General features: G+C 70.4%; 48 protein-coding genes, 1 other RNA gene, 1 pseudogene and 1 riboswitch. Of the genes and pseudogenes, 28 read left to right on the top strand and 22 right to left on the bottom strand.

Annotated features, from left to right (window positions below; translation table 11 throughout):
- Positions 1-112 precede the first annotated feature (112 nt).
- From TN53_RS25415 to TN53_RS25400, 4 genes are all read right to left on the bottom strand, one after another.
- Positions 113-994 carry a carbohydrate ABC transporter permease gene (locus TN53_RS25415; RefSeq protein WP_046260954.1) on the bottom strand — a complete coding sequence of 294 codons (882 nt, stop codon included), beginning with the start codon at positions 992-994 and terminating at the stop codon, positions 113-115.
- A complete protein-coding gene (locus tag TN53_RS25410) occupies positions 991-2343 on the bottom strand; it encodes a carbohydrate ABC transporter permease (protein WP_046260953.1) in 1353 nt (450 codons plus the stop codon). Before TN53_RS25410 ends, TN53_RS25415 begins: the two co-directional genes overlap by 4 nt.
- A 4-nt stretch (positions 2344-2347) precedes the next feature.
- Positions 2348-3721: an ABC transporter substrate-binding protein gene (locus TN53_RS25405; protein ID WP_046260952.1), complete on the bottom strand. Its 1374-nt coding sequence runs from the start codon at positions 3719-3721 to the stop codon at positions 2348-2350.
- 172 nt (positions 3722-3893) lie between these two features.
- Positions 3894-7745, bottom strand: coding sequence for an FtsK/SpoIIIE domain-containing protein (locus TN53_RS25400; protein ID WP_046260975.1), 3852 nt, complete (start codon positions 7743-7745; stop codon positions 3894-3896).
- A gap of 330 nt (positions 7746-8075) precedes the next feature.
- Between TN53_RS25400 and TN53_RS25395 the strand changes: the two genes are divergently transcribed.
- The 4 genes from TN53_RS25395 to TN53_RS25380 all read left to right on the top strand — a co-directional run bounded on the left by TN53_RS25395 (position 8076) and on the right by TN53_RS25380 (position 13169).
- Positions 8076-9740, top strand: a complete 1665-nt coding sequence (locus TN53_RS25395; RefSeq protein WP_046260974.1) for a serine/threonine-protein kinase — start codon at positions 8076-8078, stop codon at positions 9738-9740.
- A gap of 120 nt (positions 9741-9860) precedes the next feature.
- Positions 9861-11099, top strand: coding sequence for a serine/threonine-protein kinase (locus tag TN53_RS25390; RefSeq protein ID WP_046260951.1), 1239 nt, complete (start codon positions 9861-9863; stop codon positions 11097-11099).
- 71 nt (positions 11100-11170) lie between these two features.
- Positions 11171-12274, top strand: a complete 1104-nt coding sequence (prfB, locus tag TN53_RS25385) for a peptide chain release factor 2 (protein ID WP_046260950.1) — start codon at positions 11171-11173, stop codon at positions 12272-12274.
- Positions 12275-12563: 289 nt separating this feature from the next.
- Entirely contained in the window at positions 12564-13169 is a 606-nt protein-coding gene (locus tag TN53_RS25380) for a hypothetical protein (protein ID WP_046260949.1), read from the top strand.
- A 96-nt stretch (positions 13170-13265) separates the two neighbouring features.
- Here the strand turns inward: TN53_RS25380 and TN53_RS25375 are convergent, their stop codons facing one another.
- On the bottom strand, positions 13266-13457 hold the full coding sequence (locus TN53_RS25375; protein ID WP_046260948.1) for a hypothetical protein: 192 nt from the start codon (positions 13455-13457) through the stop codon (positions 13266-13268).
- A gap of 231 nt (positions 13458-13688) precedes the next feature.
- Between TN53_RS25375 and ftsE the strand changes: the two genes are divergently transcribed.
- The 9 genes from ftsE to TN53_RS45550 all read left to right on the top strand — a co-directional run bounded on the left by ftsE (position 13689) and on the right by TN53_RS45550 (position 20990).
- Positions 13689-14378 carry a cell division ATP-binding protein FtsE gene (gene ftsE / locus TN53_RS25370; protein WP_020132390.1) on the top strand — a complete coding sequence of 230 codons (690 nt, stop codon included), beginning with the start codon at positions 13689-13691 and terminating at the stop codon, positions 14376-14378.
- Positions 14379-14412: 34 nt separating this feature from the next.
- Positions 14413-15330, top strand: coding sequence for a permease-like cell division protein FtsX (gene ftsX / locus TN53_RS25365; RefSeq protein ID WP_046260947.1), 918 nt, complete (start codon positions 14413-14415; stop codon positions 15328-15330).
- A 67-nt stretch (positions 15331-15397) separates the two neighbouring features.
- Positions 15398-16567 (top strand): S41 family peptidase, encoded by a 1170-nt coding sequence (locus tag TN53_RS25360; RefSeq protein WP_095046719.1) that lies wholly within the window; start codon positions 15398-15400, stop codon positions 16565-16567.
- A 58-nt stretch (positions 16568-16625) separates the two neighbouring features.
- A complete protein-coding gene (smpB, locus tag TN53_RS25355) occupies positions 16626-17168 on the top strand; it encodes an SsrA-binding protein SmpB (RefSeq protein WP_046260945.1) in 543 nt (180 codons plus the stop codon).
- Between the two features lie 97 nt (positions 17169-17265).
- Positions 17266-17653: a transfer-messenger RNA gene (gene ssrA, locus TN53_RS44465) on the top strand.
- A gap of 76 nt (positions 17654-17729) precedes the next feature.
- Positions 17730-18368: a hypothetical protein gene (locus tag TN53_RS25350; protein ID WP_052745304.1), complete on the top strand. Its 639-nt coding sequence runs from the start codon at positions 17730-17732 to the stop codon at positions 18366-18368.
- A 75-nt stretch (positions 18369-18443) separates the two neighbouring features.
- The gene (locus TN53_RS25345; RefSeq protein ID WP_046260944.1) at positions 18444-19409 is read left to right on the top strand and encodes an alpha/beta hydrolase family esterase; all 966 of its coding nucleotides are present in this window, start codon (positions 18444-18446) and stop codon (positions 19407-19409) included.
- Between the two features lie 153 nt (positions 19410-19562).
- On the top strand, positions 19563-20711 hold the full coding sequence (locus tag TN53_RS25340; protein ID WP_046260972.1) for an RNA-guided endonuclease InsQ/TnpB family protein: 1149 nt from the start codon (positions 19563-19565) through the stop codon (positions 20709-20711).
- A 111-nt stretch (positions 20712-20822) separates the two neighbouring features.
- The gene (locus TN53_RS45550) at positions 20823-20990 is read left to right on the top strand and encodes a hypothetical protein (protein WP_420719123.1); all 168 of its coding nucleotides are present in this window, start codon (positions 20823-20825) and stop codon (positions 20988-20990) included.
- Positions 20991-21015: 25 nt separating this feature from the next.
- Here TN53_RS45550 and TN53_RS25335 read toward each other — a convergent pair whose 3' ends face one another.
- The 7 genes from TN53_RS25335 to TN53_RS25305 form a co-directional block, all read right to left on the bottom strand.
- A complete protein-coding gene (locus TN53_RS25335) occupies positions 21016-23925 on the bottom strand; it encodes a glycoside hydrolase family 3 protein (RefSeq protein ID WP_046260943.1) in 2910 nt (969 codons plus the stop codon).
- Between the two features lie 59 nt (positions 23926-23984).
- Positions 23985-24995, bottom strand: coding sequence for a LacI family DNA-binding transcriptional regulator (locus TN53_RS25330; RefSeq protein ID WP_046260942.1), 1011 nt, complete (start codon positions 24993-24995; stop codon positions 23985-23987).
- The gene (gene yicI / locus TN53_RS25325) at positions 24995-27244 is read right to left on the bottom strand and encodes an alpha-xylosidase (protein ID WP_046260941.1); all 2250 of its coding nucleotides are present in this window, start codon (positions 27242-27244) and stop codon (positions 24995-24997) included. Before yicI ends, TN53_RS25330 begins: the two co-directional genes overlap by 1 nt.
- Before the next feature lie 10 nt (positions 27245-27254).
- Positions 27255-28079 (bottom strand): carbohydrate ABC transporter permease, encoded by an 825-nt coding sequence (locus tag TN53_RS25320; protein WP_046260940.1) that lies wholly within the window; start codon positions 28077-28079, stop codon positions 27255-27257.
- A complete protein-coding gene (locus TN53_RS25315) occupies positions 28076-29020 on the bottom strand; it encodes a carbohydrate ABC transporter permease (protein WP_046260939.1) in 945 nt (314 codons plus the stop codon). Before TN53_RS25315 ends, TN53_RS25320 begins: the two co-directional genes overlap by 4 nt.
- Positions 29017-30288, bottom strand: a complete 1272-nt coding sequence (locus TN53_RS25310; RefSeq protein WP_046260938.1) for an ABC transporter substrate-binding protein — start codon at positions 30286-30288, stop codon at positions 29017-29019. The genes TN53_RS25315 and TN53_RS25310 overlap by 4 nt, the downstream gene beginning before the upstream one ends.
- 242 nt (positions 30289-30530) lie before the next feature.
- A complete protein-coding gene (locus TN53_RS25305) occupies positions 30531-31931 on the bottom strand; it encodes an MFS transporter (RefSeq protein ID WP_234441704.1) in 1401 nt (466 codons plus the stop codon).
- Between the two features lie 127 nt (positions 31932-32058).
- Here TN53_RS25305 and TN53_RS25300 point away from each other — a divergent pair, with 127 nt between their 5' ends.
- From TN53_RS25300 to TN53_RS25285, 4 genes are all read left to right on the top strand, one after another.
- Complete coding sequence (locus tag TN53_RS25300) at positions 32059-33030, top strand: LysR family transcriptional regulator (protein WP_046260937.1); 972 nt, start codon at positions 32059-32061, stop codon at positions 33028-33030.
- Positions 33031-33344: 314 nt separating this feature from the next.
- Positions 33345-34082 (top strand): hypothetical protein, encoded by a 738-nt coding sequence (locus TN53_RS25295; protein ID WP_046260970.1) that lies wholly within the window; start codon positions 33345-33347, stop codon positions 34080-34082.
- On the top strand, positions 34082-36277 hold the full coding sequence (locus TN53_RS25290) for a glycosyltransferase (protein WP_046260936.1): 2196 nt from the start codon (positions 34082-34084) through the stop codon (positions 36275-36277). The genes TN53_RS25295 and TN53_RS25290 overlap by 1 nt, the downstream gene beginning before the upstream one ends.
- A gap of 17 nt (positions 36278-36294) precedes the next feature.
- On the top strand, positions 36295-37527 hold the full coding sequence (locus TN53_RS25285; protein WP_095046717.1) for an acyltransferase family protein: 1233 nt from the start codon (positions 36295-36297) through the stop codon (positions 37525-37527).
- A 185-nt stretch (positions 37528-37712) separates the two neighbouring features.
- Here the strand turns inward: TN53_RS25285 and TN53_RS25280 are convergent, their stop codons facing one another.
- The 3 genes from TN53_RS25280 to TN53_RS25270 form a co-directional block, all read right to left on the bottom strand.
- Complete coding sequence (locus tag TN53_RS25280) at positions 37713-37949, bottom strand: helix-turn-helix domain-containing protein (RefSeq protein WP_046260934.1); 237 nt, start codon at positions 37947-37949, stop codon at positions 37713-37715.
- Positions 37949-38572, bottom strand: a complete 624-nt coding sequence (locus TN53_RS25275) for a hypothetical protein (protein WP_046260933.1) — start codon at positions 38570-38572, stop codon at positions 37949-37951. Before TN53_RS25275 ends, TN53_RS25280 begins: the two co-directional genes overlap by 1 nt.
- A gap of 87 nt (positions 38573-38659) precedes the next feature.
- Positions 38660-39328 (bottom strand): hypothetical protein, encoded by a 669-nt coding sequence (locus TN53_RS25270; protein WP_234441703.1) that lies wholly within the window; start codon positions 39326-39328, stop codon positions 38660-38662.
- Between the two features lie 190 nt (positions 39329-39518).
- Here TN53_RS25270 and TN53_RS25265 point away from each other — a divergent pair, with 190 nt between their 5' ends.
- From TN53_RS25265 to TN53_RS25250, 4 genes are all read left to right on the top strand, one after another.
- Positions 39519-40625 carry a hypothetical protein gene (locus tag TN53_RS25265; protein ID WP_095046716.1) on the top strand — a complete coding sequence of 369 codons (1107 nt, stop codon included), beginning with the start codon at positions 39519-39521 and terminating at the stop codon, positions 40623-40625.
- Positions 40626-40732: 107 nt separating this feature from the next.
- Positions 40733-41743, top strand: coding sequence for an LLM class F420-dependent oxidoreductase (locus TN53_RS25260; RefSeq protein ID WP_046260931.1), 1011 nt, complete (start codon positions 40733-40735; stop codon positions 41741-41743).
- A 150-nt stretch (positions 41744-41893) separates the two neighbouring features.
- Positions 41894-44497 carry a DUF6185 family protein gene (locus TN53_RS25255; RefSeq protein ID WP_234441702.1) on the top strand — a complete coding sequence of 868 codons (2604 nt, stop codon included), beginning with the start codon at positions 41894-41896 and terminating at the stop codon, positions 44495-44497.
- 95 nt (positions 44498-44592) lie between these two features.
- Positions 44593-44883, top strand: a complete 291-nt coding sequence (locus TN53_RS25250; RefSeq protein ID WP_046260968.1) for a hypothetical protein — start codon at positions 44593-44595, stop codon at positions 44881-44883.
- A gap of 80 nt (positions 44884-44963) precedes the next feature.
- Here TN53_RS25250 and TN53_RS25245 read toward each other — a convergent pair whose 3' ends face one another.
- From TN53_RS25245 to TN53_RS25235, 3 genes are read right to left on the bottom strand one after another with little or no spacing between them, the layout of a single operon-like run.
- A complete protein-coding gene (locus TN53_RS25245) occupies positions 44964-46034 on the bottom strand; it encodes a prenyltransferase/squalene oxidase repeat-containing protein (protein ID WP_046260929.1) in 1071 nt (356 codons plus the stop codon).
- Positions 46031-46765: a class I SAM-dependent methyltransferase gene (locus TN53_RS25240; RefSeq protein WP_046260928.1), complete on the bottom strand. Its 735-nt coding sequence runs from the start codon at positions 46763-46765 to the stop codon at positions 46031-46033. Before TN53_RS25240 ends, TN53_RS25245 begins: the two co-directional genes overlap by 4 nt.
- Positions 46759-48156, bottom strand: coding sequence for a glycosyltransferase family 4 protein (locus tag TN53_RS25235; protein WP_046260927.1), 1398 nt, complete (start codon positions 48154-48156; stop codon positions 46759-46761). Before TN53_RS25235 ends, TN53_RS25240 begins: the two co-directional genes overlap by 7 nt.
- 209 nt (positions 48157-48365) lie before the next feature.
- On the opposite strand from TN53_RS25235, the gene TN53_RS25230 reads away from it, so the two are divergent.
- Positions 48366-48986 carry a TetR family transcriptional regulator gene (locus TN53_RS25230; protein WP_046260926.1) on the top strand — a complete coding sequence of 207 codons (621 nt, stop codon included), beginning with the start codon at positions 48366-48368 and terminating at the stop codon, positions 48984-48986.
- A 295-nt stretch (positions 48987-49281) separates the two neighbouring features.
- Here TN53_RS25230 and TN53_RS25225 read toward each other — a convergent pair whose 3' ends face one another.
- Both TN53_RS25225 and TN53_RS25220 read right to left on the bottom strand, forming a co-directional pair.
- Positions 49282-49515 carry a ferredoxin gene (locus TN53_RS25225; RefSeq protein ID WP_046260925.1) on the bottom strand — a complete coding sequence of 78 codons (234 nt, stop codon included), beginning with the start codon at positions 49513-49515 and terminating at the stop codon, positions 49282-49284.
- 6 nt (positions 49516-49521) lie between these two features.
- Positions 49522-50979: an aldehyde dehydrogenase gene (locus tag TN53_RS25220; protein WP_046260924.1), complete on the bottom strand. Its 1458-nt coding sequence runs from the start codon at positions 50977-50979 to the stop codon at positions 49522-49524.
- Between the two features lie 188 nt (positions 50980-51167).
- Between TN53_RS25220 and TN53_RS25215 the strand changes: the two genes are divergently transcribed.
- Complete coding sequence (locus tag TN53_RS25215; protein ID WP_046260923.1) at positions 51168-52205, top strand: MBL fold metallo-hydrolase; 1038 nt, start codon at positions 51168-51170, stop codon at positions 52203-52205.
- Between the two features lie 42 nt (positions 52206-52247).
- The gene (locus TN53_RS25210) at positions 52248-52709 is read left to right on the top strand and encodes a nuclear transport factor 2 family protein (RefSeq protein ID WP_046260967.1); all 462 of its coding nucleotides are present in this window, start codon (positions 52248-52250) and stop codon (positions 52707-52709) included.
- Between the two features lie 58 nt (positions 52710-52767).
- On the opposite strand, the gene TN53_RS48485 is transcribed toward TN53_RS25210, so the two are convergent.
- Positions 52768-53049, bottom strand: a complete 282-nt coding sequence (locus tag TN53_RS48485) for a hypothetical protein (protein WP_234441706.1) — start codon at positions 53047-53049, stop codon at positions 52768-52770.
- A 55-nt stretch (positions 53050-53104) separates the two neighbouring features.
- A pseudogene (locus TN53_RS48480) lies at positions 53105-53434 on the bottom strand (phosphotransferase); the annotation flags it as partial.
- A gap of 53 nt (positions 53435-53487) precedes the next feature.
- Positions 53488-53620: riboswitch (cobalamin riboswitch) on the top strand.
- Between the two features lie 112 nt (positions 53621-53732).
- Here TN53_RS48480 and TN53_RS25200 point away from each other — a divergent pair.
- From TN53_RS25200 to TN53_RS25185, 4 genes are all read left to right on the top strand, one after another.
- Positions 53733-54953: a prenyltransferase/squalene oxidase repeat-containing protein gene (locus TN53_RS25200; RefSeq protein WP_046260922.1), complete on the top strand. Its 1221-nt coding sequence runs from the start codon at positions 53733-53735 to the stop codon at positions 54951-54953.
- Complete coding sequence (locus tag TN53_RS25195; protein WP_046260921.1) at positions 54950-55603, top strand: SCO2322 family protein; 654 nt, start codon at positions 54950-54952, stop codon at positions 55601-55603. The genes TN53_RS25200 and TN53_RS25195 overlap by 4 nt, the downstream gene beginning before the upstream one ends.
- The gene (locus tag TN53_RS25190; protein WP_046260920.1) at positions 55593-56702 is read left to right on the top strand and encodes an energy-coupling factor transporter transmembrane component T; all 1110 of its coding nucleotides are present in this window, start codon (positions 55593-55595) and stop codon (positions 56700-56702) included. Before TN53_RS25195 ends, TN53_RS25190 begins: the two co-directional genes overlap by 11 nt.
- Positions 56699-57671, top strand: a 973-nt coding sequence (locus TN53_RS25185) for an ABC transporter ATP-binding protein (protein ID WP_046260919.1), incomplete at its 3' end; no start/stop codon positions are given. The genes TN53_RS25190 and TN53_RS25185, both read left to right, overlap by 4 nt.

Below are 57671 nucleotides of genomic sequence, written 5' to 3'. Positions count from 1 at the left end.
ACTGCCGGTGATGTGACTTGGTTACGTGGTGTGCGGCATACGGGGGATTCTCGGCGAAGGCGAAGGGGCGGACCGGCCGCGGTCCGCCCCTTCAATTGGGCTGTCCTACGGGCTACTTGACCGCGCCCGCCATCACCCCGGTCACGAACTGCCGCTGGAACGCGAAGAACACGAGCAGCGGGATCACCATCGAGATGAAGGCGCCGGTCGCCAGGATCTCGATGTTGCTGCCGAACTGCCGTACCTGCTGCTGCAGGGCGACCGTCAGCGGCTGCGAGTCGGCGTTGGTGAACACCAGCGCCACCAGCATGTCGTTCCACACCCACAGGAACTGGAAGATGCCCAGCGAGGCCAGCGCGGGTGCCGCCAGCGGCATGACCACCGTCGCGAACAGCCGGGCCTCGCCCGCCCCGTCCAGGCGCGCCGCCTCCAGGAGCTCCCGGGGGATCTCCGCGAAGAAGTTGCGCAGCAGGAAGATCGCGAACGGCAGTCCGAAGGCGACGTGGAAGAGGACGGCGGCGATGATGTCGCCGAAGATCCCGATGTCGCGGAAGAGGAACGTCAGCGGGATCAGCGCGATCTGCACCGGCACCACGAGCAGCCCCACCACGACCATGAACCACCAGTCACGGCCCTTGAAGTCCATCCACGCGAAGGCGTATCCCGCCATCGCCCCGATGATCACGACCAGCAGGGTCGAGGGGACGGTGATCCAGATGGTGTTGAACAGGGAGCTGGTGATCGCGTCGTTCTTCAGGATCGTCTCGTAGCTGTTCGCGGTCAGCTGGCCCGGCGCCGTGAACACCTTCCACCAGCCCGAGGTGGCGATGTCGGTCGGGTCGCGGAACGAGGAGACCAGCAGCCCGAAGGTCGGCACCAGCCACACCAGCGCGAGGACGATCAGGAAGACCCGCATCACCCCGCCGGCCGCCCCGCTCGCCACCCGGGCGGCGAGCGAGCGCTTGGCGCGCACGGTCGTGTCGAGAGCGGTCATCGCTCACGCTCCTTCCGCAGCCGTCGGAGGTTGACCCACATCACCGGCAGCACGAGCAGCAGCAGGATGACGCCGATCGCGCTGCCGATGCCGTAGCTGGCGCCGCCGCCGAAGGACGACTGGAACAGTTGCAGCGCCAGCACGTTGGCGTCGTCCTGACTGGGCTGCGGGGCGATGATGTAGACCAGGTCGAAGATCTTCATCACGTTGATCATCAGCGTGACGAGGACGACGACCAGGACCGGCGCCAGCATGGGCACCGTGACCTTTCTAAATACCTGCCACTCGTTGGCGCCGTCCACCCGGGCCGCCTCCAGGAGGTTGCGGTCCACCCCCGCGAGGCCCGCCGCGATCAGGATCATCGCGAAGCCCGCCCACATCCACACATACGCCCCGATGATCGCCGGGGTGATCAGCGTCGGGCCGAGCCAGTCGATGCCGTTGTAGGGCGCCGAGAAGTTCGAGCCGGGCAGCCGCAGTTGGGCCCCGTCGGCCTCGCCGGGCAGATTGAAGGTGCCGTCGGCGCCGCTCTTGGTGGAGGCGATCACCTTGCCGTCCTTCACGGCCTCGACCTTCACGCCCTTCAGCGCCTTCTCGCCGGGGTCGATCTGGCCCTTCGTGCCACCGCCGCCCAGTTTGAAGTCCAGCCAGACGGTGCCCGTGACACCGTCACCGGTGGCCGCCTCGGCGGCCTCGGGGCTGCCGGGGAGCTTGTTGGGCGCGATACCGACGAGCGGGAGCAGCGCCGGCGTGCCCGCCCGCACTGTGCCCGTCGAGGTGAACGAGCCGGCGCCCGAAGCCTTCAGATCGCTCACCGCCGCGTTCGGCCGGGCCTTCGGATAGACCGAGGAGTCCACGAACGTGTCGTGCACGGTCGTCACCACCGCGTTGGCGACACCCTGGTCAGGGTCCGCCGAGTACACCAGCCGGAAGATGATGCCCGCGGCCAGCATCGAGATCGCCATCGGCATGAAGACGATCAGCTTGAACGCCGTGCCCCAGCGCACCCGTTCGGTGAGCACCGCGAAGATCAGACCGAGCACCGTGACCACGGCCGGGGCGACCGCGACCCAGATCGCGGTGTTCTTGACCGCGGTCAGCGTCGCGTCGTTGCTGAAGATGTCGCCGTAGTTGTCCAGGCCGACGAAGCCGGAACCGTCGGCGTCGTAGAGACTGCGCCAGACCGACCACCCGATCGGGTAGACCACGAGCGCGCCGAGAAGGATCAGCGCGGGCAGCAGGAACAGCACCGCCACCCACAACCGCGTCCTCGTCACACTCTTGCGCGGAGACACGGAGGGCGTCGGCAGTGCGCCGGCGCCCTCCGTCGAGTTCGCCACTGAGGCCATGGCGTCAGCCGGCCCCGTACGCCTTGGCGGCGTCGGCCTCCAGCTTCCGCTGGGCGCCCGCGACATCGCTCGGGTTGCTGAGGAAGTCCTGCAGGTCCTTCCACTCGCCGGTGCCCTGGGTGCCGCCGAAGGCCGCCGGTGCCTGGTCGGACATGTCGAACCGGAAGTCGTCACCCGCGTCGATGAGCGCCTTGGCGATCTGCCGGGTCACGTCGTCCTTGTACTTGCTCTGGTCCATCTCCTTGTTCGGGGAGAGGACGCCGCCCTGCGCCGCCCAGACCTCGGCCGCGTCCGTCGAGGCGAGGAAGGTCAGCAGCGCCTGGGCGCCCTTGCTGTCCTTCAGCGCCACGGCCACGTCGCCGCCGCTGACCACCGGGGAGTCGGCGCCCACCGCCGGGAACGGGAAGACCTTGGCGTCCGTGCCCACCTTCGCCTTGGTGTCGGCGTTGATGTTCGCGGTGACGAAGTCGCCCTCGAAGACCATCGCGGCCGGGGTGTCACCGGTGAAGGCCTGGGTGACCGACTTCGGGAACTCCGTGTCCAGCGCGCCCTTGCGGCCGCCCGCGAGCAGTTCGTCCTTGCCCCACAGCTCGGCGAGCGTGGTGAGGGCGTCCTTGACGGAGGGGTCCGTCCACTTGATCTCGTGCTTGGCGAGCTGGTCGTACTTCTCCGGCCCCGCCTGGGACAGATAGACGTTCTCGAACCAGTCGGTGAGCGTCCAACCGTCCGCGCCGCCGACGGAGACGGCGGGGGAGCCGGCGTCGGACAGCGTCTGCGCGGTGGAGATGAACTCCTTCCACGTCTTGGGCGCCTCGGTGACCCCGGCCGCCTCGAAGGCCGCGGTGTTGTACCAGATCAGGGACTTGTTGGCGGCCTTCGCGTAGACGCCGTACTGCTGGCCGTCGACGGCCCCGAGGTCACGCCATCCCTGGGAGAAGTTCTTGTCCAGCTGGGTCTTGGCTTCCGCGCCGAGGGGCTTGAGCCACTTCTTCTCCGCGAACTGGTGCAGCACGCCGACCTGCGGCAGGAACGCCACGTCCGGGGGCTGACCGCCCTCGATCTTGGCGGCGAGGAAGGTGGAGGTGTTGTTGCCGGTCGGTACGAACTTGATCTTGGCGCCGGTGCGTTTGGTGAACTCGTTCAGGACCTTGGTGAAGTTCTCCTGTTCGGCTCCGGTCCAGACGGCGGCGACCTCCAGTGTCTGGCCGTCGAGCTTGGGGAGCGTGACGGAGGTGCCGCCGGTCTCCGTGCCCTTGGTTGGGTTGTCGCTGCCGTTGTCGTCGTCGCCGCCGCACGCGGTGAGCGTCAGGGCTCCCGCGAGGAGGGCGGCGACTGTCGCGGTGACCCTTCGTGTCCGGTGTGTGCTCGTGCTGCGCATCACTGCCCCGTTCTCGTTCGTCGTCGAACGCCGAGCGCTGTCCCGTGGCTCTGGTCTACGCCGGGGGCCTGAGGTCGGCAAGACCGCGCGCGGTGTCAAGCGGGAGATCGTTGTCGCGTCGTAACGGGACACAGGCGTTGGACAGAGTCCGCCGACCGGAACCAGGCCGGAACTAGAGAAGTGACGGGACCTCCGTGGCCGCCACCTCGCGTGCCGCCCGCTCCAGCGCGCTCGCCAGCAGCGCCAGGTCCGTCGGCCCGTTGCCCAGTTCCCGTACCGGGCGGCGGGTCGGTGGGTCGCCCATGCGGTGCCAGTCCAGGGGGACCACCGTCGGGCGCAGCGTGGCCGTCCGGGGGATACGTCCGGTGACCCGCCCGCCCTGGAGGGGGGTGACTCTTCCGTCCGCGGAGGTCAGGCGGCCGCGCCCCGGCGCGGGTTCGTCCGGGCCGGGTGCCGGGGTGTCCAGGGTGACCCGCAGGGTCGCCCTTCTGGCCGCGTCCGACTCAGCCGTACGACCGCCGGAGGCCGCCGCGGCCACCAGGTGGACGCCGAGCCGGTCGCCCTCCCTCGCCACGGCCTCCAGCGCGCGCATCACCGAGCCCGCGGAGGGCCGGCCCGGCGAGCCGAGCGCGGGGGAGACCAGGGCGTCCAGATCGTCGACGACCACCACGAGGCGGGGCAACGGCGGCGCCGACTCGGTCTGTTGACGGGCCGCGGCGGGGCGCAGACGAATGGTCGAGCTGGACGGGGCGTCGAGGTCACCGGCCCCGCCGGCGGACCCACGCTGGGCGACCATACGGCCCGACAGTTCCCGTCCGGTGTGCCACTCGGCGAAGTCGGAGCGGCCCAGCAGCTCGGCCCGCCGCTTCAGCTCGGCGCTCAGGGACTGGGCGAACTCCCGCATCCGCACGGGGTCGTTGGCCGTGAGGTGGGTCGTGACGTGCGGTACGTCCGTACAGACCCGCAGGCCCTCGCCGTGGCCGCCGCCCGTGCCCACGCTGTCCCGGCCGTCCATCAGGACGATGCTCAGCCGGTCCGGCCGCTCGGCGGCGGCCAGCGAGGCGACGACCGCCCGCAGCAGTTCCGTACGGCCGCTGCCCGCCGGGCCCTCGACCATCAGATGCGGGCCGTCGGCCACGAGGTCCGCGCAGACCGGTCCGCGCGGGCCGGCGCCGAGCACGGCCCAGGCCCGTCCGCCGAGCGCCTCGGTGTCGTCCGCAGCGTCCGCCCAGCGCGTCATCAGCGACGCCGGGGTGGCCCGCGCCAGCCCCAACTCGTCCAGCAACCGCGCCATCTGCGGCAACGGCGCCGACACCCGCGCCTGCCGCTCACCACCGGCGCCGTCCGTGCGCAACGGTGCCAGCGCCCGCGCGAACCGCTCCGCCCAGGCGGGGGAGACGGCGTCCACGGCGGCGACGGTGCCGTGGCCCACGGGGCCGGTCGTGTGGGCCTGGGGGGCGGGGTGACCTGCGGGGGCCTCGCCGACGGGACCGGAAGGCCGGCCGGGTGCGAGCGTGTCGTCGGAGCTGAGTACGACGGTGCCGTCGGAGCCGGGAGCCCCGCCCCGCGCCACCCGCATCAGCCGCAACGCCGTCGCCACGTCCCCACTGAGCAACGCGACCGCGCCGCACTCCCGGAACGCCGGGGACGCCGCGCACGCCGTCTCGTACGTCTCCGTCACCGGCGACGCGGGCGAGGCCGGTGCCGTCTCGGCGAGACACACCACATGTATCCCGGCCCGCGGGCCCTCCAGCGCCAGCCGCGCCACGGCCTCGCGCACATCGGCGCCGCCGGGGTCGCTGTCCACGAGGAGGACGGTGTACGGCCCTTCGAAGCCGGGTTCCTTGTCGGCCCTGTCGTCGTCCCGCGCCCAGGAGGGCCGCCGGGTCGCGCCGCGGGCCTCGGCCGGGGTGTCGCCTCGGCCGTCGCTCTCGATGCCGCCGCGGGTCGCGCTGCGCCCCCGGTCCTGCTCCGTGAGCCCCTTGCCGCCGGGCCCCTGAGCCGGACGCCCCGGTCGGCCCCTTGATCCCGCCGGCTGCGGTGTCTCGTCCAGGCGGCGCAGGAGCTCCTCCGTACGGGCCGTCGCCTGTTCGCGGTCGTAGGCGAGGAGGAGGCGGCAGTCCTGGCCGTGGGCCGGGCGCAGATGCGGGAGCCAGCCCAGCCAGGACCACTCGGCGGTGCGCTCGGCCAGCGGGCGGGAGCGGTCGGCGCTGATCAGGACTATCTCGAGGGTGTCGGGGGAGTGCAGCGCGGCGAGTTGGGCCACCACCGCGCGGGCCAGCCCGGCCAGCCGCGCGCGCGGGCCCGCCAGCCCCAGCGCCCCCACCTCGCGCAGATCGGCGGTGACCGGCACCGCGGGCAGCAGCCCCGAGCCGTCGGGTGCCGCCCGGTCCGCCGTGCCCAGCCGCACCGTGAGCGCCTCCGGATGGTCCGGCCCGCGCTCCCAGAGCCGCGGCCCGGGGCCCAGCGCGGTCAGCAGCAGCGCCGCCGGGTCCGGCCAGGTGTCCGGCTGCTGCGGGGTGACGGCGAAGGGGACCGGCGGGGTGTCGGCCACTTCCTCGTCGTACGCCTCGCTCCCGGCCGTCGTGCTCTGCTCACCGCGTCCGCCGGCCAGCTTCCGTGCCCACGCGCCGAGGCCTCCGCGCTTGCGCACGCCCTGCGGTACGTCGGTGCCACGCAGGGGTGTGCCCTTGCGGCGGCTGCCTGCCGGGGTGTCCACGGCGCGGGTGTGCTCGTCGCCGGAGGCGGAGCCGGTGGCCGCGGAGGCCGGTGTGGAGTCGGTCGATCCGCCGTGACCCGGGGTGGACCGGGAACCGGACGTCCCGCCGGGTGCGCGGGTGTCTCCGGAGCCGAAGGTCCCGCCGGTTGCGGCGATGCCGCGAGGGTCGGCGGGGCCACCGCGCGTCGCCGACCCGCGCGGAAGCCCGCCGGAGGCCGCAATGCCGCCCGGGCCGGGGTGCCCGCTCGCGGCTGCCCTGTCGTCGGAGGCCGGGCCGGACGGGACGGGGCCGGACGGGGCAGCGCCGCCCCCGGTCGCCGGACCGCCGAAACCCCCGTCGGAGACGCCCGCGCCGAGCCGGCCGCCATGCGTCTCCCCACTGCCCCCGGCACCCGCGCCCGGCGTACCCGGCACCGCGGAGAGCCCCGCGACCCCGGACACCCGCCGGCGGGACACGGGGCCCTTCGCCTCGTACGCCCGCGCCCCTCTGCTCTCGATCCGTGGTGCCTGCCCCTGGCCGGGCACGACAGGCTGTTCCACGTCCCCCTGCCCTGGTGCGGTGCTCAAGTCGGCGGTGCCGTACGCATACCGCGTCGGTCCGGAAGGCGCCCCCGAACCGGCGTCGGCCTCCGCCGGAGGCGCCACGCGCACGTGCCCCTCGCCGTCCGGCGCCGTGCGCAGCCGCGTGCCCGGGCCGCCGGGCGGAGCCAGCCGGAGGGCCGACTCGCCGACGCGCAGCAGCGCGCCCGGTGCGAAGCGGACCGGGCGGGTGCCCACCCGGATGCCGTCGAGGACCGTGCCGTTGGTGGAGTCGAGGTCGGCGACCGAGACGCCGCCGTCGGCGGCGACCGTCACCGCGCAGTGCAGCCGGGAGACGTCCGGGTCGTCGAGCGGGACGTCGGCGTCGGCGGAGCGGCCGATCTCGATGCGGCCGCCGTGCAGCAGATGGACCCCGCCCGCGTCCGGCCCGGCGACCACGTCGAGGCGGGTGGGTGCGTCGTCCACCTCGGGGTGCGGCTGGGGGTCGGTGGGGGCGCCGAGGGAGAGCACGGCGCCGTCGGTCAGCGGGGGCTCGCCGATGGTGCAGCGCTGGGCGTCGAGCCGCTCGGCACCGGCGTACAGCACGGGCTGTCCGGTGCCGGAGGCGGGCGCTCCGTCGCCGGAGACGGCCGAGGCCAGTGCGGACGTTATCGCCGCCAGGGCCGTACCGGCGGGTGCTGTGACCAGCACGTCGCAGCTCGCGGCGCGGACGTGGGCCTCGGCAGGCGGGCCCAGCGGGTCTACGACGGTCAGCCGGATCTGCATCGCCGTCAGCGGTCCCTTCTGCCCGGGCGCGGAACTGTCCCCCACCCCACACGAGCACATCGGCCAGTACTGGAGGCATCCTCGCACCTGCCACTGACAACGCGCCCCGCTCCCGAGGATAAGTGATCTTGATTGGTCAGCTCTGCCCCTAAAAGTGCCTGACCAGTGCATCGTCGACGATCACTTGAGATCGGTCACGTCAACCTCCGGCAACCAGGAGACCGAGTCGGGCGTCTTTCCTGCGAACAGGCTTCGCAACGCCTACGTAGTGCTCAGGGAGACGGCACTACAGTGGACCGGAACACAGGCAAGCAGCAGGGAGCGCATGACGTGCGGCCGGTAGGCAGCAAGTACTTCCTCGAGGAGCCGCTGGGACGCGGTGCCACGGGGACCGTCTGGCGAGCCCGCCAGCGTGAGGCCGCGGGCGCCGAGGCCGCCGTGCAGGGGCAGGCCGGCGAGACGGTCGCGATCAAGGTCCTCAAGGAGGAGCTCGCGAGCGACCCGGACATCGTGATGCGGTTCCTGCGGGAGCGCTCCGTCCTGCTCCGGCTCACCCACCCGAACATCGTGCGGGTGCGGGACCTGGTCGTCGAGGGCGATCTGCTCGCCCTGGTCATGGACCTCGTCGAAGGCCCCGACCTGCACCGCTACCTCCGTGAGAACGGCCCCTTCAGCCCCGTCGGCGCCGCCCTGCTCACCGCGCAGATCGCCGACGCGCTCGCCGCCAGCCACGCCGACGGCGTCGTCCACCGCGACCTGAAGCCCGCCAACGTCCTGCTCCGGCAGGACGGCGGCCAGATGCACCCGCTGCTCACCGACTTCGGCATCGCACGCCTCGCCGACTCCCCGGGCCTGACCCGCACCCACGAGTTCGTCGGCACGCCCGCGTACGTCGCCCCCGAGTCCGCCGAGGGCCGCCCGCAGACCTCCGCCGTCGACATCTACGGCGCCGGCATCCTGCTGTACGAACTGGTCACCGGCCGCCCGCCGTTCTCCGGCGGCTCCGCCCTCGAAGTCCTCCACCAGCACCTCAGCGCCGAACCCCGCCGCCCCTCCACGGTTCCCGAGCCGCTGTGGACGGTCATAGAGCGCTGTCTGCGCAAGAACCCGGACGACCGGCCCAGCGCCGAGAACCTCGCGCACGGCCTGCGGGTCGTCGCCGCGGGCGTCGGCGTGCACGCGAACTCCGCGCAGATCGCCGCCGCCGAGAACGTCGCGGTTCTCCTCGCGCCCGACCCGGCCCCCGCGGCCGTACCGGGCTCCGCCGACCCCACCCAGGTGCTGCCGCACGGCGCCGGCGCGTACGACCCGAACGCCGCGACCAACGTCCTGCCGCACATGGGCGCCGCCGACCCCACCGCCGTACTGCCGAACCGCGGCGCGGCCGACCCGACGGCCGTCCTGCCGCCGGTGCCGCCCGGGCAACCGGGACAGCAGGGACAGGGCGGACCCGAGGACCCGCACCCCTGGCAGAACCAGCTGCGCGCGGCCCGCGACCGCAACGAGCAGACGCAGGTCCAGTACCTCGACCCGAACCAGGACCCGCTGCGCCGCCGCCCGCAGCGGCAGGTCGCCCGCCCGCAGCAGCCGCAACAGCCGCCGCAGCGTCAGCAGCGCCCGCAGCCCCAGCAGCCCCAGCAGGGCTACGGCGGTCATCCGCAGCAGCAACAGCAGCCCCAGCGGTACGCGCCGCCGCAACCCCAGCCGCAGCCGCAGCGATACGCACCGCCCCAGCAACCGCAGCAGCCCCAGCGCGAGCCCCGCCAGCCGCGGCAGCGCAGCTCCAACCCGATGCGGATCCCGGGTCTCGGCTGCCTCAAGGGCTGCCTGTTCACGATCGTCATCCTCTTTGTCGCGGGCTGGCTGATCTGGGAGCTGAGCCCGCTGCAGGACTGGATCGGCACGGGCAAGAGCTACTGGGACCAGATCGGCGACATGATCAGCACGGTCTCCGGGTGGATCGGCGACCTGGGCGGCGGCTCGTCCGGGCAGTAGCCGCGCTCGCGGCGACTCTGGAGATTTGTCGACACCTGGCGGGTGATTTCCGCCTCCACGGTGAAGGTTGGCTCGTCGGACGCGTAGTTTTAGCGACAACACGCGTCTGTAGGAGCAGCCTTGGCACGGAAGATCGGCAGCCGGTACACCGCCAACCAGATCCTGGGGCGGGGCAGTGCCGGCACGGTGTGGCTGGGTGAGGGGCCCGAGGGGCCCGTCGCCGTCAAGCTGCTGCGCGAGGACCTCGCGTCCGACCAGGAGCTCGTCGGGCGGTTCGTGCAGGAGCGCACGGCACTGCTCGGGCTGGAGCACCCCAACATCGTCTCGGTCCGCGACCTGGTGGTGGACGGCAACGACCTCGCGCTGGTCATGGACCTCGTCCGCGGCACCGACCTGCGCACCCGGCTCGACCGGGACAAGCGGATGGCACCCGAGGCGGCGGTGGCGATCGTCGCGGACATCGCGGACGGGCTGGCGGCGGCCCACGCGGCGGGCGTCGTGCACCGGGACGTCAAGCCGGAGAACGTACTCCTCGACATGCAGGGCCCCCTGGGGCCCGGCGGCTCGCACCGCGCGCTGCTGACGGACTTCGGGGTCGCGAAGCTCATCGACACCCCGCGCCGCACCCGCGCCACGAAGATCATCGGTACGCCGGACTATCTGGCGCCGGAGATCGTGGAGGGGCTGCCGCCGCGCGCGGCCGTGGACATCTACGCGCTGGCGACGGTGCTGTACGAGCTGCTGGCGGGCTTCACGCCCTTCGGCGGCGGACACCCGGGCGCGGTCCTGCGCCGCCATGTGACCGAGACCGTGGCGCCGCTCCCCGGCATCCCCGACGAACTGTGGCAGCTGCTCGTGCAGTGCCTCGCCAAGGCGCCGGCCTCCCGGCTGCGCGCCTCCGAGCTGGGGGCGCGGCTGCGGGAGCTGCTGCCGTTGCTGGTCGGGATGGCGCCGCTGGACGTGGACGAGCCGGGCGTGGACGACGACGAGGAGGAGCCGTACGAGGCGCCGTCGGAGCAGCCCGCGTCCTCGGCGCCGGTACGGCGTGGTGCGGTGCCGTTGGTGCCGGGGGCGAAGCCGGCCGACTCCAACCGGGACACACATACGTCGATGAGGGTGCCGGCGCCGGACGAGCTGGCGGGAGGCGCCCGGGGGACGGCGCGGGTGCCGCGGGCGGCCGGGGCGCCGCGGCCCGGTTCCGCGCGCAACCGGGCCGCGACGCGTCGGCGCAGGGTCGTGGTGAGCGTCGCCGCGGTGGTGCTCGTGGCGGCGGCCGGGGTGGGCACCTGGGCGGCGACCTCGGGGGACGACGCGGGGACTCCCCAGGACACGAAGAACTCGGCACCGCCGTCTCCGTGACGGTGGGCCTGGTTCTCCCGCCCCGATACCGCTCGGCGCTGGTCGGTTGCCACAGCCGTTAGGCTGGAGGCGTGGCAGTCGTCGATGTATCCGAAGAGCTCAAGTCCCTCTCCTCGACCATGGAGTCGATCGAGGCCGTTCTGGACCTCGACAAGCTGAGGGCAGACATCGCCGTGCTCGAGGAGCAGGCGGCCGCGCCGTCCCTGTGGGACAACCCGGACGAGGCGCAGAAGATCACCAGCAAGCTGAGCCACATGCAGGCCGAGGTCAGGAAGGCCGAGGCGCTGCGCGGGCGGATCGACGATCTCTCCGTGCTCTTCGAGATGGCCGAGGAGGAGGACGACCCGGACACCCGCGCCGAGGCCGAGTCCGAGCTCTCCGCCGTCAAGAAGGCGCTGGACGAGATGGAGGTCCGGACGCTGCTGAGCGGTGAGTACGACGCCCGTGAGGCGCTCGTCAACATCCGCGCCGAGGCCGGTGGCGTCGACGCCGCCGACTTCGCCGAGCAGCTCCAGCGCATGTACCTGCGCTGGGCCGAGCGCCACGGCTACAAGACCGAGATCTACGAGACGTCGTACGCCGAAGAGGCCGGCATCAAGTCGACCACCTTCGCCGTGCAGGTGCCCTACGCCTACGGCACCCTCTCCGTCGAGCAGGGCACCCACCGGCTGGTGCGGATCTCGCCCTTCGACAACCAGGGACGCCGCCAGACCTCCTTCGCGGGTGTGGAGATCCTTCCCGTCGTGGAGCAGACCGACCACGTCGAGATCGACGAGTCGGAGCTGCGCGTCGACGTCTACCGTTCCTCGGGCCCCGGCGGCCAGGGCGTGAACACGACCGACTCCGCGGTCCGGCTGACGCACCTCCCCACCGGCATCGTCGTCTCCTGCCAGAACGAGCGCTCGCAGATCCAGAACAAGGCCACGGCCATGAACGTGCTCCAGGCCAAGCTGCTGGAGCGGCAGCGCCAGGAGGAGCGGGCGAAGATGGACGCCCTCAAGGACGGCGGCAGCTCCTGGGGCAACCAGATGCGTTCGTACGTCCTGCACCCGTACCAGATGGTCAAGGACCTGCGCACCGAGTTCGAGGTCGGCAACCCGCAGGCCGTGCTCGACGGCGAGATCGACGGTTTCCTCGAAGCCGGAATTCGCTGGCGCAAGCAGCAGGAGAAGTAAGTTTGTCGACAAGGCAACTACCGTCCCCGTGACGGTAGTTGCCTTTTCTGTGCCCGGATGTCTGGGTTTTACATCACACTCACAGGCTCCATCCCCCGGCAAAGAACCCTTACCCGGACATCGCGTACGCAACGGCCTTGACGTTGCTTTGAAAAATGGGAATGGTGAGGCGCGGCATGCGTATCTCTGGGGCGCATGTGAACCGGGGGACCCGAGCGCAGCCGCCCCCGTCGATCACGGCCCCCGAGCGCCGCCTCACTGACGATGAGCTACTGGGGGTAGCAACCTTATGACCAAGAAGACGCGCATCCGGATCGCGCGCATAGCCGCCGGTGCCGTGATCGCGGCCGGCGCCTCCCTGACCGCCGCCGGTGCCGCTTCCGCGGCCGAGACGGACGACTGCCTGCTCGGCATCCTGTGCGGCGAGGAGTCGCCGGTCCCGGACCCGACGCCGACGGACGTCCCCACCGACCTTCCCACCGACCTCCCGACGGACCTTCCCACGGAAGAGCCGCCGATCACCGAGGACCCCACCGACGAGCCCACCGAGCCCACGGAGGAGCCCTCCGAGGACCCGACGGACGAGCCCACCGCGGACCCGACCGACGACGGCAACAACGGCGGCGGCAACGACAACGGGGGCGGCAACAACAACAACCCCGACGGCGGCTCCGACACCTCCGCCCAGCAGCAGGGCTCCTCGTCCCTGACCGACACCGGCTCGGAGACCTCCACCGACACCTCGGCCCAGGGCGGCGGCGCCGAGCTCGCCGAGACCGGTGCGGGCGACAAGACCACGTTCCTGGTCATCGGTGCCGCGACGATGATCGCCGGCGGTATCGGCTTCCGCATCCTGCCGCGCCTCGTGGGCGGCCGCGGCGGTGCCGCCGCCTGACGGTGGCCGCGCGCACACGACAGGTGTGCACGTCGTACGACGAGGGGCCCGGAGCGAGTGATCGCTCCGGGCCCCTCGGGCGTTCCGTAGGGACGCCTACGCGGTCTGGTGGGCCAGCAGGGCCACCGCCGCGATCAGCACCGCGAGCAGAGCGATCAGCGTCATGGGGTTGAGCTGGGCGAACAGGTTGTCCTGGGTGAGCCGCTCACGGTTCGCGCGGCAGACGGGGCAGCGGCCCTCATTCACGGGCGCGGCGCAGTTCGCGCACACCAGCCGGTCGTACGTCATGCGCTCGCCCTCCTAGTGCCGGTTCCTTGTACAGAACGCTCCCCGGGTCCGGAACGTTCCCCCTCCACTGTGCCAGGTTCCTCCGGAAACGGCTCGAGCGCTCTCGGAGTGACCCCCTGAGCAGGTACACAAAAGGCACATCCAGCACGCAACCGCAACGGGCGCCTGCGCCCGCACACCCCGGTCGCGTAAGGTCACGCACATCTACCCCCGGCTAACCGTGGTGCATCCGTGATCCGATTCGACAACGTCTCCAAGGTCTACCCCAAGCAGACCCGCCCCGCACTCAGGGATGTGTCCCTGGAAGTGGAGAAGGGCGAGTTCGTCTTCCTCGTGGGGTCCTCCGGCTCCGGAAAGTCCACCTTCCTGCGGCTGGTGCTCCGCGAGGAGCGGACCAGCCACGGTCAGGTGCACGTCCTGGGCAAGGATCTCGCACGCCTCTCCAACTGGAAGGTGCCGCAGATGCGCCGCCAGCTGGGGACGGTGTTCCAGGACTTCCGGCTCCTGCCGAACAAGACGGTCGCGGAGAACGTGGCCTTCGCGCAGGAGGTCATCGGCAAGTCGAAGGGCGAGATCCGCAAGTCCGTGCCGCAGGTGCTCGACCTCGTCGGGCTCGGCGGCAAGGAGGACCGGATGCCGGGCGAGCTGTCCGGTGGTGAGCAGCAGCGCGTGGCCATCGCGCGGGCCTTCGTCAACCGGCCCAAGCTGCTGATCGCCGACGAGCCCACCGGCAACCTCGACCCGCAGACCTCCGTCGGCATCATGAAGCTGCTCGACCGGATCAACCGGACGGGCACCACCGTGCTGATGGCGACGCACGACCAGAACATCGTGGACCAGATGCGCAAGCGCGTCATCGAGCTGGAGCAGGGCCGCCTCGTCCGCGACCAGGCGCGCGGCGTCTACGGCTACCAGCACTGACCGCACAGTCCACGGAAAGGCCCAACCAGACGCCATGCGCGCCCAGTTCGTACTGTCCGAGATCGGTGTCGGTCTCCGTCGCAATCTGACGATGACCTTCGCCGTCGTCGTCTCCGTCGCCCTGTCACTCGCCCTGTTCGGCGGGTCGCTCCTCATGAGCGACCAGGTCAGCACCATGAAGGGCTACTGGTACGACAAGGTCAACGTCTCGGTCTTCCTCTGCAACAAGAGCGACGCCGAGTCCGACCCCAACTGCGCCAAGGGCGCGGTGACCGACGACCAGAAGAAGGAGATCCTCTCCGACCTCGGCAAGATGTCGGTCGTCGAGAAGGTCACCTACGAGACCCAGGACCAGGCGTACAAGCACTACAAGGAGCAGTTCGGCGACTCCCCGCTGGCGGCCTCCCTCACACCGGACCAGATGCAGGCGTCGTACCGCATCAAGCTGAAGGACCCGGAGAAGTACCAGGTCGTCGCGACCGCCTTCGACGGCCGGGACGGCGTGCAGTCCGTGCAGGACCAGAAGGGCATCCTGGACAACCTCTTCGGCCTTCTCAACGGCATGAACTGGGCCGCGAGGGCGGTCATGGCCCTGATGCTCGTCGTCGCCCTGATGCTGATCGTCAACACGGTGCGCGTCTCCGCGTTCAGCCGACGGCGCGAGACCGGCATCATGCGCCTGGTCGGCGCCTCGGGCTTCTACATCCAGGCCCCGTTCATCATGGAGGCCGCGGTCGCCGGGCTCATCGGAGGCACGGTCGCCTGCGGATTCCTGGTGGTAGCCCGCTACTTCATCATCGACCACGGCCTGGCCCTGTCCGAGAAGCTCAACCTGATCAACTTCATCGGCTGGGACGCCGTACTGACAAAACTCCCCCTCATCCTGGCGACGAGCCTGCTGATGCCGGCACTGGCGGCGTTCTTCGCGCTGCGCAAGTACCTGAAGGTGTGACACATGCCAAGAGGGCCGTACGGGCAACCGACCGTGCGGCCCTTCGCGTTGTCCTAGACTCACCCGCATGTCAGGCCGAGACCTGTTCTGTCAGCCCCGTCGCATCGGCCGCGGGGCGGCCCTGACGTTGGTGTTCGCGAGTGTGCTGGTGGCGGGGGCCGCGACCGGGTCGTTGCCCGAGGCCGACCGGAAAGTCTCGCAGGACAGGGGCGGTTCGGCCGTGCCGGCCGGGCGGCAGGAGAATGTCGCCGAGGCCGCCGCCGAGGCCATGGCCGCGGGGAAGTCGCCCGTGGAGGCGGCTGAGCGGGCCGTCAGCCGTAGCGGGGACCGGTGGGGCGCCGTCTACTCGCCGGGGGAGTACGAGGAGTTCGAAGAGGCCCTCGACGGGCGGTACACCGGCGTCGGGCTCTGGGCACGACGGGAGCGGGGCGGGCGGATCGAGGTGACCAAGGTGCGCGCCGGGTCGCCCGCGGCCGTCGCCGGGATCCGGGCCGGAGACCGGCTGCGCAGTGTCGACGGGCGCAAGGTCGACGGGCGGCCCGTCACCGAGGTGGTCTCCTTACTGCGCGGTGACGCCACCGACGCGGCGGCCGGTACGGCCGTCACGCTCGGGCTGGAGCGGGGCACGCGCGCGTGGGACGAGACGGTGCGGCGGGCCCGGCTGTCCACGGACTCGGTCACCGTTCGACAGCTCGCCGGTGGGATCACCGTCATCAAGATCGACTCGTTCACCAAGGGCTCCGGCGACGCCGTCCGCACCGCCGTACGACAGGCCCCCGCCGCCTCCGGCATCATCCTCGACCTGCGCGGCAACTCCGGCGGCCTGGTCACCGAGGCCGTCACCGCCGCCTCCGCCTTCCTCGACGGCGGCCTCGTCGCCACCTACGACGTCGACGGCGCCCAGCAGGCCCTGCACGCCGACCTCGGCGGCGACACCACCAGACCCCTGGTCGCGCTCGTCGACGGCGGCACGATGAGCGCGGCCGAGCTGCTCACGGGCGCGTTGCAGGACCGGGGGCGCGCGGTGGTCGTGGGGTCCCGCACCTTCGGGAAGGGCTCGGTGCAGATGCCCAGCCGGCTCCCCGACGGGTCGGTGGCCGAGCTGACCGTGGGGCACTACCGCACGCCGTCCGGGCGCGGTGTCGACGGCACGGGCATCACCCCCGACCTGGACGCCGACCAGCAGGTGATCGAGCGCGCGGAGACGGTTCTGGGCGGATTGGGCCCCCCGTCGTAAACGACTTCCCGTACACCCCCTCCGTAGTGCGAAAATGGGCGGCACTATGAGCAAGGGAATGTATGTACCGAAGGAGTCCCAGCCCAAGCAGGGCGGGACGGCCGCCAAGGGCCGGGACGGCGAGAAGGGTGGCAAGCGCAAGATCGTCGCCCAGAACAAGAAGGCCCGGCACGACTACGCGATCATCGACACCTACGAGGCCGGCATCGTGCTGACCGGCACCGAGGTCAAGTCGCTGCGCGAAGGGCGGACCTCGCTGACCGACGGCTTCGTCCAGATCGACCAGGGGGAGGCGTGGCTGCACAACGCCCACATCCCCGAGTATCACCAGGGCAGCTGGACCAACCACTCCGCGCGCCGCAAGCGCAAGCTGCTCCTGCACCGCGAGGAGATCGACAAGCTGGAGTCGAAGTCCCAGGAGACGGGTCACACGATCGTGCCCCTCGCCCTGTACTTCAGGGACGGCCGGGCCAAGGCCGAGATCGCCCTCGCGCGAGGAAAGAAGGAGTACGACAAGCGGCAGACCCTGCGCGAGCAGCAGGACCGGCGGGAGTCGGACCGGGCGATCGCGGCGGCGAAGCGGAAGCAGCGGGGCCAGTAGGAATAGGCTGGCACCCCGGTGCGTTGGTCACGTACGATGGGTCCTGCACCTCAGCGAAGGTGCGCCCCCTCTCCGGAGGGGATTGAAAAAACAACATGGGGATGATCGGTTTCGACAGCGGATGTCGAAGCAGGGGAAGCGTGTCGAGGAAGCGGCAATGATCTCGTAAACCATATGTCGCAACCAATAATCGCCACTAACAAGAGCGATTCCCGCGCCTTCGCCCTCGCTGCCTAATAAGCAGTGAGTGGAGGCCCATAACGGGTGTCAGCCCGGGAGTGTTCCCGACCCGGATCCTGGCATAATTTAGGGAACTAAACCATCGAGCCCGGTCACGGGGTTCGATGGGAAATCAAACAGTGACTGGGCCCGTCGGCGACTTGTTCGCGTGATTGCCGGGGCCGAGAAAATCACAGCGAACTGCACACGGAGAAGCCCTGATTCTGCACCGTTGGACGCGGGTTCGATTCCCGCCATCTCCACCATTTCCCATGTGGGCGAGGCCCCGTAGCTTTCGAGCGACGGGGCCTTTGCCATGCCGCCATGACCCACGGACGTGCCTTGACCGACGAAACCGAGCCCCGGCAGCTACTGCTGCGCGCCGACGCGGATCTGCCGTGGGGCGACCTGTCCACCGACCTCGCCACCGAGCTGCCCGCCGACCTCACCGATCGGCTGCGCGAGTGGATCCTGGCCCGTCCTCCCGGCGGCTTCACCGACCGGCCGGCTCTGCGCAGGCACGTCAAGCAGGGGTTGGAGGTGGCCCGGGCGCTGGCGAAGCAGCTCGGTCCCGCATGGGTGGTGCGGTACCGGGACGAGCGGCACCGCACCGACAAGACCGTGTGCTGGGGGTGCGGGCAGCTGTACTGGTCCCTTGACGCGCACGGCACCCCTCCGCACCCGCTGCACCTTGTCGTCGAGTGCGAGTACAAGTGGCACCCGCTGCGCGCCGAGGGCTTCGGCGACTTCGCCCCCGACGACCCCGCCGCCGCCCTCGATCTCTCCGACGGGCTGGTGGACGACCTGAACCGGTGGGCGCGGGACATCACCGCCGCCATGGACACCTGGCTGACGGACCGGGACGGCGCCGCGCTCACCGCGGCCCACGACCGACTGCGGGACGTGGGCCGGGAGTTGACCGAGCGGGTCGCCCGTGAGGTGGGCCCGGGGCGGACGGTGACCTACGGAGGGGTCTGGTAGCCCCACGGTCGGCCCGCCCGTTGTGGTGCGTGACCCCATATCGGGGGCTCGTTCACGCTTCTACGGTCCCTCCCCATGACACAGACCAGAGCCGCGACCCTGCTCACCGTCCTGACGGCGCTCCTCGCCGTCCTCCTGACCCCGACGCCCGCCTCCGCCGCCTCCGTCCAGGAGGTCACCGGGTTCGGGACCAATCCCGGCGCGCTGCGGATGTTCCGGTACGTCCCCGACGGGCTGCCCGCCGGGCGGCCGGTCGTCGTCGCGCTGCACGGGTGCACCCAGAACGCCTCCGGATACGGCACCGGCAGCGGGTGGACGCAGCTCGCCGACCGGTGGGGCTTCTCCGTGGTGCTGCCGCAGCAGCAGTCCGCCAACAACGCCTCGCTCTGCTTCAACTGGTTCCAGAGCGGCGACATGGCACGCGGCCAGGGCGAGGCCGCGTCCGTCGCGCAGATGGTGGAGCGGCAGGTCGGCGATGTCTCCGGGGGGCCGGTGCATGTCACCGGGCTGTCCGCCGGGGGCGGGCTCGCCGCCGTGATGATGGCCGCGTATCCCGAGAAGTTCGCGGCGGGCGGGATCGTCGCCGGGCTGCCGTACGGGTGTGCGCAGGCCGCCGGGTCGCCGTACGTGTGCATGTACGTCGGGGCCACGCAGACGCCGGACCAGTGGGGCGACCGGGTACGGGCCGCGCGCCCCGGGTACGCCGGGCCCTGGCCGACGCTGGTCGCGTTCCAGGGGAGCGCCGACTACACCGTGAAACCCGTGAACATGACCGACCTCGTCGAGCAGTGGACCGACGTGCGGGGCGGGGACCAGGTCGCGGACGTGAGTGACACCGTCGCCGGATATCCGCATCGGACGTACACGAACGCGGGCGGCGACACCGTCGTCGAGACGTACAGCATCACCGGCATGGGGCACGGGCAGCCCGTCGACCCCGGCAGCGGGAGCGCGCAGTGCGGGACCGCCGGGGCGTACATCCTCGATGTGAACCTGTGTGCCGCGTACCGGATGGGGGCGGCCTGGGGGCTGGGCGGCTGAGACGGGCTCTTCAGCGTGATGTGGAGAAGCGCTCCAGGACTCCGGCCCGAAGGGCCGGACCAGGGCACCCCGTTCACTCGGTAGTGTGATCGATTGGGAACGTGCGGTGGAGTGTCGCATGGCTGTGTACGTTCGGTGGTTGTGAAGCTAGTGGTGCAAGTCAAGGTCATGCCGGATGCCGTGCAGGCACCGGCACTTGAGCACACTTTGCCCGCGATCAACAAGGCGGCCAACTGGGTGTCCGCCACAGGCTTCGAGCGTTTCGGGCTCAAGGCGTCTGTCCGGGAGCTGCGCAAGCTGTGTTACGGCGAACTAAAGGCTCTCGGCTTCGGGGCCCAGGCCGCGCAGCACATCATCAAGCGCGTGGCCGATGCCTCTACGTCGCTGCGGGCGGGCATCAGGGCCGGAAGGTTCGGTCCCGAGGGATCGAAGCGGCGCCGCAAAGCGGAATCCAAGCCGGTAGCATTCCGCCCGCATGCGGCGCACACGTACGACGACCGGTGTCTGTCGTGGAACTACGATGCACAGACCGTCTCGATCTGGACCCTGGACGGACGGATTAAGGACGTCCCGTTCGCCTGCTCCCCGGAAGCGCTCAAGGCCCTGGCCGAGCACCGCAAGGGCGAGTCCGACCTGGTGTTCCGGGACGGCAAGTGGTTCCTGATCGCCACCCTCGACCTCCCCGAGCCCGAGGCGTTCGAGCCGAGGGACTTCATCGGTGTAGACCGGGGCATCGTCAACCTCGCCACCACCTCGGACGGAGACAACCATCAAGGCCGCAGGCTCGGCCGTTACCGGCGCTGGCAGACCCGCAAACGGGCTGAACTCCAGGCCAAACAGACCCGGTCTGCCAAGCAGCTCCTCAAGAAGCGGGCGAGGAAGGAAGCCCGCCACGCCAGCCACGTCAATCACAAGGTGGCCAAGACGGTTGTTGCTGTCGCCCAACGCACCGAGCGCGGCATCGCCCTGGAGGAACTCCAGGGCATCCGCGATCGGGTTACGGTTTCCCGCGACCAGCGAGCACGACTGTCCTCCTGGCCGTTCCACCAGCTCGGCGCTTTTATCGCTTACAAGGCGAGGCGTGCCGGAGTGCCGTTCATCGAGGTGGATGCGGCCTACACCTCGCAGCGCTGCCCGCGCTGCGGACACACTGAGCGCGGCAACCGCCCCACTCGGGACATTTTCCGCTGTCGTCGGTGCGGCCTCGCTGGGCCAGCCGACCACGTCGCCGGGATCAACGTGCGTGACCGCGCACGCTCGGCGTGGGTATTCGTCAACATGCCCGATCCGGCCCCAGCGTAGCTGGGAACGGTGGATGTGCCCCGTGACCGTCCTGTCGTAGAGGGTAGTCGGGAGCATAAGCAAAGCCGCGTCGAACCGAGTCAGTAACCTCGGTAACGTGCGGCGGAGCAGTTGACCATCGTCCTCAACAATTATCTGGCGTCCTCCGTCAAGCCGTTGGAGGACGCCATCGTGGTCACGCTCGCGAAGTCGACGGAGGAGGCCGCCACACTGGTCGAGCCGCGGTCGGCACGTGGCAGCGACCTCGAGTGCGCGTGGCGCAAGCCCCTCCTCTGCTGAGGCGAAGGGCCTGCGCCACGCGGTCTCAGCGCAGACTGAACGTCGCCAGGCGCAGGCCCGCTCCCTTCAGCACCAGGTAGACGTCGGCACGGCCCTTCGCCGCCCGCGAGAGGTCGGCGGTCACCGTCTCGTAGGCGTACGGCGACGAGGTGCCGCCGAAGGCCGCCGTACCGACGAGGGTGCCGGTCGGGGAGCCCAGCCGGACCTCGACCGTGCCGGACGCGCCGGCCACGCGAGCCGTGAACTTCGAGGCGCCCGAGCCGAGTCGGGCGTCCCCGTACTTCAGCCACGCCCGGTCGGCCGTCACCCCCACCGCCGTACCGCGCTCCTTCGACTCGTCGACGAGACGTGTGCCCTCGTAGTCGTCGAAGTTCTCGGCGCGGGTCGTGCGGGAGAGGTCGCGGGCCGGGATCGTCTCGCCGGACACCTGCCAGGTCGTGCGTGTGCGGATGTCCGTGGAGGAGGCACCGACCATGATGTCGTAAGTGCCGCTCTCCACCACCCACTTGGAGCGCGTGACGTCCCAGTGCGCGAGGTCCTTCTTCGCCGGCCTCAGCTTGACCGTCTTCGTCTCGCCCGGCTTCAGCGTCACCCGCTGGAAGGCCTCCAGCTGCTTCAGGGGCTGCTTGTCGCGGGAGACGCGTTGGTGGGCGTAGAGCTGGACGACCTCGTCGCCGGTGCGGCTACCGGTGTTGGTGACGTTCACCGCGTAGCCGTCGGCCGTCTTGTGAAGGTCGCCGTAGCGGAAGGACGTGTAGGAGAGCCCGTAGCCGAACGGATGGAGCGGGCTGCCCTTGAAGTACTGGTAGGTGCGGTCGGACTTGATGATGTCGTAGTCGAGGATCGACGGGAGGTCCGACTCCGAGCGGTACCAGGTCTGGGTGAGGCGGCCCGACGGGTTGGCGTCGCCGTAGAGGAGGTCGGCGAGGGCGTTTCCGGTCTCCTGGCCCGCGTGGGAGGTCCACAGGACGGCCGGGACCTCCTTCTGGAGGGCGCCGAGGGTGGTCGGGTAGCTGTTCTCGACTATCACCACGACCCGAGGGTTGGCCGCTTTGACCGCCCTGACCAGGGCTTCCTGTGCCGGGGCCAGGCCCATGTCGGTGCGGTCGTGGGCCTCGCGGCCGTTGATCGACGGGTTGGAGCCGACCACGACCACCGCGTTGTCCCTGCCCTTGACCGCGGCCACGGCCTCCTCGACACCGCTGCGGACGACGTCCTTGGTGTAGTGCGCGGCGGCGTCCTTCGCGACCAGGCCGAGCGTGCCGTCCTCACCGGTCGGGCCGAGATAGACGGGGTTGCCCCACCAGGACTCCTCGGTCTCGTAGCCGGCGTAACGCAGGAGATACGTACCGTCCGCCTGCTCCTCCAGCTTGAACTGCTGCTGGACGAACCAACCGTTCGGCTGCACCTGGTCGTTGACGAAGTTCGCCCAGTTGTAGCCGACATACCTGCCGTTGGCGGCGGAGCGCAGGGTGACGATGCCCGCGCCCCAGTCGAAGACATCGAACTGGGCGCTCGCGTCCGAGGCCGACGTCTCCTTGAGCGGCTCGCCGTCCGCGTCCGTGCCCGCGGTGACGTAACGGCCGGTGTCCGCGTTCCTCAGCGCGATCCGGTCGACGCCCTCGTTGGTCGTGACGGCGGTGCCGAGCTTGGCCGCGATGCCGTCGGCCGGGGTGACCGCGTACGGGAGCGTGCCCGAGTACCAGTCGGTGTAGAGGGTGTCGGCGAGCGGGCCGACGACGGCGACGTCCTTCGCGGACTTCTTCAGCGGCAGGGTGCCCGCCTGGTTCTTCAGCAGCACGGCACCTTCCGTGGCCGCCTTGCGGGCCAGCTTCTGGTGGGCGGGGCTGTTGATGACGGACTTGTCGATCGAGCCGTACCTGCCGCCGCCCGGGTCGAACTCGCCGAGCCGGACCCGCACGGACAGGATGTGCCCCGCGGCCTCGTCGACGTCCGACTCCTCCAACAGACCTTGCTCCAGAGCCGACTTGACCGCGCCGGTCGTCACCGACGAGTTCGCGTCGTTGTCCGTGAAGCTGTCGATGCCGGCCTTCATCGCGGCCGCGTCGCCCTCGGTCACGCTCGGGTAGTACTTCTGGTCGCCGGGGAGGTTGCCCGGGGCGAAGGCGTCGGTGACGTTCAGCAGGTCGTACGAGGTCCACTTCCGTACGACGTCGTCCAGGTCCGGATTCACCGTCGCGGGATGGCCGTTGACCAGGTTGTACGAGGACATGACCCCCGTCGCCGCGTTCGCCTCGATCGCCGGTCTGAAGGCCGCCTCGTCGTACTCCTTCGCGACGCGCGGGCGCAGGTCGGAGGAGGTGGTCGTGCGGTGCCACTCGTTGTTGTTGGCGAGGTAGTGCTTGAGGGTGGGCGCGGTCTTCAGGTGATCGGGGTCGCCGCCGGTCAGACCCTGGCCGTACGCCGTCGACAGCGCTCCGGTCAGCCCGGGGTCCTCGCTGTAGCCCTCCTCGTTGCGGCCCCAGCGCGGGTCGCGGAGCGGGTTCACCACGGGTGCCCAGAGGTTGAGGCCCCAGCCGGCCGGGCGTTCCTGCTGGAAGCCGCGCGCCTCGTCGCCGACCGCCGAGCCGACCTGTTCCATCAGGGCCGGGTCCCAGGTGGAGGCGAGCCCGATGGCCTGGGGGAAGACGGTGGTCTCGCCGAGCCAGGCGACGCCGTGCAGGGCCTCGGTGCCGGTGCGGAAGGACTGGATGCCGAGCCGGGGGACCGCGGCCTGGTACTGGTGGAGGAGGCCGATCTTCTCGTCGAGGCTGAGGCGGGCCAGGAGGTCGTCGACTCGCTGGTCCACGGTCAGGGACGGGTCGCGGAAGGCGTACGTCTCCTCCGCGTGGGAGGGGACGGTGGCGCCGAGCCCTGCGATCAGGGCCAGCGCCACGACCAGGGTGGTTCTTCTACGTCTCTTGCTGCCTTTCATGTCACGGCTCCTTCAAGTAGGGCCTTGCATTTGCGGGCATACCGGGGCATCTGTGGAGCTCAGGGGGCGTTCCTCGGCGCCGTGCTCGCGCGTTCCGTCATCCGGGGCGGCAACAGCGTGGCCTCGGGCACCGTCTTGTGGTCGAGCTTCTTCATCAGCAGCTCCACGGCCCGGGTGCCGACCTCGGCGGAGGGCAGGGCGACCGAGGTGACGGGGACGCGGAGGTTCCCGGCGAGTTCGTCGGGGCAGATGGCGGTGACGGAGAGATCGGCGGGGACGCGCAGGCCGAGCTGCTCGAAGGCGTCGATGAGAGGTTCGAGGATCGCCTCGTTGTGGACGACGACCCCGGTCAGCGCGGGCTGCTCGCGCAGCAGTTGCTCGGCGACCTCGCGGGCGGCGGCGGGCGAGGCCTCGCACGGGTGGACCGAGGAGGCGAGCCGGCCCCGGTCCGCGGCGGCGGTGAAACCCTGGACCACACGCTGGGCGAACGCGGTCTGGCGGACGTACACCTCGGGCGGCGACCCGACCAGCGCGACCACCCGGTGCCCCAGCCGCGCCAGATGCTCCACGCACGCCTCGCCGGCCGCCTTGAAGTCGAGGTCGATACAGGTCAGACCGTCCGCCTCGGCCGGGAACCCGATCATCACCGACGGCCGCTCCAGCGAGCGCAGCAACGGCAGCCGGGGGTCGTCGAGTTGGACGTCCATGACGATCATCGCGTCCACCAGTGCCGTGTCGGCGACCCGGCGCAGCCCGTCCTCGCCCTCCTCCTGCGTCAGCAGCAGCACGTCATGGTCGTAGCGCCGTGCCGTCGTCACCACCGACACCGCGAACTGCATCACCACCGGGACGTGGATCCCGGTGCGTAAGGGCACCACCAGCGCCAGTACGTTCGATCTGCTGCTGGCCAGCGCCCGGGCGCCCGCGTGCGGCCGGTAGCCCAGCTCGCGGATGGACGCCTCGACACGCTGCCGGGTCTCCTCGGAGATCGGGCGCTTGCCGCTGAGCGCGTACGACACGGTGCTGGGGGAGACACCGGCGTGCCGGGCCACATCAGTGATCTTCACCATCAGCCCAGCTCCACCGTGAGAAACCCGGTCCCGGCCTGCGCCCGCACGACCCGCTCCCCGGCCGCCAGCGCCCACGGCGCCGAAGGGTCGCCGCACGAGGCCCGCAGCGTGTCCCCTTCGCGTACGACGGTGTAGGCCACGTCCCCGACCCGTACCGTCACCTGGGCGCCCCGCTCCAGGCCGTAGGCCCGCAGCGTCACCCCGTCGGCGTGGTCGTAGTCGGGCCGGTCGGCCACCGCGCCGACCGGGATCACCGCACCGGGCCGCACGAGCAGCGGCACGCTGAGGAAGTCGTGCTGCTCGCGGACCCAGCGTGGGCCGGTGACCGTCTGCCCGCTGACGAAGTGGGTCCACGTGCCTTCGGGAACGTAGTACGAGACCTCGTCGGAGTCGCTGAACACCGGCGCCACCAGCAGATCGGTCCCGAGCATGTACTGCCGCTCCAGATGCGCGCACCCCGGGTCGTCCGGGAACTCCAGCACCATCGCCCGCATGACCGGCACGCCCTCGGTGTGGGCGGTGCGGGCGGCCTCGTACAGATAGGGCATGAGCCGGAGCTTGAGCCGGGTGAAGTGCCGCAGTACGTCGACCGATTCCTCGTCGAAGAGCCACGGGACGCGATACGACGAGCTGCCGTGCAGCCGGCTGTGGGAGGACAGCAGTCCGAAGGCCAGCCACCGCTTGAACAGCGACGGCGTCGGGGTGCCCTCGAAGCCGCCGATGTCATGGCTCCAGAACCCGAAGCCGGAGAGCCCCAGCGAGAGTCCGCCGCGCAGTGACTCCGCCATCGACTCGTACGTCGCCTCGCAGTCGCCGCCCCAGTGGACGGGGAACTTCTGGCTGCCGGCCGTCGCCGACCGGGCGAAGACGACCGCCTCCTCCTCGCCCCGTTGCCTCCGCAGCACGTCGAAGACGGTGCGGTTGTAGAGGTAGGTGTAGTAGTTGTGCATCCGCTCCGGGTCCGAGCCGTCCGACCAGGCCACGTCGAGGGGCACGCGCTCGCCGAAGTCGGTCTTGAAGCAGTCGACGCCCTGCGCGAGCAGCCCCTCCAGCTTGGACGCGTACCACTCGCGCGCCGCCGGGCTGGTGAAGTCCACGAACGCCATCCCCGGCTGCCAGTGGTCCCACTGCCAGACCCTGCCGTCCGGCCGCTTCAGCAGATGCCCGAGCGCCTTGCCCTCCGCGAAGAGAGGGGAGCGCTGGGCGATGTACGGGTTGATCCAGACACAGACCCGCAGCCCGCGCTCCTTGAGCCGCTTGAGCATGCCCTCGGGGTCCGGGAACACCCGTGGGTCCCACTCGAAGTCGCACCAGTTGTGCTCGCGCATCCAGAAGCAGTCGAAGTGGAAGACGGAGAGCGGGAGTTCGCGCTCCCGCATGCCCTCGATGAAGGAGGTCACCGTCTCCTCGTCGTAGGAGGTGGTGAAGGAGGTCGAGAGCCACAGGCCGAAGGACCAGGCGGGCGGGAGGGCCGGGCGGCCGGTGAGGGCCGTGTACTTGCGGAGGATGTCCTTCGGCGTGGGGCCGTAGATGACGTAGTACGTCAACTCCTGTGTCTCCGCGCTGAACTGGACCCTGGAGACCGCCTCCGAGGCGACCTCGAAGGAGACCTTGCCCGGGTGGTCGACGAAGACGCCGTAACCCGCGTCCGTCAGATAGAACGGGACGTTCTTGTAGGCCTGTTCGGTGGTCGTGCCGCCGTCGGCGTTCCAGATGTCGACGACCTGGCCGTTCTTGACCAGCGGGCCGAATCTTTCGCCGAGGCCGTAGACGCTGGTGCCGACCGTGAGGTTGAGCTGCTCACGCAGATAGTGGCCGCCGGCCGCGTCCCGCATGATGCCCATGCTCTTGTGGCCGCTGCTGGTCAGGACACGGCCGTGGGCGCGGAAGTCGAGGTGCCAGGGGCCCTCGGTGGCGAAGCGGACCGAGAGGTCGCCCGAGGTCAGGGTCGCGTGGTCGTCGTCGTAGGCGATCTGGGCGGCGGGGTTGTCCGTGCTGAGTTCGAACTCGGGGCCTCTGGGCTGCTCGCCCTCGAAGTGGGTGAACGTCACGCCCACGACGTCCGGCATCGGCGTGTGGGCGTTGATCGTCATGACCGGTCCCGTCATCAGGTCGCCGCGGCTGCGGATGGGCCGGGAGGGTGCGTGGATCTCCAGGCCGGACTCGGTGGGGGTGACATCGAGGACCTGGGCGGGGTGGTCCGCCGTGACGCCCTCGCGCAGCAGCCAGTAACCGTCGGTGAACTTCATGTGGGGGTCCTTATTTGACGGCACCCACGGCGATGCCGCGGGTGAGGGTCCGCTGGAACAGAAGGAAGAAGACGATGGCCGGGAGGACACCCAGGAGCGCTGCCGCGTTGGTCATCGTGGCGTCCATGAGGCGCTGGCCCTGGAGGACGCCGAGGGCCACCGACACCGTCTGGTTGTCGTTGGAGATCAGCATCACCAGGGGGAGCAGGAACTCGTTCCAGGTCCAGATGAAGAAGAACACCAGCAGCACGCCGATGGTGGGGCGGCTCACCGGGACGACGATCCGCCACAGGATCTGCCATTTGTCGGCGCCGTCGATCTTCGCGGCCTCGATGATCTCGCGGGGGAACTGGCCCAGGACGGAGGAGAGGAGATAGGTGCCGAACGCCGCCTGGATCACCGTGAACACGATGATCACGCTGAGCCTGGTGTCGTAGAGCCCGGCTTCCTTGCTCAGGTAGTAGATCGGGTAGACCAGCGCCTCCTGCGGCAGCATGTTCGCCAGGACGAAGAAGGCCAGCACCCAGGTGCGGCCCTTGATGCGGCCGATGCCGATCGCGTACGCGTTGAGGACGGACAGGATCACCGCGAAGATCGCGACTCCGCCGCTGATCAGCAGGGAGTTGAAGAGCTTCTGGCTGTAGTCGACGCGCTCCCAGAAGTCCTTCAGACCGTCCAGGTAGAGGCCGTCGGGGAGGCTCAGGGGGCCGTTCTGGGAGTACTCGGCGGGGGACTTGACCGCGTTGATCGCGACGATCAGGAAGGGCACGACCATGAAGAGGGCCGCGACGCACAGGGCGACGAGGACGGGGTAACGGCGTAGCGCGGTGCTCATGCTTTCCCCTCCGCGCGGGTCTGGAGCTTCAGGCCGATCAGGGACAGGACCAGGATGATCACCGTGAGAACGGTGGAGATGGCGGCGCCGTAGCCGACCTGCGTCTTCTCGAAGAACGTGGTGAAGGAGAAGTAGGACGGGACGTTCGTAGCGCCACCCGGGCCGCCCTTCGTCAGGACGTACACCGCGCCGAAGACCTTCAGCGCGGCGATCGTGCACCAGGTCAGGACGACGTAGATCTCCGGGCGGATCTGCGGCAGCGTGATGTGCCAGAACCGGCGCCACCAGCCGGCGCCGTCCAGCTCGGCCGCCTCGTACAGCTGCGGGTCCACGCGTTGCAGGCCCGCCATGAAGATGACGAGCGGGAAGCCGAGCTGGACCCAGACCATCACGCCCATGACGCTGTAGAGCGCGATGTCGGGGTCGCCGAGCCAGTCCTGCTGCCAGCTCGACAGCCCTATGGTCTTGAGCAGTTCGTTGAGGGAGCCGTCCGTGGGAGCCAGGATCCAGCTCCAGACGATGCCCGCGACCGCGATCGGCAGGACCTGGGGGAGGTAGAAACAGGCGCGCAGTACCGCGACGATCCTCGACCCGAAGTGCTTGCCGATGTAGTCGAACAGCGCGGCGGCCAGGACCAGTCCGACCGCCGTCGGTACGGCCGCCATGGCGAGGACCATGAACAGGCTGTGCCGGAACGACTCCCAGAACTCCGAATCGTCCATCAGTTCGCGGTAGTTGGCGAGGCCGGTCCAGCTGGGGGAGCCCACGCCCTGCCAGTCGGTGAAGCTGACGCCGGTGTTCATCAGGAACGGGACGACGATGACGGCGAGGAAGGCGAGGACACCGGGCAGGAGGAAGAGGGCGTAGGAGTCGCGGGGGCGGCGAGGGTGACCGGCGTGGGTCTCTTTGCCGGTCACCCTCTTCTCGACGGTCACCGTCATTGCTTCGGCGCGCCCTTGTCGTACGCCTCCTGGAGGGCGTCCAGATAGCCGTCCGGCTTCTCGCTGCTCGTGATCAGCTTCTGGGTCTCGGAGACGAGGACGTCGTAGTAGCCGGGGACCGGCCAGTCGGGATAGAAGGCCAGGCCGTCACGTTCGGAGAGGACGTTGAAGTTGTCGATGAGGGCCTTCGACTTCGCGTCGGTGATGGCGCTCGCGTCGGCCGCGACCGGGACACCGCCCTTGTTGCCGAGCAGGTTCTGGATCTTCTTCGACATGGTGATGTCGATGAAGTCGTAGGCCAGCTTCTTGTTCTTGGCGCCCTTGGGGACGACCCAGAGGTTGCCGCCGGAGCCGAGGGTGAGGTTCGAGTCGGGCCACAGGAAGGTGCCCCAGTCGAACTTCGCCTCGTCGACGAAGCGGCCGTACCACCAGCTGCCGGAGAACAGGATCGGCGACTTGCCCTGGATGAAGGAGACGCCCGCGTCCTCGGCCTTGGCGCTGCTGGTGGTCTTGGCGATGTAGCCCTTCTTCACCCAGTCCGCGAAGGTGTCGGCGGCGTAGCTCCAGGCGGTGTCGTGGAAGTCGGTCTTGCCCTTGTAGAGCTCGTACGAGTCGACCCAGGAGCGGTCGGCCTTCGACAGGGCGAGCTGGTAGAGGTACTGCTGGGCGATGTACTCGGCGCCGGCGTTGGCGAGTGGGGTGACCTTGTTCTGGACGAACTTGTCCATCGCGGCGGTCAGTTCGTCGAACGTCTTCGGTTCGGCGATGCCGTACTTCGCGAAGAGGTCCTTGTTGTAGAAGACCATCGTGTACTCGGCGTAGTTGGGGACGCCGTACCACTTGCCGGAGCCCATCACGCCGTTGGTGTCGTACACGCTGGTGGTGCGGACGCTCGCGCTGAGTTTCTTGTCCCAGCCGCGGGTGGTCGCCTCTTGGGTGAGATCGGTGAGGAGCCCCTGCTTGGACAGGAGGCCCGCCGTCGCGTTGCCCTTGTTGTACTCCATGACGTCGGGTGCGTCGGAGGAGTTGAGGACCATCGGGGCGGTCTTCTGGATCTGTTCGAAGCCCTTCGCCTCGAACTCCACCTTCACGCCCGGGTGCTTGGCCTTGAACTCCTTGATCGCCTCGTCCCAGGCCTGCCCCATCGCGCTGTTGGGTGCCTCGTAATGCCACAGTTTGAGCGTCTTGCCGTCCTCGGAGGACCCACTGTCCGAGTCTCCGCAGGAGGCCAGGAGCAGTGACCCGGTCAGGGCCACCGCCGTCGCCATCACACGCCTTCGTGCCGTCAACATCCCGTGCCTCCAGGGAAGTCGGAGCCGGATGGTGCTGGGGGGCGTCACGCAACGGTTCGTCGAATCGATTCGATGCGTGACGTCGAAGCGCTTCGACGGGCGAAGGTATGTGCGGGCTGTGAGGGCGTCAATGGGGTGCGCGCGAATTGGGGGGCGGGTTCGACGGGTCGATCAAGCGGCTGTCGGCGTTGTGGCGGAGTGTTTCGCCCCCGCCGCCCCTACCCGTCCCGTCCCTGGGGGCTGCCGCCCCCAGACCCCCGCTTCGGCCCTGAAGGGGCCTCGTCCTCAAACGTCGGACGGGCTGAGATGCCTGGAGCGGGGGTCGAAGGGGCGGCAGCCCCTTGGGGATGGGAACGGGTAAGGGTGGCGGGGGCGAAACACCACGACGTGATCACCAGCGCCACCGCGGCCGCAGCCACCGGTACCCCGAATCCCGCCGTCGCCGACACGTGTTCGGCCGTCCAGCCGCCGATCGCACTGCCCCCGGCGATCCCGCCGAGGAGGCCGGTCACCGCGAGGGTCATGCCCTCGTTGAGGCGGCCCTCGGGGGTGCGTTCCTGGACGAGTGTCAGACCCGTGACCATCGTCGGCGCCGTCGCCATCCCGGCGATCAGCAGCGCGGCCGCGAGGACGAGCAGGGATCCGGTCAGGGACGCGGCGAGCAGCGGCAGGGTCATCAGCGCGGTCATCGCGGCCACGCACCACGGGTAGCGGTGCTCGGCCGGACCGGACGGTTTCCACGCGCCGTACAGCAGGCCGGCCGCGCAGGAACCGGCCGCCTGGAGAGCCAGGACGACACCGGCCGCCGAGGGGTGTCCCTGGACGTCCGCGAACGCGAGGGTGACGACCTCCATGGACCCGAACACCGCGCCCATGGCGAGGCAGATGACGAGGAGCGCAGGGATGCCGGGGGCGCGGAGCGGGGCCTTGGCCCTCTGGAGCGCCCCGGACACCGGCGGTTCCGTCGACCGCTGTGCCGCGAACACCAGGATCCCGGTCACCAGCAGGGCCACCCCGACGAGCGTCCCCGCCTCCGGGAAGAGCGAACTGCACAGCAGTACGGCCAGCACCGGGCCCAGCATGAAGCACAGTTCGTCCGCGGCCTGTTCGAAGGAGTTCGCGGTGTGCAGGGCCTTGTCGTCGCCCCTGAGCAGATGGTTCCAGCGGGCCCGGGACATGCCGCCGGTGTTGGGGGTGGTGGCGGTGGCGGCGTACGCGGCGAACAACGTCCAGTCGGGGGCGCCCCGGTGGACGCACAGCACCAGGGCGAGCGAGCCCAGCGCCGCGAGCAGCGTTGCCGGTACGGCGATCCGGGCCTGCCCGTACCGGTCGACGAGCCGTGCCGTCCAGGGCGCGACCAGCGCGGTCGCCGCCAGGCCGGTCGCGGTGACGGCGCCGGCGAGGGCGTACGAGTCACGCGCGGCGACGATCATGATGACCGCGCTCACGCTGAACATGCCCATGGGCAGGCGGGCGAGGAGGTTTCCGACGGTGAAGGCGCGGGTGCCGGGGTGGGTGAAGAGACGGCGGTAGGGGCCGGGTTCCCGGTGGCGGGTCCGGGGGGTGAAGTCGACGGCGACGAGCGTGTCCGCGGTCGTGGTGAACAGGGGTTGCGGCATGCGTCCACCGTCGCCCGGGAGTGATCAAGGAGTCCAACACCTGATCGGTGGGCATTCACGCCTCCCGGTTGTGAATCCGCGGGAATTCCTGGAGCCGATCCACGCACCTCCGTTGTAGCTTCGCCGGATGCCCGCCCCGCCCCACCTCGACCCCCGCCTCCTGCGCGCTTTCCTCGCCGTCGCCGAGGAACTGCACTTCACCCGTGCCGCGGCCCGGCTCTACGTCGCCCAGCAGGCGCTCAGCCGGGACGTACGGCGGCTGGAGCGGGAGCTGGGCGCCGAGCTGTTCGTACGGACCACCCGGCAGGTGATGCTGACGGCCGACGGGGAGCGGCTGGTGCCGCACGCCCGCCGGGTCCTGGACGCGCAGGACGCGCTGCTCGCCGCCTTCGGACCGGTCCGGCCACTGCTGGTCGACATCAACTCACCGGGCCTGGGCACCGGCAGCCGGGTGCTGCACCGGGCCCGCGAACTCGCCCCCGACATCGAGCTGATGGCCCGCTACGAGAGTGGGCTGACCGGTGCGGCGGCCGAGGTGCTCGCGGGCCGCCTCGACGCCTCCTTCGGCCGGTACGCGGGGCTGGCGCCGGGGCTGCGGGCGGGCCTCGACCACCAGATCGTCCGGTTCGAGCCCATGGCGGTCGTGCTGCCCGAGGACCACCGGCTGGCGGCGTCGGCGCAGGTGCCGCTGGCGGAGCTGGCGGGGGAGGACGTGTACGCGGGGGCCGGAAATCCTCGTACGCCGGAATGGACGGATCTCGCGCGTCGGCTGTTCGACGGACGGGGGATCGAGGTCGCCTCGCCCGCGCCGCTCGCGGTCGGCCACGAGGAGTTCCGGCGTGTCATGGCCAGAACACGTAATCCGGTCCTCGCGGTAGTGGACTTTCCAGCCATGCCGAACGCCGTGCTGCGCCCGCTCGTCGATCCGGTGCCACTGTCACCGGTGTCACTGGTGTGGCGCAAGGGGCTGGTGCACCCCGGAATCGACGCTCTGCGTCGGGCGGCGGCCGAGCTCTCGGCGGCCGAGGGATGGCTTCACCGGCCCGCCGGGGCATGGATTCCGGCCATCGACATGAAGATCATCAATGTCCACAACTGACACATGCCAAACACATCGGCCGCCGGTGCGCTACATTCGTGGCCTGAGCACGCTGTGGTAAAGGGGGCGCTCGGGCCGGGTGGGGGCTCGGTTCGATCGACGAGTGCTCGGCGTCGTATGCGCACCCAGAACTGTCCCGTGGGGGGATGTGCGTGCGCGAGAGCAATTGGCGAGAAGACGCCCAACCGGAATGGCCCTCGGTGGCCGCCGGGACCAGGGGGTTCCCCGCGCCGGGGGACGGCACCCAGGCTTTTCCGGAGACAAGAGGAGCGGATGTCCTCGCGTCGGCGGACCAGACCGAGGTGCTGCCCAGGGTGAGCCCCGAGGGGGCGGCCCTCGCCGACCCCTGGAGCAACACCCACGACCCGCACGAGGTGACCGTCCAGCTGGACGCCGTCGCCCTGCGGGCCGACAACCGCATCGTCGGCCAGGCCGGCGGCGACATCGCGGAGGGCTCCGACGGCCCGGTCTTCGTCGACGAGTCGGGCCGCAGAAGCCGCAGATACCGCCGTATCGGCATCTTCGTCGGACTTGCCTGCGCGATCTACGCCGTGGTCATCGTCACGACCCTGCTGTCGGGTAACTCCAACGCCCCGTGGCTGCCCGTGCCGGGCCAGGGCGAGGGCCAGGAGGCCGGCCAGGTCGAGAACTCCCCGCTGCCCGGGGAGACGGTCCTGCCCACCGACGGGGGCAGTCTCTCGCCCGGTGTCTCACCGTCCCCGAGCGACGCCACGACGGCGTCGCCGAGCGCCGGCGCCACCGCGCCCGGCGCCACCGCGACCGTCCAGGACCCGGGCACCACGGCGGACCCGGAGCCGACGGCGACGAAGACCACCTCGGGCACCGGCAGCAACCCCACCCCGGACCCCGACCCGACCGACCCGGCGACGAGCAGTCCGCCCGAGCCGACGCCCACCGAGGAGCCCACGCCCGACCCGACGGAGACGCAGGGCGGCGACATCGGGGGCACCGGCACCGACACGGTGGCCGGCAGCGCGAACGAATCCGCGCCCCTCAGCTCCACGACACCGCCCCCGGAGAGCACCGTCTGATGGCAACCCGTTCCCGCCGTCCCGGGGCCGCGTCCCGAGCCCGCGACGGCTCTCGGCGCCGCCTGCCCATGCGCCTGCTGCTGCCCTGCCTGATCCTCGTCGCCATGATGGCGATGCTGATGCTGCGCGGCTACGTCCACAGCGAGATCCTCGCCGACCACCGCATCCAGGCCCCCGCCGCCTCCGACAAGGTCCCGGAGGAGATCCTCGAGGGCGGGCCGGTCATCGACACCCGCAGCGGCCGCACCCAGAGCCTGAGCCTCAGGGACCACCGCCTCGTCCTCACGTTCGACGACGGCCCGGACCCGGAATGGACCCCGAAGGTCCTGGACGTGCTGAAGGAGCACCACGCCCACGCGGTCTTCTTCGTCACCGGCACCATGGCCTCGCGCTATCCGGACCTGGTGCGGCGCATGGTCGAAGAGGGCCATGAGGTCGGCCTGCACACCTTCAACCACCCCGACCTGTCCTACCAGTCGAAGAAGCGGGTCGACTGGGAGCTGTCCCAGAACCAGCTCGCGATCACCGGCGCCGCCGGCATCCGCACCTCGCTCTTCCGCCCGCCGTACTCCTCCTTCGCCGACGCCATGGACAACAAGTCCTGGCCGGTCACCGAGTACATCGGCACCCGCGGCTACATCACCATCGTCAACAACACCGACAGCGAGGACTGGCGCAAGCCCGGCGTCGAGGAGATCATCCGCAAGGCCACGCCCAAGGGCGGCAAGGGCGCGATCGTCCTGATGCACGACTCCGGCGGCGACCGCCACCAGACCGTGCAGGCGCTCGACCGGCTGCTGCCCCAGCTGAAGGCCGACGGCTACGAGTTCGACAGCCTCACCGAGGCGCTCGGCGCACCCAGCGCGCACACCCAGGTCACCGGAGCCGAGCTGTGGAAGGGCAAGGCGTGGGTCTTCCTGGTCGGCGCCTCCGACAACATCACCGCCGTACTGGTGGTCGCCCTCGCGATCATCGGCTTCCTCGTCATCAGCCGCTTCGTCCTGATGCTCCTCCTGTCCGGCGTCCACGCCCGCCGGGTGCGGCGCCGCGGCTTCCGCTGGGGGAACCCGGTCTTCGAACCGGTGTCGGTGCTGGTGCCGGCGTACAACGAGGCCAAGTGCATCGAGAACACCGTCCGTTCCCTGATGGCGAGCGAACACCCCATCGAGGTCATCGTCATCGACGACGGCTCCAGTGACGGCACCGCGCGGATCGTGGAGGCGATGGGCCTGCCGAACGTGCGGGTGGTCCGCCAGCTGAACGCGGGCAAGCCCGCCGCGCTCAACCGCGGTATGGCCAACGCCCGTTACGACATCATCGTGATGATGGACGGCGACACCGTCTTCGAGCCGTCCACCGTCCGCGAACTGGTCCAGCCCTTCGGCGACCCGCGCGTCGGAGCCGTGGCCGGCAACGCCAAGGTCGGCAACCGGGACTCCCTCATCGGCGCCTGGCAGCACATCGAGTACGTGATGGGCTTCAACCTGGACCGCCGTATGTACGACATCCTGCGCTGCATGCCGACCATCCCGGGCGCCGTCGGAGCCTTCCGGAGGTCGGCTCTGGAGCGGGTCGGCGGCATGAGCGACGACACGCTCGCCGAGGACACCGACATCACCATGGCGATGCACCGCGACGGCTGGCGGGTCGTCTACGCCGAGAAGGCACGGGCCTGGACCGAGGCGCCGGAGACCGTCCAGCAGTTGTGGTCGCAGCGCTACCGCTGGTCGTACGGCACCATGCAGGCGATCTGGAAGCACCGCAGGGCACTGGTGGAACGGGGACCGTCGGGCCGCTTCGGCCGGGTCGGCCTGCCGCTGGTCTCGCTCTTCATGGTCCTGGCGCCGCTGCTGGCCCCGCTGATCGACGTGTTCCTGATCTACGGCCTGGTCTTCGGCCCCACCCAGAAGACGGTCGTGGCCTGGCTGGGCGTCCTGGCGATCCAGCTGGTCTGCGCGGCCTACGCCTTCCGCCTCGACCGCGAACGCATGACCCACCTCATCTCGCTGCCGCTCCAGCAGATCCTGTACCGCCAGCTCATGTACGTCGTCCTCCTCCAGTCCTGGATCACCGCCCTGACCGGCGGCCGGCTGCGCTGGCAGAAGCTGCGGCGCACCGGTGTCGTCGAGGCACCCGGCGGCGCGGTACCGCGTCAGCGGACGGCCGGCGGAAGCGATCGGAGGCCGGTGGGATGACCCAGGGAGCCAGTGGGATGACCCACGGACACACACAGTCGTACGACGTACCTGCCACGCCCGCGCCGACGGTGCCCGCACCCGCCGCGGCCGCACCGAAGAAGCCGGGCCGCGACCGCTACCTGGATCTGCTGCGCTCGATCGCCCTGGTCCGCGTGGTCGCCTACCACCTGTTCGGCTGGGCCTGGCTGACGGTCCTGTTCCCCTCCATGGGCGTGATGTTCGCGCTCGCGGGCTCACTGATGGCGCGCTCGCTGAAGCGTCCGGCGTGGGGGGTGATCCGGGGCCGGATCAGGAGGCTCCTCCCGCCGCTGTGGGCGTTCAGCGCGGTGGTGCTGGTGCTGCTGTTCGCGGGCGGCTGGAACCTGTCGAAGGATCCGGACCACGGCGGGGCCTGGGGCCTGGTCGAGATGGTCAACTACGTCATCCCGCTCGGCGCCCCGCCCTTCCCGTGGAGCATCGGCTCCGAGTCCGGGCTGCTGGAGAACACCTGGGCCGTACAGGCGGCGGGACCGCTCTGGTATCTGCGGGCCTACCTCTGGTTCGTCGTCGCCTCCCCCCTCCTGCTGTGGGCGTTCCGCCGGGCGCCGTGGCCGACACTGCTCGCCCCGCTGGGGCTGACGGCCGTGGTGGGTACGGGACTTGTCTCCATCCCGGGCGAAACCGGCAACGCGGTCACCGACTTCGCCGTCTACGGCGGCTGCTGGGTCATGGGCTTCGCCCATCACGAGGGTCTGCTGGCCAAGGTCCCGCGCTATCTCGCGGTCTCCTGCTCGGTGCTGCTGATGGCGTTCGGCCTGTGGTGGGCATCGGGCCATCTGGGCCCCGACGGCTGGGACCTCAACGACATCCCGCTGGCCCAGGCGACCTGGTCCTTCGGTTTCGTGGTGATCCTGCTCCAGTACTCCCCGTCCTGGCAGGAGCTGCCCGGCCGGCTGGCGAAGTGGGACAAGCTGGTCACGCTCTCCAACAACCGCGCGGTCACGATCTACCTCTGGCACAACATGCTGATCATGGCCACGGTCCCGATCCTCGACCGGCTCTACGAGCTGCCGTTCATGCAGAGCGACGGTGCGGTGTCCGCGCTGGACTCGACGTACATGATCTGGATGTTCTTCCTGGTCTGGCCGCTGATCGCGCTGGCGATCCTCGGTGTGGGCTGGATCGAGGACCTCGCGGCCAAGCGGAAGCCGCGGTTGTGGCCGAACGGGGCGAAGAAGAAGCGGGCACGGGCGGGACACCGGGCCTGACCGGGCGCGCGCTGCCTCACCCTTCCTCGTTTCCTCACCCTTCCTCGTTTCCTCGCCGGTCCGAGGGGCTCAGCGGCGCTTGAGCCACACCGTCGCTCCGACCAGCAGGGCGATCGTGGCGGTGGCGAAGATCGCGAAGGCGATGGTGGTGCCGGTGTCCATGGTGCTGAACATGAGGGTCTCCTTCAGGGCTTGCGGTAGCTGAGCAGATCACCCGGCTGGCATTGCAGGACTTCGCAGATGCGGGTGAGGGTGGTGAAGCGGATCGCCTTGGCGCGGCCGTTCTTGAGAACGGAGAGGTTGACGTTGGTGACGCCCACGCGCTGGGCGAGTTCGGTGACGGTCATGCCGCGATCACTGAGAAGCCTGTCGAGGTGGACCTCGATGTGGTGGTCCTCGTGATCGTTGTCGTTGCCGGCCATCAGACGACTCCTTCGAGGTCCTCGCGCATGGCCGTGCCCGCGCGGGTGATACGGGCGAAGGTCAGCAGGCCGAGGCCGGTCAGCACGGCGAGGTAGGGGAAGTCCCACATCTGCAACCAGGAGCCGGCCGAGAAGTTCGCGTCCTTGGACAGTTCCGCGAGCACGGCCGCCTGAGTGTTCGCCTTGACGAGTTCGACGACCAGGCTTCCGGCGAGCAGCCACCAGCCGAGCAGACGGAGCCGGGATGCCGTCAGGGTCGTGTGGATGCCGTCGCGTCCCGCTCCCTGGAGGAGTCGGTGCAACAGGAACAGGCTGCTGATCAGCAGCAGGGTCGAGACCGCTGTGCCCAGTTCGTCCAGGAGGCGCAGGGCGGCGTCGGGGTTCTCGGCGCAGTAGTAGGGGACCGAGGCGATCTGCGCCCCGGGCTCTGCGGCGAAGCTGCCGGGGGCGACCGAGCTGGTGGTGGACTCGTCGGTGATGCAGACGCTGGCACTTCCCCAACTGCCGCGGATCACCGAGAGGATGAGCCCCGCCGTCGCGAGGCCGACCAGGAGGCGCAGCGCTATGGACACCACCGTGGCCATGGGCTCGAGCATCTTGCGGTCCTCGGTCGCTTCAGTCATGGCTCCCCCGCCTGTTTATCGTTTATCGATGTTATCGAGAAACGATAAGTGTGAGGGAGGCGTGAAGCAAGCCCTATCCGTTTTGGGTTACTTGTCGAGTGTGCTGACGTCCAGCACCTTGGCGGGCGGCCGTACGTCCATGGGCTTGTCGAAGCCGCTGTACGTGGTGGTGGTGTGGAAGTCGGTGCCCTTGTACACAACCTTCAGGATGTACGGCTTGCCCTCGGTGGCCACGTAGAAGGTGTACTTGCCGGTCCTCACCGACTTGTCGGTCACGATCAACGCGAGTGCCGCGGTGCCGTCGACCTCGGTCGGCTCGCCCTTCTTCGTCGTCCCGAAGGAGGTGAAGTCCCGGGGGCAGACGGACAGCCCGTCACCCCGCTGAGCCGCACTCGTGGGAGTCTTGATCCAGGTGTCCTGGGCCCCGCCCATGGGCTTGTCCGACCACCACTCGATGTACGCGCGGTTCGGGCGGACGTAGTCCGTCTCGCCGATCCGGATCTGTTCGAGGGCGGCGCCGTTCCAGTTCCAGGTGGTCCTCGAGGTGCACCTGCTCTTGAGGTCGGTCGTCAGACGGCCGGTGAAACCCTCGCCCTTGGCGTTGGTGGTCTTCCCTTCGACCGTCACGGACGTCAGCTCGCTCATCGTCTTGTTGGCGCCGTCGAGGATCTCCTGCGCGGAGCGCTCCGTCGCGCCACCGCCCTCGCCTTCCGCGCACCCGGCCACCACCAGGCACGCCAGCACAGCCGTCAGCACGGTCGCTCTTGTTCGCACAGTCCCCCCACAGATCACAAGTGACCCAGAGGTTACCGGGCCGGACGGGCATGCCAAGGTCCTGTAAACCCAAGGGGACAGCGGTTTCCGAGGGGCGTACGGGCGTGCGAGACTGCGTCGGTTGCGGAAGTGAACGGGGTGGCCCGAAGGGCCCGGTGGGGAGCGGACGGCTATGAGCAAGCGGCAAGTGCGGAAGATGCTCCAGTTGATGGCGAGCGGGGAGCCCGTCGAGCTCACCAGCGCCATGGCCTCCGTGAAGAAACTCGGTCGACTCGCCTTCATCGCCCAGCAGTTCGGGTACGAGTACGCCGACGTACGGCAGAGCTCCGGTCGCAACGGCGCCCTCATCATGCTGCTCGTCCCGGACCCCAGCCCGCAGGCCCGTACCCGTGCCGCCCAGAACTGGGCCCAGTACCCGAACGCGAGCGACGGGGTCTCCGTGCCGCCGCTCGTGCCGGACGCCTTCGAGCTGCTCAAGGCCCGCATCAACTTCGACCTCACCGGCAAGAACGCCGAGAAGCGCATGGGGTACGGCGCCCTCGGCGTCACCATCGGATGCGTGATCCTCGCGTTCCGGCTCGGCGGGGGCCCCGGCGACTTCGTCGCGGCGGCCGTCACCTGGGTCGTCTTCATGGCGATCTTCGGGATCGGCCTCCTCGTCACCCGCAAGCGCAACGCCAAGTTCGCGGCCCGGCTGCACGCCGCCGGCTTCATGCCCGTCAGCGACGAGAGCGGACGGGTGCGGTATCTGCCGCCGGGGGCGCAGTTCCCCGGGCAGCAGGCCAACCCCTTCGCCCCCGGCCAGTACGCCGGTGGTCCGTACGGCAATGCTCCGGCCGCACCGCCCGCCCCGGGGTACGGCCAGCAGCCGTACTACCCCCAGCAGCAGCCGCAGGCGTACCCGCAGCAGCAGCCGCAGCCCTACGGCGCCCAGCCGCCCGGCGGTTACGGCTACCCGGGCGCGGGCGCTCCGCAGCCGGGCCAGCCCTACGGCGGTCAGCCGCAGCCGGGTCAGCCGTACGGCGCCCAGCCGCAGCCCGGCCCGGGCCAGCCGCAGCCTCAGGCGCCGCAGCCGGCCGGGGACTTCTCCCCGTTCTGGTTCGCGGTGCCGGTGGCGCGCCCCCTCTTCGCGGAGGACGGCTCGCAGTCGCCGATCGCCGAACTGGCCCCGGGTACCTGGTACCTGGCCGTCGAGCAGCGCGGCGCCAACCTGGTCGCGCAGACGCAGGACGGCCGTCGTGGCGTCCTGCAGGACACCTCGGGCATCCAGCGCGGCTGATCCCGAAGCGACATCAACGCACGGCCCCTCGCCCTTCCGGGCGGGGGGCCGTTGTCGTACAGTCACCTCCCCCGACCAGGGAACTGACACACCGTCAGGAGGCGGCTATGCGACTCGGTCTCGCACTCGGCTACTGGGGTCGCGGCCCCAATCCCGACCACGTACCGCTGGCGCGGGAGGCGGAGCGGCTCGGTTACGACTCCGTGTGGACGGCCGAGTCCTGGGGCTCGGATGTCTTCACCCCGCTGACCTGGATCGCCGCCCAGACCTCAAGGATCAAGCTGGGCACGGCGGTTGCCCAGATGGCGGCCCGCTCCCCGACCACGACGGCCATGCACGCGCTGACCCTGGACCACCTCTCGGGCGGCCGCATGATGCTGGGGCTCGGACTGTCCGGCCCGCAGGTCGTCGAGGGCTGGTACGGCCGCCCGTTCCCGAAGTCACCGCTGACCGCGACGCGCGAATACGTCGACGTCGTACGCCAAGTCCTCAGGCGCGAGGCCCCGGTCGAGGTCGAGGGCCGGTTCCACTCCCACCCCTACCGGGGTCCGGACGCCACAGGCCTGGGCAAACCCCTCAAGCCGATCACCCACCCCCTGCGCCCCGACCTCCCCGTCCTCCTCGGCGCCGAGGGCCCGAAGAACGTCGCCCAGACGACCCGTATCGCCGACGGCTGGCTCCCCCTCTACTGGTCCCCGACCCGCCCCGAGGTCTACGAGGCCGCCCTCTCCGACGCCCCCGACGGCTTCCTCATCGCCCCCATGGCCCAGGTCCGGGTCTGCGACGACGTACGCGAGGGGCTGCTCCCCGTGAAGACCATGCTCGGCTTCTACATCGGCGGCATGGGCCACGCGGCCCGCAACTTCCACGCCGACCTGATGGCACGCATGGGGTATGAGGAGGAGGCCCGCCGCGTCCAGCGCCTCTTCCTCGAAGGCCGCCGCGAGGAGGCGGTGTTGGCGGTCCCCGACGCCTTCGCCGACGAGATCTCCCTCGTCGGCCCCCGCGAACGCATCGCCGAGCGCCTGGAGTTGTGGCGCAAGGGCCCGGTGACGGATCTGCTGGCACTGTCACCGGACCGGGAGTCGCTGCGGGCGCTGGCCGACCTCAACTCCTAGACCCCACCCACCCTTTGGCAGAAGCGGGCATTCCGGTGTCGTGGCGGGTGCGGGCGGGGTATGTGTCTGGGGTGCATGCGGCAGGCGCTCTTGGGGGGCTGCGGGTCGCGCGGGGGTTCGGGGGCACCAGGGGGGCCGTTGGGTCGGGGGTTGCGGAGCGTTCTGGTTCTGGTGTGCGCGGCGGTGCTGTTCGGCACACTGCCCGGCGGCACCGCGCGGGCGGCGGACGACGCGTGCTCGGCCGGGCAGCTGAAGACCGCGCGGGTCACCGCGTCTGTACGTCTTGAGCACAACGGCGAGAACTACACGAGGGCCGCCGGCGTCCTCACCGTCAAGGTGCCCAAGTCCTGGCCCCGGGCGACGGATCTGCTGCTGAACGGGGACACGGAGCCGTACCGGGCGGCCATGCGGTGTCTGTTGCGCCCGTCCGACGACCCTCTTCCGTGGCGGGACACCGAAGGGCGCACCGCGCCGCCCCGGGTGACCGCCCAAAAGACGTGGCTGACGGTCGAGCAGCACGTCACGACCTGGGTCGTCAGTCTCCAGGACCGTGACTTCGGGCCGTGGCGGCTCACCGAGGGCGACCGGCTGTGGACCTTGGAGCTGATCCGTCCGTACGCCCTGGACGGGGCCTGGTGGCAGGAGGTCACCGTCGATCTGGGCGGGCGCTCGGCTCGCGATGTCTCCTCGGCACCGACCACGGGTGTGGCCACGGACAAGTTGACCTGGACCAGGGAGAAGCCCGGCGGTGCCCCGCCCGAGGTACGGATCACCCTGCAGCCGCCCGCGACCAAGGCCTCGGCGGCCCGATGGAGTGAAGACCCCTGGTTCGTCTTCGATCCACTGGTCTGGGTGTTGTGGTCCGCGGCGATCCTCGTCCTGATCCTGGTCGGAGCGCGGGCCCTTCGCCAGACACCTGTCTCCTCGCCGGTCACCGACGCGGAGCGGATCACGGTCCGCAATCTGCGGTCCATGGGCTGGCTGACATTCGTCTTCAGCGCCGTCGAACTGCTCGACGACGGGCTGCTCGCCCACTTCGACAACGAGGGCGTGGCGGAGTTCTGGACGGACCGGCATCGGATCGCCGTACATCTGGTCCTGATGCTGCTGACCGGGCTGGCGTTGTGCGTCTTCGGCCGACCGGGACGCGTCGCCGTCGTGCTCACCACGGCGGCCACCGGTTATGTCGTCGCGGTGGTGTGCCGGCCCGGGTGGTTCGGGCTGCCCTCCGGGCTGTTGCTGGACTCGGGGGACGACGCGCAGACGGTCGAGTGGTTCCGGAGGGCCGGGGGCATGAGCCTGTTCGCCCTGGCCTGTGCGTGTGGCGTGTTCGTCTGGCTGGTCGGCACCACCGCCTCCTTCCTACGGCTGTGGCGGTCCTGCGACGCCACGGCACCCGGGTCCTCCCGGGGCCGTTTCCCGCTCGGCGTCCTGGGTGCGCTCCTCGCGGTGTCGGCGGCGCTCCCGGCGGTGAGCGTGTGGACCGCCGAGAACCAGTGGGAGCACCAGAGCTGGCTCAGCAGCCGCGCCGACGAGAGGTACGGCGTCTGGCATACGGCGGAGCTGTTCAACGAGGTCCGCTGGTTCCCCTCGGACTGGTTGGACTGGTTCCACGGAATGTACTTCTGGTATTGGGGCCCCTCCCTGGCCCTCCTGGCCGCGCTGCGCGCCCGGGCTGCGGCCGCCGCCCAGTCGGCAGTGCTGCCCTCGCCGGTGGAGATACGGACGCTGATGGTGTTCTTCGTCGTCTGTTCGGCGCCGATCGTCGGGTGGTACGCCGGTGTCCCCCTCCCGGTGCTGCCGCTGCTGGCGCTCTGGCTCGCTCTGACCGCCCTGCTCGCCTACGGCACCAGGCGCTCGGTCCTGTACCGGGAACTGGCGCCCGGCGTGCCGGTGTTCGAGGTGGCCAAGGGGTACGACCGGCAGAAGCTGCTCAAGGACGCGCGGCGCCACCGCGAGCTGCATGCCCAGCTCCGCCGCCTCGAACAGGGTCAGGAGGGAAGCGAGCGGGACCAGTTGGAGTACGAGCTGGACCGGCTGCACCGCCTTCCGCATCCGTCCCCGCCCCCTGGTCTGCCGAACACCTGGATCCGTCTGCCGGACTCGGTCGGCCCGGTGGAGCTGGCCCTGGCCTGGGGTCCGCGAGCCCGGTGGTGGGAGAACGCCTGCCGGGCCGCGCTGTTCGCCGCCCTGATCGCCGTGCCCGCCAACGGGGTACAGGTCTGGGTCGACCACATCCGGGGGTTCTTGTGGGAGGACAAGTTCCTGAACCGCTTCGGGTTCGCCGAGACGGTGACGGCCCTGATCGAGTGGGAGGTCATCTGGGCGGGTGCCGGCTTCGTGCTGGGTGCTCTGTGGCGCGAGTTGCCGGGGCGGCGCGGGCCCGGCCGGGCGTTCTGGCTGTCACTCGTGTACGCGACTCCGGTCCTTCTGCACTGGGTCGGCGTCAGGGTCCTCGACCAGTCCTTCGGAACTTGGGCGTTCAACCTCACTCTGACACTGCTCGTGCTCACCCTGACCGGGGTGGCCATGGACATCGACACGTTCCGCCGCGAGGGGCACTACTGGCCCACCAAGGCGGGCCTGCTGTTGTCCGTCTACCAGTGGCGTACGGCCTCGCTCCAGGTGGCCTTCCTCGTCGGGCAGATCGTGGCCCTGGTGACGATCTGGCAGCAGATGCAGGGGGCCGATCCGATGGTCCTGATCGAGCGGGACCCCACGGAGGGGTCGGGCAACGGAGGTTCCGGCCACTAGGTCTGACGGAGGTCAGTCGTGAGGCCGACTGCGGGGGCGCCAGCCGGGCGAACCCGTTCGGGTTTCATACAGGAACGAGCGGCAACCCGATGGTTATGTCCCCTCGATATAGCGGTGCCAACTCGGCCGGCACGGTCATAGCGATCGTCGCCGACATCATGGCCCTCATCCTGGGCCTGTGGATCCTGATGTACCTGCTGGACGCGAACCGCGCGAACGACTTCGTGCAGTTCATCCATGACGCCGCCCGCTGGCTGGCGGGCTGGAGCCACGACCTGTTCACCTTCGACGAGGCGTGGGCAAGGGTGGTGGCTGGGTACGGCTTGGCGGCAGTGGTCTATCTGTTCGTCGGACACGCGATCGCGAATCGAGTCCACCGCCACTGAAGCGACTTAGGGGCGCGGGGAACTGCGTGACAAGCCACCACGGACCCGCGCCCCGCCACGCGACCGAACCACCCGAGCTCTCAGGCGCAGCAGTCCGGATCCAGCCCAACCGGCAGACGGTCCCCGCCGAACACAGCGCACGTGGCCTCATGACCACCCAGCGCGGCGACCGCGAGCAGCAGTGACCCGGCAGTCCAAGTGGTCAGCTCCTGGGGCCAGATGGCGCCGTCGTCGAAGACGTACCCGGTCCAGTACAACCCGCTCTGCGGATCCCGCAGATGCTGGATCGACTGGAGAATGTCCAGCGCACGGTCGGACTCGCCCATCGCCCAGAGTGCGAGGGCGAGTTCGGCGGATTCGCCGCCCGTCACCCACGGGTTGGGGACGACGCAGCGCACTCCGAGGCCGGGTACGACGAACCGGTCCCAGTCCGCCTCCATGCGGGACTTGGCCTCCGCGCCGGTGAGGGCGCCGCCGAGGATCGGGTAGTACCAGTCCATGGAGTAGCGGTCCTTGTCCAGGAACCGCTCCGGGTGGCGGCGGATGGCGTGCCGCAGCATGCCCAGCGCCAACTCCCAGTCCGGCTGCGGCTCTTCGCACTGTTCCGCGATCGCGAGCGCGCACCGCAGCGCGTGGTGGATGGACGAGGAACCCGTCAGCAGCGCGTCCGTGGTGAACGTGCCGTCGTCCTCGCCCTTCCAGCCGATCTGGCCGCCGGGCTGCTGGAGCCGCAGTACGTACTCCACCGCCGAGTGGACCGTCGGCCACATGCGGTCGAGGAAGGTGTCGTCGCCCGTCGAGAGGAAGTGGTGCCACACGCCTACGGCTATGTAGGCGACGAAGTTCGTCTCCCGGCCCCGGTCGGTGACGTCGTCGAACGCCCCGTCCTGGTAGGCCGCGTACCAGGAACCGTCCTCGTTCTGGTGCCGGGCCAGCCAGTCGTAGGCCCGCTCGGCGGCCTCGTGCTCGCCCGCCGCGTCCAGGGCCATCGCGGCCTCGGTGTGGTCCCAGGGGTCGAGATGGTGGCCGCGGAACCACGGGATCGCCCCGTCCGCGCGCTGCGCGGCGAGGACGCCGGCCACGGTCGCGGCGGCCTCTTCGGCGGTCAGGACCCCGGACAGGACGAGGTGTTCGGTACGGGGAGTGGTCACCGCGCATCCACGGCAGGCAGGTGCGGCTTGGTCGCGTACGCCACGAAACTCTTGCCGATCAGGGGGTTGAGGGCCTGCTCGGCGACCCTCGTCGCCAGCGGCTTCTTCATGATGTCCCAGACCAGCAGCTTGTGGTACGCCTTCACCGGCAGCGCCTTGTCGTTGTCGACGCCGAACGCGCACTTCAGCCACCAGTACGGCGAGTGCAGGGCGTGCGCGTGGTGGGTGCCGTACGGCTTGAGGCCGGCCTCGCGGATCTTCGCGAGGAGTTCGTCCGCCTTGTAGATGCGGATGTGGCCGCCCTCGACCTCGTGGTAGGCGTCGGACAGCGCCCAGCAGACCTTCTCGGGGCCGTAGCGCGGGACGGTGACGGCGATCCGGCCGCCGGGTCGGAGCACCCGGACCATCTCGGCGAGTACGCCCTTGTCGTCCGGGATGTGCTCCATGACCTCGGAGATGATCACGACGTCGAAGGACTCGTCGGGGAAGGGCAGCGCCAGGGCGTCGCCCTCCATCGCGGTGGCGGTCGCGCCCTCGGGGGCCTCGCCGGCCTCCTTCATCGCCGCGAACCACTTGGCGACCTCGCGGATCTCCTCGGCGTTCTGGTCCAGCGCCACGACCTGCGCGCCGCGCCGGTAGCACTCGAACGCGTGCCGGCCGGCTCCGCAGCCGAGGTCCAGGACGCGGTCGCCCGGGGCTAGCGGGAACCGGGAGAAGTCGACGGTCAGCACGTGGCCCTGCTTTCGCGATCGGATTCAACGTCAACAACTTCTTCGGCCGCGGGTGCGACGCGGCCGGTGTGCGTGGCCGCGGGTGGGAGGGCCATCGCCTCGCGGTACCGGGCCGCCGTTCCCTCGGCGGCCCGGGCCCAGGTGAACCGCGCCAGTACCCGCTCGCGTCCCGCGAGGCCGAGCCGAGCCCTGAGGTCACGGTCGCCGAACAGCCGGCTCAGGGCGGTCGCGAGTGCCCCGGAGTCCCCCGGCGGTACGGCCAGACAGGTCTCCCCGTCGCGGCCCGCGACCTCCGGGATCGCGCCGCCGGTCGTCGCGACCAGCGGTGTGCCGGTGGCCATGGCCTCCGCCGCGGGGAGGGAGAAGCCCTCGTACAGGGACGGCACGCAGGCGACCTCCGCCGAGCGGACCAGGTCGACCAGTTCGGCGTCGGTGATGCCCTTGACGAAGCGGATGGCGCCTTCGAGGCCGTAGCGCTCGATGGCCTGGGCGACGGGGCCGTCCTCGGCGCGCTTGCCGACGACGACGAGGTGGGCGTCGGGGTGCTCGGTGCGGACCTTCGCGAGGGCCTCGACCAGGAAGATCAGGCCCTTGAGCGGGACGTCGGCGCTGGAGGTGGTGACGATGCGGCCGGGGACCACGGCCACCGAGGGATCCGGCGAGAAAAGGTCGGTGTCGGCGCCGATGTGGACGACGTGGATGCGGTCGTCGCGGACGCCGAGGTGGTCGACGATCTCCTGGCGGGAGGTGCCGGAGACGGTGAGGACCGACGGGAGCCTGCGCGCCGCGCGCTTCTGCATGCGGGTGAAGGCGTACCAGCGCCGCTTGCCCAGGCGCTGGCCCCAGCTCTCGGCCGCGTCCAGCTCCAACTGGCGGTCCACGGTGATGGGGTGGTGGATCGTCGTGACCAGGGGGGCGCCGACGTCGCCCAGGAGGCCGTATCCCAGCGTCTGGTTGTCGTGCACGACGTCGAACTCGCCGCGCCGGGCGCGCAGATGGCGGCGGGCGCGCAGGGAGAAGGTGAGGGGCTCGGGGAAGCCGCCGGTCCACATGGTCGCCACTTCGAGGGCGTCGATCCAATCGCGGTACTCGTCGCGCCTGGGGGTGCGAAAGGGGTCCGGGGATCGGTACAGGTCGAGGCTGGGCAGTTCCGTGAGGCTCAGCCGGCCGTCGATGTCGTCGCCCTCGTCGAGGACGGGATAGGGCTGGGAGCCGATGACCTCGACGCGGTGGCCGAGGCGGGCCAGTTCGCGGGAGAGGTGGCGGACGTAGACGCCCTGGCCGCCGCAGAACGGGTTTCCCTTATAGGTGAGGAGTGCGATGTTGAGCGGTCGCTCGCCGTCCGCGGCCGGGTCCCCCTGGGAACCCGCCCGACTGGCCTCAGCGGTCACTCCGGGCCCCCTTCTCCCTGCTATTTCCCGCGAGATTACGCCGGGACGCTAATCTAGAACAAGTTTCAGACTTGATCGTTCAAGAGGCTCCGAATCTACCGGCAGGTAGGGGCACTGTGAGCAGTGGATCAGGTGATTCACGCCACCACTGACAACCCCTGGCATGCTGTGTGATCACTCGCCCTCACCGACTGTCACGGACGGGACCCATGCCTGCGGAAGCCATCACCCAGCGCCCCGCCTCTGCGCCCCTCACGGAGCGGCAGGAGGCCCGTCGTCGCCGCATCCTGCACGCGAGCGCGCAGCTGGCGAGCCGGGGCGGTTTCGACGCGGTGCAGATGCGGGAGGTCGCGGAGTCCTCGCAGGTGGCACTGGGCACGCTGTACCGCTACTTCCCGTCCAAGATCCATCTGCTGGTCGCCACGATGCAGGACCAGTTGGAGCACATGCACGGCACCCTGCGGAAGAAGCCGCCGCAGGGCGAGACGGCGGCCGAGCGGGTGGCGGAGACCCTGATGCGCGCGTTCCGCGCCCTCCAGCGCGAGCCCCACCTGGCCGACGCGATGGTCCGCGCCCTGACCTTCGCCGACCGCAGCGTCTCCCCCGAGGTCGACCAGGTCTCCCGGCAGACCACGGTGATCATCCTGGACGCGATGGGCCTGGAGGACCCTACGCCGCAGCAGCTGTCGGCGGTCCGCGTCATCGAGCACACCTGGCACTCGGCGCTGATCACCTGGCTGTCGGGCCGCGCCTCCATCGCCCAGGTCAAGATCGACATCGAGACGGTGTGCCGGCTGATCGACCTGACGGCGCCCGACGCCGAGGGCTGAGCGCGCGAAGAACCTACGAGACGGGTTCCCTGCATCGGCATTGTCCGGATCAGGTACTGGGGGTCGCCATCCGGCTCGACTGCTGCCTTCCGGCCTCTCAGCCCGACCGTCGACGTCGGCCCCGGCGGAGACTGACGCCTCTCGCCCAAGTCGGCTACTCCGGTCGAACTCCCTCACTCGTCCCGTAGGCCACTTCCCAGGATAGAACCTCTGTCCGGGGAAAGAGCCTCCAGAATGCATATTTCTCCGAACAAATCCGGACCGACACCACCCTGGGGCGCGGGGCGCAGCCGGCCTACTCCTCCGGCGGGAAGACGGGCTCCCCGGTCCCCGATAGCGTGATCATGATCGCCTCCACCGGGCAGCTCTCCGCGGCCGCCAGGATCTTCTCGTTGGCGTCCGTCTCCGGTTCGACGGGGTGGGACTGGCGGCCGGCGTCGAGGTGGAAGCCGTCGGGGGCGTGGTGGACGCACTGGGCCGAGCCGATGCAGATGGAGCGGTCGACCTCGACCTGCCAGCGGTCACCCATGGTCGTTCATCCCTCCCAGCCGGCCGGGAGGTGGATCATCTTGTGCTCCAGGTACTCGCCGAAGCCCTCGGGGCCGAACTCCCGTCCCAGACCGGAGTTCTTGTAGCCGCCGAACGGGCCGAGCATGTCGAGGCTGAAGGTGTTCACCGAGTACGTGCCCGTACGGACCTGGCGGGCGACGTCGATGCCGTGCGCCACGTCGGCCGTCCAGACGCTGCCGGAGAGGCCGTAGTCCGAGTCGTTCGCGATCTTCAGGGCCTCGGCCTCGTCGCCGTAGGGAAGAAGGCAGATGACCGGGCCGAAGATCTCCTCGCGGGCGATCCGCATGGAGTTGTCGACGTCGCCGAAGAGGGTGGGCTCCACGTACCAGCCGCGGTCCAGGCCCGGCGGGCGGCCGCCGCCCGTGAGGATCTTGGCGCCCTCCTCCTGGCCGATACGGATGTAGTCGAGGTTCCTGCGCTGCTGGCGCTGCGCCACCAGCGGGCCCACCTGCGTCGCGGGGTCCAGCGGGTCGCCGACGACCAGGGCGCTCGCCGCGGCGGCGAAGGCGTCCGCGAACTCGTCGTAGCGCGAGCGCGGCAGGAGGATGCGGGTCTGGGCCACGCACGCCTGGCCGTTGTTCATCCAGGCCGCCGACACGATCCCGGGGACGGACGTCCCGATGTCCGCGTCGGGGAGGACGACCGCCGCCGACTTGCCGCCCAACTCCAGTGTCACGCGCGTCAGATTGCGCGACGCCACCTCCATCACGCGCTTGCCGGCCGCCACCGACCCGGTGAAGGAGACCTTGTCCACGCCCGGGTGCCCGACCAGGTATTCGCTGACCTCCCGGTCGGCGGGCAGGATCGACAGCACACCTTCCGGCAGCCCGGCCTCGCGCGTGATCTCGGCGAGGAGATACGCGTCCAGCGGCGACTCGGGCGACGGCTTCAGCACCACCGTGCAGCCGGTGAGCAGCGCGGGCGCGAGCTTGGCGGCGGCGACGAACTGCGGGACGTTCCACGGGACCACGGCCGCCACGACACCGACCGGCTCGCGCCGGACCAGGATCTTGCCGAGGACGCCGTCGCGCTGCTCCTCGTACGTGAAGTTGCGTGCGACCGTGATCGCCGCGTCCCACACCATCATCGCGCCGAGCGCCTGCGCGAGGACGCTCCAGGAGTACGGCGAGCCGTTCTCGGAGGAGATCACGCGGGCGATCTCCTCGTGCCGGGTGAGGATGCCGTCCTTGATACGGGAGACGACCTCGATGCGCTCGTCGAGCGTCATCCGCGGCCAGGGTCCCTCCTCGAACGCCTTGCGCGCCGCCGCGACCGCCCGGTCCACGTCCTCGGCCGAGGCGTGCGGCACCCGTCCGATGACCTCCTCGGTGTGCGGGGAGATCACCTCGATGACGTCCTTGCCCAGGGGGTCGGTCAGCTCCCCGCCGATGAACAGCTGTCCGTGTTCCACGAGCTCGGTCATGGCGACTGCCTCCCCGGGACTGGCTCTGACGGTTCATCAGATACGGGAACTGATACCAGTTCCCTTCGGAGGAGTCCACAGAGCTCACACCGGTTCGCCCACCAACATCACCGACTGAAGGATGACTTGGGCTCCCATCGAAACGCGTTCTAGTTATAGTGGCGAGAACGCGGCGACAGGGGGAGCCCATGACTCAGCTCACGCCACAGATCGGCGACCACGGCGGAGGCGTCCGGTCGATCCGGGTCCCCATCCCCGACAACCCGCTGGGCTTCACGCTGGTGTACGTCGTCGACACCGACCGCGGTCCGGTGCTGGTCGACACGGGCTGGGACGACCCGGAGTCCTGGGACACGCTCGCCGAGGGGCTACGGGCCTGCGGCACCTCGGCGACCGAGGTCCACGGGGTGGTGATCACCCATCACCACCCCGACCACCACGGTCTGTCGGGCAAGGTCCGCGAGGCCTCCGGCGCCTGGATCGCCATGCACGCGGCGGACGCGGCGATCGTCCGCCGCACCCGCGAGACCCGCTCGGAGCGCTGGTTCTCCTATATGACGGCCAAGCTGGAGGCCGCCGGCGCCCCGGAGTCCCATGTGGCGCCCCTGCGCACCGCCCGCTCCCGCAAACTCCCCGGCTTCTCCCCCGCCGTACCCGACCGCGAGATCGTCCCCGGCGAACTCCTCGACCTGGCGGGCCGCCGCCTGCGCGCGATCTGGACGCCGGGCCACACACCGGGCCACGTCTGCCTCCACCTGGAGGAGACCCACCCCGCCCAACTCCCGGGCAACGGACGCCTGTTCTCCGGCGACCACCTGCTCCCCGAGATCACCCCGCACATCGGCCTCTACGAGGATCCCGACGACGCCACCGTCACCGATCCGCTCGGCGACTACCTCGACTCCCTCGAACGCGTCGGCCGCCTCGCCCCCGCCGAGGTCCTCCCCGCCCACCAGCACGTCTTCACCGACGCGGCCTCCCGCGTAAGGGAGTTGCTCGCGCATCACGAGGAACGCCTCACCGGCCTGCTGACGCTGCTGGTCGAACCCCTCACCCCGTGGCAGCTCGCCGAACGCATGGAGTGGAACCGCCCGTGGGACCAAATCCCCTACGGATCACGGACCATCGCGGTCTCGGAGGCCGAGGCGCATCTGCGGCGGCTGGTGAAGCTGGGGCGCGCGGAGGCCGTGGCCGGGAGTGAGCCGGTGACCTACGTCGCGGTGTGAATCGGGTCGCGGGTCATGATCCGCCCCTGGTACCACTGGTCCATGGACCCTCTGGAGCAACTCCTCGCCGAGCGCGCCTGCGAACGGCTCATCCTCGACTTCGTCCGTCGGCTCGACATCGGGGACCCGGGCTCCGTGGCCGAGCTGTTCACCGAGGACGGCAGCTGGGAGTGGCCTTCGCCGGGCGACGGACGGCGGTTCGACGGGCGCGAGGCACTGCGGGAGTACTTCGGGTCCCGGCCCGAGGACCGGCTGTCGCGACGGGTGATGTCCAACATCCTGGTCACGGTGGCCTCCTCGGACACGACGACGGCGACCTCGTACTTCACCACGTACCGGATCGACGGGTACCACGGCGGGATCGTGCCGCCGGGGGCGCCGGTCCAGGTCGGGCACTACGAGGACACGTTCCGGCGTTCGGCCGACGGGAGTTGGCTGCTGGCGTCGCGGGCGTTGCGTCTGCCGTTCGGGGGGCCGACGCCGCGTCAGGAGCGGAGCGCGTAGCCGAGGCATGCCGCACCACCTCACGACCGAACCCGATCGGATCAGATCAGCGACCGGATCAAGTCCTCCGCCCCCCCCCGAGGAGTTCGACCTCCCGCCGGCTCATCGTCGGATTGGCCTCCCGCCGGCGCCGCGCCTCCGCCAGCCCGTCGTCGGTCAAGGACGACGCATCGGCGAGCAGCGTGGCCAGCATCGCGCGCGCCGGTTCGGCGAACGTCTCGTCCCCCACGACGACCTGGGCGAGGATCACCGCGGACATGCCCCAGTCGAGACCGGGGTCGCCCTCCTCGGCGTTGGCCCAGTCGATGACGTAGGGCCCGGCCGGGGTGAGCTCCCCCACGCTCGGCTACGCTCGCGCGGGAGGGACCCCCATCGTTGTCCGGGTGCAGGTCGAGGTGGACGACACGGCCGGGCAGGGCGTGCAGCTGCCGCAGGAGACGGGCCAGCACAACCCCCGCCTCCCGCGCGTCGATCCGTCCGGCGGCGAAGGCCCCCAGCATCGTCGGCCCGTGCAGCCGCTCCATCACCAGCTCGGTGGACGAGCAGTCCTCGACGCGCACCCGCGGCACCGGATACCCGAGCCCGCGCACCCGCTCCATGACGGCAGCCTCGACGAGCGCGTCGCTGTAGGCGTCCCGAGCCCGCCGCAGCACCCACGCCTCGTCGATCTCGTACACGTCCGAGGCCCGCCCCGAGCCGATCAGTCTCCCCGTGATGATCCCCATGCCGGGAACCTACCGGGCTCCCGGCCACCCCTCAGGGGCTTTGCTACGGGCCGGTAGAGTGGCCAGGTCGTCATCACACCCGTACGGGGGGAAGCCGGTGCAATTCCGGCGCTGACCCGCAACCGTGAGCCGCCTCCTGCCGGGGGCGGCGAGCCGGATCGCCCCGTGTCGGTACTTGTGACCGGCTCACGTGCACCGGCAACCGGCCGGTGCACGGCACCGTCGAGGTATACGGAGCCGAGCCGCCGGGATGTCCCGTGCTGCCTGGCTCCCTCGCAGGGAGAGGCACCCGCCGATCATGAACGTCCGCCGCAGCGCCGCGGTCCTGGCCGCCACCGCAGTGATCGGGACGGCCGCACCGGCCGTCGCCGCGAGTCCTTCTCCGTCGCCGTCGGTGGTGATACCGGAAGGGTTGTACGGGAGTGGGGATCCGACGTACGACGGGGTGTGGCGGCAGTCGTTGGCGTTGCTGGCACTGAACAAGCAGGGCGTGATCCCCGCCGAGACGGCGGTGGACTGGCTGGCCGGCCAGCAGTGTGCGAGCGGTGCCTTCCCGGCCTTCCGCGCGGACACCGCCAAGGCCTGCAACGCCAAGGTGATGGTCGACACCAACAGCACGGCCGCAGCCGTCCAGGCCCTCGCCGCGACCGGCAGCAGCCACGAGGACGCGGTGCGCGAGGCGCTCGCCTGGCTGAAGTCCGTGCAGAACAAGGACGGCGGCTGGGGTTACACGGCGGGCGGGGCGAGCGACGCGAACTCCACGTCCGCTGTCATCGGCGCCATCCTGTCCACAGGTGGCGAGTCGACCACGACGTACAAGAAGGACGGCAAGACCCCGTCCGACGCCCTGCTGAAGCTCGCCCTGCCCTGCACCGGCGACGGCGCGGGCGCCTTCGCCTACCAGCCCGACAAGAAGGGCAAGCTCACCGCCAACACGGACGCCACGGCGGCGGCCGTGCTCAGCGGCCTGGGCGGGCAGCCGGAGACCATCCTCCTGGGCAGCGATCAGGCCGACTCGTCCTGCGAGAAGCCGGGCGACTTCGAGCAAGCCGTGCACAACGGCGCCTCTTACCTCGCCGGGGCCATGGCCAAGGACAAGTACCTGACGTCCGCCCTGCCCGGCGCGGAGGACCAGCCGGACTACGGCAACACGGCCGACGCCGTCGTCGCCCTCTCCGCCGCCGAGTTCAACGACGAGGCCGCCGCGTCCGTCCACTGGCTGGAGGCCAACGCCCTGAATTGGGCCGAGCAGAGCGGACCTGCCGCCTACGCCCAGCTCATCTTCGCCGCCCGGGCCGGCGGCGTGGACCCACGCGAGTTCGGCGGGAAGAACCTGGTCACCTTGCTGAGCGCGACCGGCCCGAAGCCCGAGCACGTCCCCACCGCGGAGGAGGCCCCCTCGATCGAGGCGAAGGACGACGCGGGCGTCAGCGTCTGGTGGATCGTCGGGGTCGGCCTCGTCGGCGGCATCGGCATCGGTTTCCTGATCAGCGGCCGCAAGAAGAAGCAGCAGCCGTGATCCGCCGAGCCCTCGCCCCGCTGCTGGCCGCGCTGGTCCTCCTGACCGGCGCGACCGGGGCCGCCCACGCCGCCGGCTACCGCTACTGGTCCTTCTGGGACCGCACCGGTACCTCCTGGACCTACGCCACCCAGGGCCCCGCCACCGCCGTCCCCGCCGACGGCGACGTGCAGGGGTTCCGTTTCGCCGTCAGTGCGGACTCCGCGGACGCGACGAAGCCCCGTGGCACCGCGTCCTTCGCGACGATCTGCGCGAAGACCCCGGCGGCGGAGGGCAGGAAGCGGGTGGCGCTGGTCATCGACTTCGGTACGGCACAGGACGCGCCCTCCGGCGAGACCCCGCCCGCGACACGCACGGCCTGCGCGGTGGTGGAGCGGGACGCGACGACGGCGGAGGCGTTGGCGACGGTGGCGAGGCCGTTGCGGTACGGCACGAACGCGCTGCTGTGTGCCATCGCCGGGTATCCGGAGACGGGGTGCGGGGAGCAGGTGGCGGGAGGGAAGAAGTCGACGTCCACGCAGCGGACGCCCGCACAGAAGAAGGACTCCGGCAGCGGCCCCTCGGTGGGCCTGTTCGCGGGGGCGGCCGCCGTGGCGGCCCTGGGCGCGGCGGCGGTGTGGCAGGCGAGGCGGCGCAGGAATGCGCGCTGACCTTGCGCGGCGGCGGAACCTGCACCCCGCCGCCTGGTGGCTCTGGGCCCTCTCCCTCGGTGTCGCGGCCACCCGCACCACCAACCCCCTCCTGCACGCCCTCCTCATCGCCACCTCCGCCTACGTCGTGGTGACCTGTCGTCCCGACGCCCCCTGGTCCCGCTCCTACTCCGCCTTCGTCAAGCTGGCCCTCGCCGTCCTCCTCATCCGCCTCGTCTTCGCCGTCACCCTCGGCTCCCCCCTCCCCGGCACCCATGTGATCGTCACCCTCCCCGAACTCCCCCTCCCCGACTGGGCCCAGGGCATCCGGCTCGGCGGCAAGGTCACCGGCGAGACACTCCTCTTCGCGTTCTACGACGGGCTGAAGCTGGCCACCCTCCTCGTCTGCGTGGGCGCGGCGAACGCCCTCGCCAACCCCAGCCGACTCCTCAAGTCCCTGCCGGGCGCCCTCTACGAGATCGGCGTGGCGGTCGTCGTCGCCCTCACCTTCGCGCCCCACTTCATCGCCGACGTCCAGCGCGTGCGCGCCGCCCGCCGACTGCGCGGCCGTCCGGACAAGGGCATGCGGGGCCTGCTGCACGTGGGACTCCCGGTCCTGGAGGGCGCCCTCGAGCGTTCCGTCGCCCTCGCCGCCGCGATGGACGCGCGCGGGTACGGCCGTACCGCCGACGTCCCGCCCCGTGTCCGCCGTACGACGACCGCGCTCACCCTCGGCGGTCTGCTCGGCATCTGCGCGGGAACGTACGGCCTGCTCACCGCCGAAGGCGGCACGTACGGCATGCCCGTGCTCCTCGTCGGAGCGGCCGCCGCCCTCGCGGGGCTGCGCCTCGGCGGGCGGCGCACCCCGCGCACCCGCTACCGCCCGGACCGCTGGAACGCGCGCGCGTTCCTCGTCGCCGGTTCCGGCGCTGTGGTGGCGATGGCGCTGGCCCTCGCGGCCGCGAGGGACCCCGCCGCCCTGCACCCCGGCGTGATCCCGCCGGTCGCCCCCACCCTGCCCCTCTGGCCCGCGGGGGCGATCCTCGTCGGACTGGTCCCGGCCTTCATCGCCCCGAACGTCCCCCACGTCCCCCACGTCCCCCACAAGGAGCCGTCGTGATCCGCTTCGAGGATGTCTCCGTGACGTACGACGGGGCGGCCGAACCGACCGTCCGGGGCGTGGACTTCGAGGTGCCCGAGGGTGAGCTCGTCCTGCTCGTGGGGCCGTCCGGCACCGGCAAGTCGACCGTCCTCAACTCCGTCTGCGGTCTCGTCCCGCACTTCACCGGCGGCACCCTGCGCGGCCGCGTCACGGTGGCCGGCCGGGACACCCGTACGCACAAGCCGCGTGAACTCGCCGACGTGGTGGGGACGGTGGGCCAGGACCCGCTGTCCCACTTCGTGACGGACACGGTCGAGGACGAACTCGCCTACGGCATGGAGTCGTTGGGCCTCGCACCGGACGTGATGCGCCGCCGCGTGGAGGAGACCCTGGACCTCCTGGGTCTGACCGACCTCCGCGACCGGCCCATCAGCACCCTCTCCGGCGGCCAGCAGCAGCGCGTGGCGATCGGCTCGGTCCTCACCCCGCACCCGAAGGTCCTCGTCCTCGACGAACCGACCTCCGCGCTGGACCCGGCCGCCGCGGAGGAGGTCCTCGCGGTCATCCAACGCCTGGTCCACGACCTGGGGACGACGGTCCTGATGGCCGAGCACCGCCTGGAACGGGTCATCCAGTACGCCGACCAGGTCGCCCTCCTCCCGGGCCCGGGCACGCCCCCGGTCCTCGGCTCCCCCGCCGAGATCATGGCCGTATCGCCGGTGTATCCGCCGGTGGTGGGCCTGGGAAGGCTGGCGGGCTGGTCCCCGCTGCCCCTGACGGTGCGGGACGCCCGCCGGAGGGCAGGAGACCTACGGCAGCGTCTGAACGCAGGTCCAGACACTGCCGCTCAGGGGCGCGGGGCTGCATCCGTCAGCGGCTCCGCCGCAGGGCGCGATCAACCACAGACAGCCCGCACTCGCCAACAATCCACACCCCCCGAGCTTTTGGGCGCCGCCCCCACCCGCCGCCGCTGGTTCACCCGCACCC

The sequence above is a fragment of the Streptomyces sp. WM6386 genome, from assembly GCF_000972385.1.
In the GTDB taxonomy this organism is placed as follows: Bacteria; Actinomycetota; Actinomycetes; order Streptomycetales; family Streptomycetaceae; genus Streptomyces.
Note: the sequence above shows the minus strand (reverse complement) of the source record. Positions and strands in the feature narration are given on the sequence as shown.

Excerpts from the sequence above, each read along its gene's own strand:
- TN53_RS25415 (WP_046260954.1), bottom strand. The coding sequence starts at position 994 with ATGACCGCTCTCGACACGACCGTGCGCGCCAAGCGCTCGCTCGCCGCC.
- TN53_RS25410 (WP_046260953.1), bottom strand. The coding sequence starts at position 2,343 with ATGGCCTCAGTGGCGAACTCGACGGAGGGCGCCGGCGCACTGCCGACG.
- TN53_RS25405 (WP_046260952.1), bottom strand. The coding sequence starts at position 3,721 with ATGCGCAGCACGAGCACACACCGGACACGAAGGGTCACCGCGACAGTC.
- TN53_RS25400 (WP_046260975.1), bottom strand. The coding sequence starts at position 7,745 with ATGCAGATCCGGCTGACCGTCGTAGACCCGCTGGGCCCGCCTGCCGAG.
- TN53_RS25380 (WP_046260949.1), top strand. The coding sequence starts at position 12,564 with ATGACCAAGAAGACGCGCATCCGGATCGCGCGCATAGCCGCCGGTGCC.
- TN53_RS25375 (WP_046260948.1), bottom strand. The coding sequence starts at position 13,457 with ATGACGTACGACCGGCTGGTGTGCGCGAACTGCGCCGCGCCCGTGAAT.
- ftsX (WP_046260947.1), top strand. The coding sequence starts at position 14,413 with ATGCGCGCCCAGTTCGTACTGTCCGAGATCGGTGTCGGTCTCCGTCGC.
- TN53_RS25360 (WP_095046719.1), top strand. The coding sequence starts at position 15,398 with ATGTCAGGCCGAGACCTGTTCTGTCAGCCCCGTCGCATCGGCCGCGGG.
- smpB (WP_046260945.1), top strand. The coding sequence starts at position 16,626 with ATGTATGTACCGAAGGAGTCCCAGCCCAAGCAGGGCGGGACGGCCGCC.
- TN53_RS25345 (WP_046260944.1), top strand. The coding sequence starts at position 18,444 with ATGACACAGACCAGAGCCGCGACCCTGCTCACCGTCCTGACGGCGCTC.
- TN53_RS25335 (WP_046260943.1), bottom strand. The coding sequence starts at position 23,925 with ATGAAAGGCAGCAAGAGACGTAGAAGAACCACCCTGGTCGTGGCGCTG.
- TN53_RS25330 (WP_046260942.1), bottom strand. The coding sequence starts at position 24,995 with ATGGTGAAGATCACTGATGTGGCCCGGCACGCCGGTGTCTCCCCCAGC.
- yicI (WP_046260941.1), bottom strand. The coding sequence starts at position 27,244 with ATGAAGTTCACCGACGGTTACTGGCTGCTGCGCGAGGGCGTCACGGCG.
- TN53_RS25320 (WP_046260940.1), bottom strand. The coding sequence starts at position 28,079 with ATGAGCACCGCGCTACGCCGTTACCCCGTCCTCGTCGCCCTGTGCGTC.
- TN53_RS25315 (WP_046260939.1), bottom strand. The coding sequence starts at position 29,020 with ATGACGGTGACCGTCGAGAAGAGGGTGACCGGCAAAGAGACCCACGCC.
- TN53_RS25310 (WP_046260938.1), bottom strand. The coding sequence starts at position 30,288 with ATGGCGACGGCGGTGGCCCTGACCGGGTCACTGCTCCTGGCCTCCTGC.
- TN53_RS25305 (WP_234441704.1), bottom strand. The coding sequence starts at position 31,931 with ATGCCGCAACCCCTGTTCACCACGACCGCGGACACGCTCGTCGCCGTC.
- TN53_RS25300 (WP_046260937.1), top strand. The coding sequence starts at position 32,059 with ATGCCCGCCCCGCCCCACCTCGACCCCCGCCTCCTGCGCGCTTTCCTC.
- TN53_RS25290 (WP_046260936.1), top strand. The coding sequence starts at position 34,082 with ATGGCAACCCGTTCCCGCCGTCCCGGGGCCGCGTCCCGAGCCCGCGAC.
- TN53_RS25285 (WP_095046717.1), top strand. The coding sequence starts at position 36,295 with ATGACCCACGGACACACACAGTCGTACGACGTACCTGCCACGCCCGCG.
- TN53_RS25280 (WP_046260934.1), bottom strand. The coding sequence starts at position 37,949 with ATGGCCGGCAACGACAACGATCACGAGGACCACCACATCGAGGTCCAC.
- TN53_RS25275 (WP_046260933.1), bottom strand. The coding sequence starts at position 38,572 with ATGACTGAAGCGACCGAGGACCGCAAGATGCTCGAGCCCATGGCCACG.
- TN53_RS25265 (WP_095046716.1), top strand. The coding sequence starts at position 39,519 with ATGAGCAAGCGGCAAGTGCGGAAGATGCTCCAGTTGATGGCGAGCGGG.
- TN53_RS25260 (WP_046260931.1), top strand. The coding sequence starts at position 40,733 with ATGCGACTCGGTCTCGCACTCGGCTACTGGGGTCGCGGCCCCAATCCC.
- TN53_RS25250 (WP_046260968.1), top strand. The coding sequence starts at position 44,593 with ATGTCCCCTCGATATAGCGGTGCCAACTCGGCCGGCACGGTCATAGCG.
- TN53_RS25230 (WP_046260926.1), top strand. The coding sequence starts at position 48,366 with ATGCCTGCGGAAGCCATCACCCAGCGCCCCGCCTCTGCGCCCCTCACG.
- TN53_RS25225 (WP_046260925.1), bottom strand. The coding sequence starts at position 49,515 with ATGGGTGACCGCTGGCAGGTCGAGGTCGACCGCTCCATCTGCATCGGC.
- TN53_RS25220 (WP_046260924.1), bottom strand. The coding sequence starts at position 50,979 with ATGACCGAGCTCGTGGAACACGGACAGCTGTTCATCGGCGGGGAGCTG.
- TN53_RS25215 (WP_046260923.1), top strand. The coding sequence starts at position 51,168 with ATGACTCAGCTCACGCCACAGATCGGCGACCACGGCGGAGGCGTCCGG.
- TN53_RS25210 (WP_046260967.1), top strand. The coding sequence starts at position 52,248 with ATGGACCCTCTGGAGCAACTCCTCGCCGAGCGCGCCTGCGAACGGCTC.
- TN53_RS25200 (WP_046260922.1), top strand. The coding sequence starts at position 53,733 with ATGAACGTCCGCCGCAGCGCCGCGGTCCTGGCCGCCACCGCAGTGATC.
- TN53_RS25190 (WP_046260920.1), top strand. The coding sequence starts at position 55,593 with ATGCGCGCTGACCTTGCGCGGCGGCGGAACCTGCACCCCGCCGCCTGG.